We start from the raw sequence: 47,500 nt of genomic DNA, 5'->3' as shown, positions 1-47,500 counted from the left end.
GATTGCGGGCGGGCAGGGCCTCCAGGTCACCCTGAACGTGCCGGAGGGCGTGCGCCCCGACGCGGTGCTCTTCGGGGAGGCACACAGCCGCGTCATCGTCGCCGTGCCCGTGGGCCACGAGGAGGCCGCGCAGGACCTGCTGGGCGGCCTCGGCGTGCCCTACGCGGCGCTGGGCGAGAGCCTGCCGGGGAGTGACCGGGTCACCATTGTCCTGAGCGGGGCGAACGTACAGTTGAGCGTGAGCCTTGAGACGCTGAAAGCCGCCTGGGAAGCGCCGCTGCGGGAGATTTTGGGGTGAGTATGGGGAACAGCGTTGGCCACATGCCCCCTCACCCCCGGCCCCTCTCCCACGAGGGGAGAGGGGAGCAAGGGGGGTTAGGGCAGATGGGTCTGAATGCTCTGGATGACCCCTTGCAGGTTGAAGCGGACCTCACTGTTCCAAAAACGCAGGACCCTGAAGCCCCCCGCTTCCAAGAACTCTGTTCGGACAGCGTCATAGGCACGGGCGGACTCCCCGGCATGTTGGGAGCCGTCCAGTTCAATCACCAACTTGGCTTGATAGCAGACGAAATCGGCGATGTAAGGTCCGATGGGTTGTTGACGGCGGAACTTCAAAGTTTGAAAACGGTTTCGCAGCGCGCGCCAGAGCATCTCTTCTTCCGGCGTCTGAGCACGTCTCAAAGCCCGCGCCCTCTGTATCTCCCGCCTCACATGCCGCGTCCCCATAAGGCAATCTACCTCTGCACTCCCCTCTCCCCCGGTGGGAGAGGGGCCGGGGGTGAGGGGGCGTCTGACCCACTCCATCACCCCCCAAAGGACCTCAACCATGATTTTTGACCCCGCCACCGACAAGCCCCAGGACGAGTGCGGCGTTTTTGGCCTGTACTCGCCCCAGCCGGGGGACCTCGCGTGGCTGACCTACCTGGGCCTCTTTGCCCTGCAACACCGGGGCCAGGAGGCGGCGGGTATGTGCGTCAGCGACGGTGACCGCTTTCACGTCGACAAAGACCTTGGGCTGGTCTCGCAGGTCTTCGATGAGCGGCGGCTCGACGGGCTGCGGTTGCCGAATGCCCGCGTGAGCATCGGGCACGTGCGCTACTCGACGACCGGCTCGAACCTGCGCTTTAACGCCCAGCCCCTCACCACCCGCACGAACAAGGGCATCCTGGGCCTGGCGCACAACGGCAACTTCGTGAATGCCCGCGAGGTGCGTAACCAGATGCTGCTGGAAGGGGCGCTCTTTCAGACCACCAACGACTCGGAGGTCATGCTGAACCTGATTGCCCGCGAGTCGCGGATGGACCTGGTGGAGGCCACCGCCAGCGCGATGAGGGAGCTGAAGGGCGGCTACGCCTGCGTGCTGATGAGCCGCACGCAACTGCTGGGCTTCCGCGACCCGCACGGGGTGCGGCCCCTGGTGATTGGCCAGCGGGCAGACGGCGCGTGGGTGCTCGCCTCCGAGCCGTGCGCCCTCTACGCCGTCGGTGCCCGCCTCATCCGGGACGTGCAGCCGGGCGAACTGGTGTGGTTCGACCGGGACGGGCTGCACTCGCTGATGGTGGAACCGAAACGGCCCACCCCCTGTTCCTTCGAGTGGATTTACTTCGCCCGCAGCGACGGCGAACTCGACGGGGTGGACATCCACGAGAGCCGCCTGCGCATGGGCGCGCAGCTCGCCCGCGAAGCCCCGGTGGAGGCCGACATCGTGGTGCCCGTGCCCGACTCCGGCATCGGCGCGGCCATCGGGTACGCCCGCGAGAGCGGCATTCCCTTTGACTACGGCCTGTACAAGAACCCCTACGCGGGCCGCACCTTCATCGCCCCCACCCAGGAGGCCCGCGAACTGAAGGTCAAGATGAAGCTCTCGCCCACCTCCGCAGTGCGGGGCCGCCGGGTCATCCTCGTCGACGACTCCATCGTGCGCGGCACCACCAGCCGCCAGATTGTGACCCTGCTGCGCGAAGCGGGGGCGCGGGAGGTTCACTTCCGGGTGTCCAGCCCGCCCATCACCCACCCGTGCTTCTACGGCATCGACACCGCTGCCCGCAAGGAACTCGTCGCCAGCACCCACAGCGTTGAGGAAATCCGCCAGCTTATCGGCGCGGACACCCTTGCCTTCATCAGCGAGCGTGGGCTGCGGGAGGCCATCGGCGGCTCCGGCCTGTGCGGGGCGTGCTTCACTGGGGAGTACCCGGCGGGGACCCCGCTGCTGAATGACGTAGATAAGCTGGCGCTGGAGGTGTGAGGGAAAGCAGGTGCTGGCGGCGGTGGAGGGGGACCACGGAGCACTGTCGCCGAGCAGGTCGTTCACGCTGGCGCGTAGTTCACTCATTCCGCCCAGGCCATGCCCCTTCATACTCCTACGGTGCGAGTGTCCTTCCCTCTGGACGACCCGACCTTTGCCGAGGTCGAGGCTCTGGCGCAAAGGTTGGGCGTGAGCCGGAGCGAACTGTGCCGGGCTGCCCTGCGGGAGTATCTGGCAAGGCACAGCAGCGAGGACGTGACGGCGGCGCTGAACCGCGTCTACAGCGCGAACGCAGAGACAGAGGATTTTCGGCAGGAAGCGGCGCAGCGGACGTTCCGGGCGAATGAGTAGTAACGAGGTGCCTCGCCCAATCATCCCTCTCCCCTATCCTCCCCCCATGCCCCCCTCCCGTGCCCAGATTCGCCCCGGCCTTACCGTGGACATCGTGCAAAAGCAGGAACAAGCCACCGGCAGGCTCACCCGCGGCGTGGTCGCGGCGCTGCTCACCAAATCGCCCACCCACCCGCACGGCATCAAGGTGCGGCTGACCTCCGGCCAGGTGGGGCGGGTGCAGGCGGTGGTGGGCACGGAGGGCTAGGCGTCCCCCCAGGCCCGCAGCAGCGCCACCACGTCGGCGGGGCTGTTCACCCGGTGCTCGGCGGCGGTGTCGCCCTCCCCCACCTTGACGGTCACGCCGCCCAGTGCCCGCACCCGCACGAAGCCTTCCTCGTCGGTCACGTCGTCGCCGAGAAAGACGGGAAGGTGCTCTGAGTGCAGCCCCGCCAGCCGCGCCGCCGCCCGGCCCTTGCCGAAGCCGCTGGGCCGGAACTCGCGGACCTTTTTGCCCGCCACCGCCTCCCAGCCGGGGGGGAGGGGCAGGGCGGCGAGGCGGGCTTCGGCCTCGGCCTGCCGCCCTGCGGGCACCTCGCGGGAGTGGACGGCCAAGGTCCAGCCTTTGTCTTCCAACCGCAGGCCGGGAAGGTCGGGCAGCTGGGCGATGAGGGCACGGCGCGCTGCCGCGTCGGGGGCGGCCAGCGTCTCGCCGGGCCACTCCATCCCGTGCAGCCCGACGACGGGCAGGTCGGGGAGCCTCAGAAAGGCTTGGACCTGCGCGGCGAGGCGTCCGGTCACGATGGCGGCGCGGTGCCGCCCCCCCGCCAGCAGGCGCTCCAGCGCCTCCCGCGCCCCCGGCTGTGGCCACGCCTCCTCCGGGCGGGGGACGATGGGCGCGAGGGTGCCGTCATAGTCGGCCAGGACAAGGAGAGGCCGCTTTCCCAGGGCAAGGAGGTCCGGGGGCAGGCTCATGCGCCGCTTAGCTCCGCCACGAAACCGTCGGCCCAGGCCCGCAGGTCGCTGCCGCGCAGCCGCTCTTGCAAGCGGGTCAGGCGGGCCTTTTTTTCCTCCAGGGACATGCCGAGCGCCTCGTTGAGGGCCTCTGCCAACCCGGTGGGGTTGTAGGGGTTGACCTGCACGGCTTCGGGCAGCTCGTCGGCGGCTCCGGCAAAGCGCGAGAGCACCAGCACCCCATCGCGCGAGCAGGCCAGGAACTCCTTGGCAACGAGGTTGAGGCCGTCACGCAGGGGCGTTACCAGCATCACGTCGGCGGCGCGGTAGTGGGCGACCAGTTCCTCGCGGCCCATGCCGCGGTAGATGTACTGGATGGGCGACCAGCCGTCCCGCGTGTGCTTGCCGTTGATGCGCCCCACCAGCCCTTCTACCCGCGAGCGCAACTGGCGGTAGGACTCGACCTGCTCGCGGCTGGGCACCGCCACCTGCAAGAGGGTCACCCGGCCCCGCGCCTCCGGGTGGGTGTCCAAAAAGGCGTCAAAGGCCTCCAGGCGTTCGGGAATGCCCTTGGTGTAGTCCAGGCGGTCGACCCCCAACAGCAGTTGCGTTTGCAGGGTGCGGCGCAGGCGGCCAGCGGCCTCTTCGACCTCCGGGCGAGCGGCGAGCGCCGCGTACTCGTCCACCTCGATGCCGATGGGGCGGGCCACCACCCGCACCGCCCGGCCCTGCCAGTGCACGGTGTCGCCCTCCGTCTCTGCTCCCAGCACCCGGCGGCAGGCCGAGAGAAAGTGGCGCACGTAGTCGGGGGTGTGCATGCCGATGAGGTCGGCCCCCAGCAGCCCCGTCAGCAGCTCGCGGTCCCAGGGGAGGGTGCGGAAAATCTCGGACGACGGCCAGGGGATGTGCCAAAAAAAGCCGATGCGGGCGCGGGGGCGGGCGTCGCGGATAAGCTGCGGCACAAGCGCGAGCTGGTAGTCGTGGACCCAAACGGGGTCGTCCGGCGCGCCGCTTTCCAGCACGGCCTCCGCAAAGCGGCGGTTGACCGCCTCGTACGTCCGCCACTGTGCCGAGAGGTAGGTCGTACGCTCGACAAAGTAATGGCTCATGGGCCACAGCGCCCGGTTGGAAAAACCGTGGTAGTAGTCGCGCACCTCGGCTTCCGAGAGGGGCAGCCGCCGCAGGCGGTAGCGCGGCGCGTCCTGCGGCAGCTCGACCTCGCGCACCTCCGGGTGCCGCTCGCCCCAAGCAATCCAGGTGCCGCCCAAGCGCCGCAGGGCCGGGTCGAGGGCAGCGGTCAGGCCCCCGATGGAGGGCACCCAGGCGAGGCGGCCCTCTTCTCCCTTCCGGGGCGCGTAGGGTTCACGGTTGGAAACGACGATGAGGCCCATAGGAGTCCTTTCGGGAGGAGGGGGGCGGCTCAGCGCAGCAGCGAGGCCCCGCCGTCCACGTAAATCTCAACCCCCGACACGTGGCGGCTGAGGTCCGAGGCGAGAAAGAGGCAGGTGTCCGCCACATCGGCGGGGCTGCCCTCGCCCTCGTTCAGCGCGGGGCTGCCTTCCGGCAACTCGACCTCGATGCCCAGCTTCTCGGTGCCCCGGTGCTCGGTGCGCTCCTCGATGTCGGTGTGAATGAGGCCGGGGCAAACGGCGTTGCAGCGGATGCCGTGACGGCCCAACTCCAGCGCAATCATCTTGGTCAAGGCCACCTGCCCCGCTTTGGACGTGCTGTAAGCGCTCGCGCCGGGGCTGGAAAAGGTGCGGGTGCCGTTGACGCTGCTCGTCACGATGATGCTGCCGCCCCCCGCCCGCTTGAGGTGCGGCACCGCGAAGTGCACGGTGAGGTAGGTGCCCCGCAGGTTGATGGCGAGGGTCTGGTCCCACTCTTCCGGTTGCAACTCGTCGATGGGTGCCCACACCCCGTTCACCCCCGCGTTGGCGAACACGATGTCGAGCCGCCCGAACTCGCGCACCCCGGCCTCCACCGCTTCCCGCACCGAGTCGGCGTCCGACACGTCGCAGTGGACGTAGAGGGCCTGCCCGCCGGCCCCGGCAATCTCGCTCAGAACCTGCTGACCTGCCTCATCCTGCATGTCAGCGAGAATCACGCGGGCACCCTCCTGCGCGAAGCGCCGCGCCGTGCTCGCCCCGATGCCGCTCGCCGCGCCCGTCATCAGGGCGACTTTGCCGTCCAACATGCCCATACCGACCTCCTATGTCGGCGGCACCCTAACGCCCCGCCGGAAGGGGGCGCTGATAGCTCGGTTAAGGCGAGTTGCCAGAGGGTCAGCTTCCCGCGGCGAACCTTGCGGCGACCTTCACATGGTGGGGGGCCTCACCACTCTGACGGGGGTGTCCCCATCAGATATGAACCGGTCGGCCCCATGCACCCACGTGACTCACTGTTCGAGGAGGGTTCCCATGTTCCTACGCATCGACAAGTTGCAGTTTGACCTCCCGCTTCCCAAAGAAGCCAACCCCAACGGCGCGGCCACCGTGCAGGAGCTGATGGGCGGGAGATTCGGCGAGATGTCCACCCTGATGAACTACATGACCCAGTCCTTTAACTTCCGGGGCAAGGACACCCTGCGGCCCTACTACGAGCTAATCGCCAACATCGCCGCTGAGGAACTGGGGCATGTGGAGCTGGTGGCCGCCACCATCAACAGCCTGCTCGCCGGGCCAGAGGTCAAGGAACGCGAGGAGCCGATTGACCCCACCACCCATCCCTTTTCCTACGCCCAGGACGTGCGCTACGCCAAGCACTTCATCGCGGCGGGACCGGGGGCGATGATTGCGGACTCGCACGGCAAGGCCTGGACGGGGGACTACGTGTACTCCAGCGGCAACCTCATGCTGGACCTGACCCACAACTTCTTTCTGGAGGGCGCGGCGCGGCACAACAAGCTGCGCGTCTACGAGATGGTGGACGACCCCACCGCGAAGGCGCTCGTGGGGTATCTGCTCGTGCGCGGGGGCGTGCACCAGATTGCCTATGCCAAGGCGCTGGAGTCGTTGTCGGGCGTGAACATGGAAAAGCTGCTGCCCATGCCCAACATCCCGACCCACCTCATCCCCGAATCCAAGCGGCTGATGGAGCAGGGCGTGCACCGCAAGCTCTACCGCTTCAGCGACACCGACTTCACCCAGCTCGGCACCGTCTGGCAGGGCACCCACCCCGAAGACGGCTCGGAAGTCTTTGTCGACGAGTACACCTCCATCGAGGGTGGCCAGCCCGTCGACGGCGGCCACGACTCGGCCGCCTTCTCGCCGGAATGGGACATGGGCGAAATCCTGGAAATCGCCAAGAAGCTGCACGACAAGGCCCGCTTGCGCTGAGGCGAGGCAGGATGGGAGAGGGACGGGGCCACGCGCCCCGTCCCTTGTTGCCTGTCAGCCCCGCCCCCGCACCCGCGTCGGCACGTGGTACAGCCCGGTGCTCGCGGTGATGTAGAGGTCGGTCCCCTGCGGCCCCCCGAAGCAGAGGTTGGCGACCGTTTCGGGCACGGCGACCCGGCCCAGTTCCTCCCCCTGGGGCGACAGGACGTGCACGCCGTCCCCCGCGCTGCTCCAGACCCGCCCAGCCTCGTCGACCCGCAGGCCGTCGGTCTTGCCGGGGCGGACGGTGGCCCAGACCCGCTCATACGTCGCTTCGCCGTTCGGGGTGACCCGGTAGGCGTGGATGTGGCCGTCGCCTTTGCCCGTGTCGGCGAGCAGCAGGAGGTCAGGCGACTGGAAGGCCAGGCCGTTGGGCATCCGGCGGTCGCGGATGGGAGCGGTCAGGGTGCCGTCCGGCGCGAGGCGGTAGACGAAGTTGCCGGGCTGTTCCTTCTCCCCGCCGTAGCCCTCTTCGGGTTTGTCGAGGCCGTAGGTGGGGTCCGAGAACCATAGGCTGCCGTCCGGGTGCAGGGTCACGTCGTTGGGGCTGTTCAGGCGGCGGCCCCCAAAGCGGTCCGCGAGGACCGTCCACTCGCCGTCCTCCTCCTGCCGCAGCAGCGCCCGCCGCCCGTGCGAGCAGGCGACGAGGCGGCCTTGGGCATCGAGGCAATGCCCGTTTTGGTGGTCGCTGGGGTGCAGTTCCTCCTCCAGGGTGCCCGCGTCCGTCCAGCGCCAGGTGCGGTTTTGGCGCACGTCGCTAAAGACCACCCCCCGCCGCGAAGGCACGTAGGTTGGCCCCTCCGCCCAGGCCAAGCCCCCCGCGAGGCGGGTCACGCGGGCTTCCGGGGGAAAGAGGCTGAGGAACTCCGGGCGAGCGGGGATGAGGTCACTCATGAGGCCATGCTGCGCGAGACCTCCGAGCGACGCAAGATTGCGAGGAGTGCTACAGTTGGCGAAAGCCTTCCGCCTTCAGTCGGGACACCTGCCTGTTCGCACCAGCGCAGGCTATTCGTGAAGGGAGTCACGAGAAATGACGAGTCCCCGGCTTGCCCCCCCGGCCCTGCACCTACGGACCCTCGGTGACGCACTGGTTACGGTGAATGGCCAACCCCTGAGCTGGCCCGCCCGCAGCGCGGAAGAGCTGCTGTGGTACCTGCACGCGCACCCGAACGGGGCCTACCGCGCCGAGCTGCTTGCGGACCTGTGGGGCCTAGACGACACCCCCGCCGCCGCCAACCGCTTCCGGGTGGCGCTGCACCGCCTGCGGGCCACCTTGGGCCGCCCCGACGCGGTGGCCGAGGTGCGCGGGCGCTACCTGCTGCACCCCGACCTGCTGGCCGCGAGCGACACGGCGATTTTGCAAGGCGGTATGGAAGCCGCTGCCCACGCGAAGGACGACGCGGGGCGCGAGGAGGCGCTGCGCCGGGCACTGTCGTGCGTGGACGGCGAGTACCTGCCGCAGATTCGCGCCGAGTGGGTCGAGGAGGCGAGGCTCTACTGGCGCTCGCTGCGGGTGCGGGCCTACGTGGCCCTCTCGACCTTGCATTGCCTGCGCCGGGAATGCCCGCTCGCGGTGCAGGCGCTGGGGCAGGCGGTCGGGGCTGACCCCTACCTTGGCGAGGACCACCACCAGCGCCTGATGGCCTGCCTCACCCAGACCCGCGGGCGCTTCGAGGCGGTCGAGCACTACCGCCGCTACCGCCGCTTCCTGCGCGACGAGGTGGGCGATACCCCCATGCCCGACACCGTGCTCCTCGCCGAGCGCCTCAAGGCCGGGGAACTGGTCTGCCGCGAGGCCGAGCAGCAGCACCGCGCTCCGCTGCTGACGGCGCTGCGGGGGCCAAAGGAGCCGTAAAGGCAGCTCCCAGCAGCCAGCACCAGCAGCCAGCACCAGCATCCAGCCGCCAGCTCGGTTCAGAGGCCCCCTGGCTCACTGTCCCAGCCCCGCCCCCCCAGCGCGGGGCGGCTTGCCAGAAGCTGAGGGCTGGATGCTCCCCCGGTAATGACCCCGTAATGCCCCGGCGAGACCCTCCGCAATGAGGAGGGCTTTACCTTGCTTGTTTCCGAACTGATGAGTCGTCCCCCCGTCTGTGCCGCGCCCGACCTGAGTGTGCCGGATGCGGCCCACCTCCTGCGCCAGCACGGGATTCGCCGCTTGCCCGTGGTGGAGGGCACCACCTTGGTCGGCATCGTGACCGACCGCGACCTGCGCGAAACCCTGCCGGGCCGGGTGACCACCCTGAGCATGTGGGAGGCCACCACCCAGCTCGCCGGGATTCGCGTCGCCGACGTGATGCGCCGCAGCGTCATCACGACCACCCCCGACGCCGACGCCCGCGACGTGGCCCGCACCCTGCTCTCGCGGCGCATCGGCGGCTTGCCCGTCGTCAGCGAGCGCGGCGAGGTGATGGGCATGGTCACCGTGACCGACCTGCTGCGCGCCTACGCCGCAGAGCCAGTCCCGCAGACCCTCCAGGAGCCGACCCCATGACCCGACCCCCCGCATCTACCGACCGCCCCCCGGCTCAGGAGGCCGCCCCCGAAGAGCACGCCCCCGGCACCGCGCCCATCGGCACGCTGATGGTGGTGGCCGTGCTGGTGCTCACGATGATTTGGCTGTGGATGCTGGTGCTCGGCGTGCAGCAGGGGCGGAGCTGAGATGGCTCCCCGCCCGTCCGCGCCCGCGCCCCGGCTAGAGCATCATTCTCTGGAGCGCTACGAGGCCATCTGGTTTGGCATCGCCACCCTGATGGCGGTGCTGCTGTTCGTCGCGGCCATCGCCAGCTTCATCAGCGGCACGTATACAGCCATCGAAGGCACCGGGGGGGGCCATCACATCACCGGGGTGGAAAGTGGCCGCCTCGACCCCCGCAACCTCGCCGCTACGCCCTTTGCCGAGCCGGGCCTGCGCGAGAACCCCGACGGCACGCTGGAAGCCTTTGTGGTCGCCCGCGCCTTTGCCTTTCAGCCCGCCACCCTGCGGGTACCCGCCGGACGCCCGGTGACCATCCACCTCACCTCGGCGGACGTGATGCACGGCTACCAGGTGACGGGCACCAACATCAACGCGACGGCGATTCCGGGGCAGGTGACGAGCTTTACCACGACCTTCCGCCGTCCCGGAACCCTCAGCCTGGTGTGCAACGAGTACTGCGGCACCGGACATCACAACATGGTGAACACCATTGTGGTGGAGGCTCCGGGCACCCAGAACCAAACGGAGTAGACCTGTGACGATTTCCTCAAGGCCCGCACCACTCGTTCATCCCATCCGCGAGGCTCCGGCGGTGGGCGACGTGGCCTACCTCGCCTCGCTCAAGAAAGTCACCCAGTTCTACATTGTGACCGCCTTTCTCGCGCTCTTCATCGGCGTCCTCATCGGGCCGCTGCAAGCGCTCAACTACGGCGGCATCAACGTCTATGAGTGGCCCGTCATTCGCAACCTGTTGGGGTCTTACTACCAGGGCCTCTCGCTGCACGGGGTGCTCAATGCGCTCGTCTTTACCCAGTTCTTTATCTCTGGCTGGATGCTGTATCTCCCGGTGCGCGACCTGGGGATGCGCATCAACCTGCGCTTCGCGTGGTTCACCTACGCCCTGATGACCCTGGGCCTCCTGCTGGCTGCCGTGCCTCTGCTCACGAACGGGGCCACACTGCTGTACACCTTCTACCCGCCCATGCAGGGGGACGCCCTCTTTTACATCGGAGCGGCCCTCATGGTGGGGTCCAGCCTGCTCGTGGTGGGGCAGGTCGTGCACACCTGGCTGCGTTGGAAACGGGCCAACCCCGGCAAGGTGACCCCCCTCGTCGCCTTTATGAGCGTGGCGACCTGGATGATGTGGGCCTTGGCCGCGCTCGGCATCGTTGTGGAGGTTGTCGCGCTGCTGATTCCCTGGTCGCTGGGGCTGGTGGGGGGCGTTGACCCCCTGGTTTCCAAAACGCTGTTTTGGTGGACCGGGCACGCCATCGTGTATTTCTGGGTGCTGCCCGCCTACATCTCGTGGTATGCCTTTTTGCCCCGGCAAGCGGGGGGCCGCCTCGCTTCCGAACCCCTGACCCGGCTGGTGTTCGTGATGTTCCTGCTCAGCAGCGTGCCCGTCGGGTTGCACCACCAGTACGCCGACCCCAACATCCCCAATCTCTGGAAGAACATCCACATGTTCCTGACCTTCCTCATCGCGGTGCCCAGCCTCCTGACCGCCTTTAGCGTGGGGGCGGCCCTGGAGGACGCGGCCCGCGCCCGCGGAGGCCGGGGCCTCTTTGGCTGGGTGGCCCAGCTGCCGTGGGGGAACGCGGTCTTCAGCGCCCAGGTGTTGGCGATGGTGTCCTTTATCGCGGGGGGCGCGGGCGGCGTCGTGAACGCCAGCTCGTCTTTCTCTGGGGTGGTGCACAACACCACCTGGATTCCAGGACACTTCCACATCACGGTGGGGACCGCTACCACCCTGACCTTTATGGGGGTCTCCCTGTGGCTGATTCCACACCTAACCGGCAAGCGGCTGCCCTCCCTGCGCCTGGCCTCGTGGTCGGTGTGGACGTGGTTTTTCGGCATGATGGTCTTTGCGCTCGGCATGCACTGGCAGGGGCTGTACGGGGTGCCCCGGCGCTCGCAGGTCAGCGCGGCGGCAGTGGACGCCTTCGGCAACCTTCCCCTCGCCCTGCCCACCCTGCTGACCGCGGTCAGCGGCGTGATTCTGCTCGTCAGCGCGGTGCTGTACTTCTCCGTGCTCTTCCGGATGCTCCTGTCCCCGCGGGTGGATGACGGCGAGCAAGCCGCCCCCCTCCCCTACTCGGAGGCCATCAGCCCGGCGGGCGAGAGCCTCGCGACGGCCAGCCCGCTCGTCAGGGCCACCGAGCCGCTGCTGGCGCTGTGGGCGGCCGCGCTCGTGCTGGTGGTGCTGATGTACGGCCCCGTCATGGCGCGGCTCTTCGCCGAGATGCAGCTTGTGCCCGGCTGGAGGCTCTACTGATGGCGGGGGACGGATTCAGCCGCCGGGAAATCACGGCTTTTGTCGTCTTTGCCGCGCTCGCTGCCGCCATCGGCATGGGGTCCTACCGCGCCGGGGTGGGGGTCGCACACGAGACGGGCGGCGGGGCTACCGTGATGCCCGCCACCGGAGACGCGGCGGTCAATGGGCAAGCCCTCTATGCCAGCAGTTGCGGGGGCTGCCACGGGGCACAGGCTCAAGGCGGCGTCGGCCCCGGCCTGGCCGCGAGCGCCGCTTGGTCTGGAACCGACTTTGCCGCCGCCGTGCTGCACGGCCAAGCCCCCGGAGGCCGCACCCTCGCGCCCGTCATGCCCCGCTTTGCCGAAGTCGGCCTGAACGGAAAAGAAGCCACCCCAGAGCGCATCGAGGCCATTTACAACTACGTCAAGAGCCTGCCGTAAGGGTCAGAAGAAGGAGGGCGGACGTCCCGGCGGGGGCGTCCGCCCCTCGGTGTCTCAGTCTGCCGCGCTCCCCAGCAGGGGGTCAGGGCCGGGGAGGTGGTGGGCCGCCGTGTCGTGCAGCCCCGCAAAGCGCAGGTGCCGCTGGCAGATAAACCACAGCTCGTCGCGGTCGTTGGCGAGGATGAAGTGACCTACTCCCCGCGATGAATCGCGGGGCTTCTCGGTGAACGCATGACCCGTTGGTCTACGTTGCCCACCGATGGCAAGGCCCTTGCCAAAATATTCATGGCGGCGTTCCAGTCTCGGTTCAGAACCGCCCCGCACCCCTTGCAGATGAACTCCCGCACGGACAGGGAATGCTTCTCCCGATGCCCGCACTGGTGGCAGTCCTGCGAGGTGTACTTGGGGCAAACACCTACCACGACGCGCCCAGCTTCTTCCGCTTTGGCCCGCAGTTTGTCCAGCAAACCGGCCCAGCCCGCATCCAGCACGCTTTTGCTCAACCGGGTTCGGGTCAGAGCAGTGATGTTCAGTTCCTCATGCGCGATGAGGTCGTTCTCCCGCACCAGCTTCAGGGCGACTTTGTGGTGCAAGTCGTCCCGCTGGCGCTTCACCTTCAGGTGCAACCGAGCGACAGCGGCTTTCGCCTTCTTGCGCCGGTTGCTCCCCCGCTTCTTGCGCGACAGGGAACGCTGCGCCACCCGGAGCCGCTTCTGGGCTGAACGCAAAAAGCGCGGGTTGTCCACGAACTCCCCATCGGAGGTGATGACGAGATGATTCACCCCCAGGTCTATCCCCACCGCACTCCCGGTGAGCGGCAGGGGTTCGGCCCTGGGGGCTTCGCAGGTCAGCACCGCGTACCACTCCTGGCCCTCCCGCTTGACGGTGAGGGTCTTGAGCTTGCCCGAAAAAGGTCGGTGCAACCGAATGCGGACGTTGCCGATTTTGGGCAGATAGACATGCTTCCCGTCCCCGGAGACGCTGTGCTGACTCGGCTGGGGGTACGTGAAGCTGTCGTACCTGTCCCGCCCACGAAAGCGCGGGTATCCGGCTTTGTGCCCCGCTTTCACGCGCCGGAAGAAGCCCTTGAAGCTCTTGTCCAGCCTTTTGGCGACATCCTGAAGCACCTGGGCATTGACGCCCTGATACTCCGGGAGGGCGGCTTTGACCTCCGGTAAGGACTTCATCTGGTCGTAGGCGGTGAGACTCTTGCCCGCCTTCTTGTACGCGCCCCGCCGTTCTTCGAGCATCCCGTTGTACAGACGCTGGCAGAGCGTGAGGGTAAGGCTCAGCGCGTCCTCCTGCGCCCGTGTGGGATACAGGCGGTACTTGTACGCCTTCAAGGTCGCCTCCCGCGTTCGCATTACCCCCCTCCAGGTGATTGCCACGCTCCCAGCCGTTGACACGGCGCAGGACCATTGCTTGTTCCTGCATAGCACATAGCCCCTCCGCACCTCCCCATTTCTGTAGGGAGCTGGCTCAAGCTCGGCTCAAGGCCCGTCCCAGAGTGCGCTCCCCGCCCCGCTTTCTGCGGCGGCGGACGCCGCTATCTTCCCTTCTGTGACGCCCGCGCTCGCCGACCTTCCCGCCCTGCGCCGGGCGCTGCTGACCTGGTTTGACGCGCGGGGCCGCGACCTGCCCTGGCGCAGGGGACCGGAGGGCGGGCGCGACCCCTACCGGGTGTGGGTGTCAGAGGTGCTGCTTCAGCAAACGCAGGTCGCGCGGGGCCGGGTGTACTTCGAGCGCTTTCTCGCGGCCTTTCCGACCGTAGAAGCCTTGGCCGCCGCGCCCCTCGAAGCGGTGCTCAAGGCCTGGGAGGGCTGCGGCTACTACGCCCGCGCCCGCAACCTGCACCGGGCGGCGGGGGTTGTGGTGCGGGAGGGCTGGCCGCAGAGTTACGAGGGCTGGCGGGCGCTGCCGGGGGTGGGACCGTACACGGCGGCGGCGGTCAGCAGCCTCGCGCACGGCGAAGCGCGGGCGGTCAATGACGGCAATGTGCGCCGGGTGCTCGCGCGGCTGTGGGGCGAGGCGCGGCCCTCTCCCGCCTGGGTGCAGGCCCGCGCCGACGAACTGTTAGACCCCGCTCGCCCCGGTGCCTGGAATGAGGCGCTGATGGACTTGGGCGCGACCGTCTGCGTCCCCAAGGCCCCCCGCTGCGCCGAGTGCCCGCTCGCGGGCTGGTGCGCGGCGCGGGCGTCGGGCCACCCGGCGGGCTTTCCGGCCCCGCAGGAGCGGGCGGCGGTGCGCGAGGTGCGGGCGGTCGCGCTGCTCATCGGGGACGCGGAGCGGGCCGTGCTGGAGCGGCGCGGCGGCTCGCTGCTGGGGGGACTCATGGGCCTGCCCAGCGAGGAGGTGCGCGGGGACGAGGGGGACGCCGCCGCCCTGGCCCGCCTGAGCGCTCGGCTGGGGGCTGCCGTTCGCGGCGAGCTGGGCGAGGTGCGGCATACGATGACCCACCGCCGGATACGGCTGGCGGTCTACGCGGGGGCGGGCGGCCCGGCCCCGGTCCCGGTCGCGGGGGAGGCCCTCTCGCGGCTGGACCACAAGGCGCTCGCGCTGTGGCGGCAGCGGGCGGCGTCACTGTTTGCGCCGGAGTGATACGGATTCCGAAGAATCCGTTCCAGCCCCTTCGCTCCGCTCTCCTGCGGAGCTGTGCCAGTACGGTGCTTTCACTCCTCTCCGTCATCCTGGTTCCTTCTCCCGCTCGTCGGGATTCACCGTTCTTCCAGAACTGTTCATCCGGAATCCTATGACCTCCGTCTTTGGAGGGACCCCGCCCCCGCGACCTAGGCGCTAGACTGCCCGCCGAGATGAGCCGCCCTCCCCTCTACGCCGCGCTGCATAGCCTCCGCAAGGTCCGGGACGCGGGACGCGGGGCGCTGCTGTGGGGCTACGAGCGGCGGCTTTTGCGCGAGGTCCGGGGGCACGGGCGGCTGCCCCGGCACCTGGGCCTCATTCTGGACGGCAACCGCCGCTATGCCCGCGCCGCCGGGCTACAGCGCGAGCTGGGGCATTCCTTCGGGGCCGAAAAAGCCCACGAGGTCCTCCAGTGGTGCCTGGAGCTGGGCATTCCAGCGGTCACCATCTGGGTGCTGTCCACCGACAACACCAGCCGCGACCCGGAGGAACTCGCCCACATCCTGCGGCTGCTGGAGCGCGAAGCCCGCAGCCTCGCGACCGACCCGCGCATTCACGCCCACCGGGTGCGGGTGCGGGCCATCGGGCAGCACGGCGCTTTTCCGCCCCAGGTGCTGGCTGCCCTGCGCGAGCTGGAAGAAAAGACCGCCGGGTACGACGGCATGACCCTCAATATCGCCGTGGGGTACGGGGGCCGCGAGGAAATCGTAGACGCAGTCAAGTGCCACCTCGCGGGGCGGGCCGCCGCGGGCGCTGGCCTCGCGGACGTCATCGCGGAGCTGAAGCCGGAGCACATCAGTGCCCATCTCTACACCGCGGGCATCCCCGACCCCGACTTCATCATCCGCACCAGTGGCGAGATTCGCCTCAGCGGGTTCATGCTCTGGCAAAGCGTCTATTCGGAGTTTTATTTCTGCGACGTGTACTGGCCGGGCTTTCGCCGGGTGGACTTCTTACGGGCGCTGCGGGACTTTCAGGGACGGGAGCGGCGCTTCGGGCGCTGAGGAGCCTACCGCCCCCGCAGGGTCGTCTGCTGGGTGACGCGCCGGCGCAGAACCTGGGTGTCGGTGCTCGACGCCAGCAGGCCGTCGGGACGGATGAGGAAAGTGCCCCCCGCGCGGCTGCCCTGGGGCAGCAGTTCGGCGCGGAAGGTCTGCCCGTCTTCGCCCCCAGCCGCACCTCGTAGGACCACGCCTGGAAGGTCGTCTGCGTCTTGAAGACGTGCTGCCGCTGGGCGTTCAGCCCCCGGTAGGTCGTGACCGAGCGCAGGGTCAGGGGGGAGGCCCCGGAGGGCGTGAAGGCGTCCTCTTCGCCCACCAGGGTGCTGAGGCTGCCCGCCCAGTGACCCGCCGGGGGGCGGGGCGCTTTCTTCGGGCCTGACCCTGCCCTCATCCGCGGGGCGTGCCTGCGGCCCGGTGCGGCACAATAGGCAACATGACTGCTGACCTTGCCCCCGTTTCTGCCCGCCCTGACGCCCGGCTGGTGGCCCTGCACGCCGAGCGCGGCGACCCCCACGCGCGGCTGGCCGGCGCGCTGGCCGACCTGGAGGGGGCCGACTGGGGCCTGACCCTGGCGGGCGAGGCGGCGCTGGCCCGGCAACTCGGAGCGCTGCTGGGGCCGGGCACCGTGCGGGTAGACGAGCGCCTGGGCGTGAGCCGCGCAGCGCTGGCAAATGTCGGCCTCGCCGCCGCCGGGCTGGACGCCGACTGGGGGGGAGCGCGGGCCGTGTGGCTGGCCGAACCCGACGAGCGGCTGCTGCGCCGCGCCGAACGCCTCGGCGTGCCCGTCATCGTGGATGCGACCCTGGCCCCCGGCGGGGGTTGGTTGACTCAGGGCGCGGCCTACGTCGTTTACCGCTGTGGGGTGACCCTGACGGGCTTCGGGGATACCGACCTCGCGCTGCTGTTTGGCCAGGGAAAAGCCCCCGCTCCCGCCGCCCCCGCTCCCTCGGACACGGCGGTCGCGCTCGCCCTGCGCGACGTGGCGACCCTGCCGCTGCGCCTGGCCCGCATCGCCCGCACGGTGGGCCAGCTCGCCGAGCGACTGGGGGGCCGTGCCCTTCTCTTTGGTCCCACCGCGCTGCTGCTGCCGCCCGACAGCGCCCCTGACACCCCTTGGCCCCCCGGTGGCGTGCTCGCCGCGACCCGCAATGTCGCGGGCGGGGTCGTGCTCACGCCGGGTTTGCAGGACGCGGAGGTGGCCCTCGGCCTGCTGCGCGGTGCGGACGGGGAGGCGCGAGAGCCGGGAGACCCCCGCCGTCCCGCCCGCGACGACGAGCCGCGCTCCCGCCGCGACCGCTTTCGCCGCGACCGGGGCGAGCGCCCAGAGCGGCCAGCAGCGGCGGGGGCCGAAGAACCGCGCCTCGCCCCCTTTCCCGATAGCCCGGAGCCGGACACCGCCCGTCCGGACCAGCCGCTGCCAGACGGCCCCCCCACCCGCGTGACCTTTGAGGCCCCCGCCCCCGCCGCCGAAGCGCCCGCCGAGGCCCCCTGGGTGCCCGAAATCGTGCTCAGCAGCAGCGGCCACGAGGACCCCACCCCCCTCCCCACCCCAGTCAGCGCCGGACCCGATGAACCCGAACTGGAGGTTCAGCCGCCCCTTGCCACCCCCGACGCCGCCGCGCCCGCTGGGGAGGCGGAGGAAGCCGCCCCCCCAGCCGCCCTCGCGGACCTTGCTCCGGACCTGCCCGCTGCGGGCGAAGCGGGCGCGGCCCCCGACCCCGCCGCTGACCTCACCGAAGAGCAGGCGGCCATCTATGCTCGGCTGCGCGAGTGGCGCAACGCCGAGGCGCGGCGGCAGGAGGTCAGCCGCTTCATCATCGCCAGCAACGCGACTCTGGCCGAAATCGCCCGCCGGGTGCCCTACACGCTGGAAGACCTCCGGGCCGTGCGCGGCATGGGACCGGAGCGGCTGCGCAAGTACGGCGAAAAGATGTTAGAGGTGGTGCGGGGCTAGGGCCAGCGCTCAGCGGGACTCACCCTCTCGCCCCGCGCCGCACCAGCAAAAACCCCCGGCCTATGAAGCCGGGGGGTGCCGTTGGGCGAGGTGGCAACGCGGCGGGAGCGCACGAGAGGCTTCAGGTCAAGGGAGGAAGATCAGTTGGATGATCTCCACCAAGAGCTTGACGGCGAGCAGGACAGCGGAAACTGCCCCGGCCCAGGCCGTTACCCGCTTTGGCGTCAGCTTTTGACGCCGTCTGCAAGCGTGGTACGCTTCTTGTGCATAGCGGAGATTCACCACCTTTCGATGGCCCCGGTGCGGAAACACCGGGGTTTCCTCTTGCCGAGGACGTTCTCTCCGCTTCCCGCTTGTCATGCACCCCGCCCGCAGGCCAGGGCGGTCTACCCTCTACTCCGGCCCGTACTTCCGTTCTGTCGGCAACTCGGTCCCGTCCTGCACCGCCTGGGCGATGCGGGTCGCCAGCGGGAAGTCCACCGCCGCGTACCAGCCCTCCTCCAGCCCGCCCTCCGCAGCGCGGTAAACGCAGAGGGTCGGGCCGAAGGAGCAGGCCCCCAGGCAGCCGCTTTCGGTGAGGCGCACGCTGCCGCCCGCCTTGTAATAGGCGAGCGCCTGCCGTTCCAGGTGGTTCCAGAGTGCCCGGTGCAGCAGCGACGACCCCCGCGCCTGGCAGTGCTGGCCCTGGCAGACGAGCAGATGGCCGTTTGTTTTGAAGTAGCGGGCGGGCATCAGTCCTCCGGCAGGATAAGGGGGCGGTCCCCGTCGTGCAGCACGCGCACGCGCAACCTGTAGGCGGCGTGCAGGTGCGCGGGCGTGAGGACCCCTGCGGGGGTGCCCTGGGCGAGCACTTGCCCCCGGTGCAGCAGCACGAGGCGGTCCGCGCGGGCAGCGAGGTTGAGGTCGTGCAGCACGGCCACCACCCCCAGCCCCCCGGCGGCCTCGCAGCGGGCGTGCCGGATGATGTCTAAGCCATAAGCGAGGTCGAGGTGATTGGTCGGCTCGTCGAGCAGCAGAAACCGGGGCTGCGCGGCCAAGGCGCGGGCGAGGCTCACGCGCTGGCGCTCGCCGCCCGACAGCTCGGACACCCGCCGCTCGGCAAAATGAGCGGTGTCGGTGCGCTCTAGGGCGCGCTCGACGGCGGCCTCGTCCTCGGCGGTCCAGGGACGGCGCGGAATCAGGCCCCAGGCCCAGTCGCCCGCGCCCCGGCCCAGCGCCACCACGTCGCGCACCCGCGCCGCCTCCGGCAGCCCTTCCCCCTGCGCGAGGTAGGCCAGCGTCCGCGCCCGCTCCGCCCGCGTCCACTCCGGGAGGGAGCGGCCCAGCAACCGCACCTCGCCCGCCTGCGGCGACGTGAGGCCCAGCAGCGCCCGCAGCAGTGTGCTTTTGCCCGCCCCGTTTGGCCCGATGACCGCGCAAAACTCGCCCTCCCGAAAGGCCGCCGTCACCCCCCGCACGGCGGGAAAGCTCCCGGCACGGACATGGAGGTCGCGGGCCTCCAGGGTGCCCGTGCCCGTCACCGGGCTACTCATGGCCCCCCCGCCGCAGCAGCCACAGAAAAAACGGCCCCCCCAGCAGGGTCGTCACCACACCCACCTGCGAGAGGGGCGTGGTGCGAGCCAGCAGGTCGGCGAGGACCAGCAGGGTGCCCCCCGCGAGGGCCGAGATGGGCAAGAGCACCCGGTGCCCCGCCCCCCATGCCAAGCGCACGACGTGCGGCACGACCAACCCCACAAAGCCGATGATGCCCACGTAAGCGACGGCGGCGGCGGTCGCCACGCTCGCGGCGAGCACGACAAGGAGCCGCAGCCGCTCGACCGGCACGCCCAGCGAGCGGGCGGTGAGGTCGCCCAGCCCCAGGGTGTCGAGCGCCCGGCCCAGCGCCAGCAGCACGCCGCCCCCCGCCAGCGCGTAGGGCAAGACGGTCGCCAGGTCCCCCCACCCGCTGAAGCCCAGGTCACCCAGGGTGTAGGCGAGCACCTGCCGCGCCCGGTCCTCGCCGCGCAGAATCAGAAAGGTGGACACCGCGCTCAGGACGCTGCCCACGACCACCCCCGCCAGAATCAGCCGGGTGGGGGGCAGGCGGCGGCCCTCGCGGGCCAGGGCAAGGGTCAGGCTGACCGCCCCCAGCGCCGCGGCGAGGGCCACCACCGGCACCAGCGGGCGCGGCCACCCCGCGACGATGGCGACGGTCGCCCCCAGGCCCGCCCCGCTCGCCACCCCCAGCAGGTAGGGGTCAGCCAGCGGGTTGCGAAAGACTCCCTGAAAAGCCGCCCCGCACACGGCCAGGCACGCCCCCACGAGCACACCCATCGCCACCCGCGGCAGCCGCAGTTGCCAGACGATGGTGTCTTCGGGCGAAAGCGCCGCGCCCGTCCAGAGGCTGGTCACCCCGCGCCCCAGGGCACCGAGCACCTCCGCCGGGGGAATGGTCACGCTGCCCAGGCCCACCGCCAGCACGACGGCGGCGAGGAGGACGGCCACCAGCGCGGCGGTGCGCCCCAGCCGCCACGGGCGCGGCGTACTCGCAGCGGCGGGGCGCTCAAGGCTCACGGCCCGCCAGCCTCACCGGAAGAGTTCCGGGTGCACCAGCTGCGCCAGCCCCCGCAGCGCCTGGGGCAGCCGGGGACCGGGGCGGCTGAGGATGGTCCTCAGCTCCTTGGGCAGCTCGATGACCCGGCCCGTCTTGACCGCCCTGAGGCCACTCCAGCCGGGGCGAGCCGCCGCCTGCTGACGGCTGAGGCCCAGCATCAGCTCCGGGTTGGCCTTCACGATGAGTTCGGGGTCCACCTTGGGAAAGTCGCCCAGCGAGGCGGGAATGATGTTGCGCGCTCCGGCTTTGGTCAGCAGCACGCCCATAAAGGAGTTCGGCCCGATGGAGTAGGGGGTGGGGTCAATCTCGAAGTAGGCCGTCGGCTTGCGGGCCGCGTTTTTGGTCAGAATCTCGACCTTGGCAATCTCGCGGCGCATGTTGAGCACCAGGTTTTTCGCCTGCGTCTCGCGGTTCACAATGCGGCCCAGGGTCAGCGTCTTGGAAAAGACCTCGTCGTAGGTTTCGGGATTGACCGCCACCACCGTCAGGCCCGCTTGGGTGAGGGGAGCTTCGAGCTTGCCGTACTTGCTCACGAGCACCAGGTCAGGCTTGAGGGCCACGATTTGTTCAACCTTGGGGTCATACAGCCCGCCCAGCTTGGGGAGGCGCTGCACCTGCTGGGGAAAGTCGCTGTAGTCGTCGACGCCAACCAGCTTGTCGCAAGCGCCGATAGCACACAGGGTCTCGGAGGTGCTGGGCAGCATGCTCACGATGCGCCGCGGCTCCGCTTTGAGGGTGACCTTGCGGCCCAGGTCATCGGTGAGGGTGAGGGGATAGGTCGTCGCCGCCGCGGCGGGCAGCAGGGCCAGCAGGGACGCGGCCAGCGCAGTTTTGGCAGGAAGAGTCTTCATGGCTGCTCCTTTGAGCCTCTTTTCTCGCGGGGCCGGCAAGCCGAAGACAACAACACCGCCCCGGTGGGGGGCGGAGTGGGGGGCTGCGGCGCGTCCGGGGCGGCGGCGCGGCCCCGCGGGGAGGCGGCTTCGCTGCGCCAGGGCGGTCCCTCCAGTCCGCGAGAGGTCAGGCCATCCGGCTGCGCCCTGGGGCGAAGGCCGGGACGGGGCCGGTGTTCGGACTTCCCCTGGGGGGGTTACCGTTGCGCGACAGTGCCGGACTCTCACCGGACTTTCCCTGCCTCCGTCGGGGGGCACTATAGGGCAAAGCGGAGGGGAAAAGGGGCTTTTATGCGCCTTCTCCCCCGCCGCTTGAGTGCCCCCCGTCCCTCCCCCTGCGGCTGGGCAGGGCTTCTCCGGCGAGTTCGGCGAGGCGGTCGCCGACCTCGGCGGTGAGGGCCTTGACACTTCCGGTGGGCGGGATGGGCGGCCCAAAGCGCACCAGCCAGCGCCGCCCCTCGCGCCGCAGGCCGACGGGCAGGATGGGGGCCTTGCCCTTGAGGGCCAGCAGCGCGACCCCGCCGTGCAGCTCGCCGCCGCTGCGGGTGCCCTCCGGAAAGATGCCCAGCGTGCCCCCCGCTTGCAAGACGCGCAGGCTGGTGCGCACCGCGCCGAGGTCATTCGTGCTGCGGTCGACCGGAAAAGACCCCCCAGCGCGGATGATGTGGCCGATGACCGGGACAAACAGCTCCTTTTTCGCCATGAACTGAAGGAAGCGCCCCGGCGGCAGGCTGAGGGCGATAACAAAGGGGTCAAGGGCCGTGCGGTGGTTGGCCGCCACGATGAGGGGGGTGCCGGGGGGCGGCACGTGTTCGCGGCCCTGCACCTCCAGGCGCTCTCCCCGCAAGCGCAGCGGCAAGCCCATCACCCACAGGACCGCCCGGTACACCAGGGGATTCACGCGGGGGGCGGCTGCGGCAGCTTCGGGGGCAGCGCGGCGGACGTCACTCATGAGGGGAGGATACCCGCTGTTTCGGCGCGTCAGAAATCCACCTCGTCTGTCTCGGCGGTGTCCTCTCCCTCGCCCTCCTCCCCATCCCAGTCTTCTGCCAGGGCCGCCTGTACCGCCGCGAGGCGCTCCCGGCAAGCGGCGTAGGCGGCGCGGGCCTCTTCCAGCAGGGGGAGAACCCGGTCGAGGTCGGCTTCTCCACTTTCGAGTTCGGCGGCGATGCGCGAGAGCCGTGCGTAGGCCTCGCGGTAGGTGAGGGGGTCCCCTGACACGCGGGCAGGATACCGCCACTACGCTGGCCCCATGACTCCTGAAGCCCCGGTGCCCGCCTCCGAGCACTTCGACTTTGCCGCCCTTTCCGCGCCCCAGCGCTACAAACTGCTCACGGCGGTTGTGGTGCCCCGGCCCATCGCCTGGGTGAGCACCCTGGGACCCGGCGGCGAGGTCAACCTCGCGCCCTACTCCTTTTTCGGCCTGATGGGCACGGACCCCGCCGTGGTGGCCTTTGCCCCCGGCGACCGCCCCGATGGCACGCCCAAGGACACCGCGCTTCATATCGGCCCCGGCGGCGAGTTCACGGTCAACCTCGTGAGCGCGGCGCTGGCCGGGGCCATGAACGAAACCGCGACCGACTTTCCGCGCGAGCGCGGCGAAGCGCGGGCGGTGGGGGTGGCGCTTGCCCCCGGCGTGCGGGTGGCGGTGCCGCGGGTGGCCCTCAGCCCTGCCGCGCTGGAGTGCCGCGAGGTCCAGACGGTGACTGTGGGCCGCACCCGCGTCATTCTGGGCGAGGTGCTGGGCCTGCACCTGCGGGCGGACGCGCTGGCCGACGCCGCAAGGCTCCACGTGGAGACGGCGGCGCTCGACCTGGTGGGCCGCCTGGGGGGGCGCGGCACCTACACCTACACGCGAGACACCTTCGACCTGGAGCGAATGACCTACGCCGAGTGGCGAGCACGCCGGGGCGAGACCGAGGACTGACTCACCCTCACCCCGCCAGCTGCACCCGCGCCCGGCCCTCCGCCTTGGCGCGGTACATCGCAGCGTCGGCGCGGGCCAGCACCTCGCCCGCCGCCTCGCCGGGCTGCGCCTGAGCCACCCCGCAGCTCACGGTCACCGGGCCAATCTCCGGCAGCACCAGTCCCGCGACCGCCGCCGAGAGCTGCCCGGCCAGCTGCGCCGCTTGCGCCTGCGTCCGCCCCGGCAGCACCACGAGAAACTCCTCGCCGCCCCAGCGCCCCAGCCGCTCGCCGGGACCCAGGGCCGAGCGCGCTGCCCCAGCCACCGCCTGAAGCACCCGGTCGCCCGCCGCGTGCCCATGCCGGTCGTTGACCTCCTTGAAGCGGTCGATGTCAAAGAGGATGACGCTCCAGACCGCGAAGCCCCCAGTCTCCGCGAGCCAGGCATCGAGCTGCCGGCGGTTGGCCAGGTCCGTGAGGCCGTCCGTGCGGGCAAACCGGGCTTCACGCTCGGCGCGGACGATGGCCCGCAGAGAACGCCGCAGCAGCCGCCCCTGCAGGGTTAAAAAGGCCATCAGGGTGAGGTGCGACAGGTACAGTTGCAGCAAGGAGTTGCCCGACCCCGCCCGCTGGGCAGGCGTGGTTTCCGGCGAGAACCAGTACAGCCCCCCCACCGTGAGGAGCGCCGCGAACCACCCCAGCGAGACGGCAAGGGCCGCGCCGGGCCGCAGCACGAGTGACGCCACGAAGTAGTTCAGCGAAAGCCAGTAACTGTAGGCCCCCAGCCCAAACACCTCGCTTCCGCCGTGCAGCGCACTCCAGAACTTGTACAGCCCAGCGGCGGCTTCCAGCGCCAGCTCCAGCAGGCCCACCCGCACGAAGTCTGCGGGGCGACGCCACAACCAAACGCTCAAGACCACGTTTTTGAGGGCCAGCAGTCCCAGCCCCAGGCGGTCGACCGCCGCGAAGCCCTCGCCCGGCGACAGCAGCAGCGTGAGCACCGAGGTCACCATCACCCCGACAAGCACGACGAGCAGCGAGCCGTACCGGAAGCGGAACTCCGGCCTGCCCGCCAGAGTTCCCGGTGCCCGCCATGCCATCCCCGCCAGCCTAGCGCCGTGCGGGGAGACTGGCTACCCCCCAGGGATATGAGGCCATATGGGGGATTGCGCCGCCCTCCTGCAGGCTGGCCCTGGCCTAACGCCGCAGCTTCCGCGCCGCCTCGTCGGGGGTGATTTCACCGCGCTCCAGCCGCTCAATCACCTCATTCTGGGGGTCGGCGGGTTCGGGTTCATAGCCGATGGCGCGCAGCAGGGTGTCAAAGCGTGCCCGCACGGTGGGGTAGCTCAGGCCCAGCACCCGCTCGACTTCCTTGAGGTTGCCGCGCACGCGGATATACAGCCGCAGGAACTCCAGATTCTCTGGGGACAGGGTGGCAAACTCGTTGAGTTCAAATGCGCCGCGCACGGTCACGCCGCTTGTCGGAAAGCGCAGCTCGGTGACCAGGGGGGCTTCGGTCTCGTCGGGGAAAGGCAGAGGCAGGGGTCTGGACATGGGGTCAGGGTACGGGGCGCGGGGGGAGGCCAAGGGGGGGAGCAGGACGCCCCCACCGCGCCTCTAGCCCTCATTTCAGCCTCACTTCAGAGAGATGCGGACCGCATTTCCCTCGCTGTCCTCGGCGTCTAGGAGGTCACCGGGGGCGGGGTCTGCCGCCAAAAGGAGTTGCAAGGCCTCGACGCTCAGGCCTGCCCGCTCCAGCGCCCGCTGGCCGTGCGGCGGAATCAGCCTGCCCAGGTGAGGCGCGAGGCTGACGGGCAGGTTCGCCGCGTACTCGTCGCCCTCGCCGGACTGAACTTCCACCCGCAGAATGCGCGGCGCGGCGGCAGGGGGCTGGCCGCGGGCCGCGCCGCTCCCCGTCGCGACCTCCACGACCTCGCCCACCCGCTCCAGCACGGCCCCCACGCTGTCCATGAGGTCCCCCACCGGGGCCAGGCCGCGGCGTCCGCGTCCGTCCCAGATGCTTTGGCCGGGACCCTGCGGCGCACGGGGCGGGGGCGGCGGCTGGGGCACATCCCGCACCCCGCGCAGCAGCAGCAGGTGTTCGGCCACCTGCCCGCTGCTGAGGTCCTCGCGCGCGAGCAGCGCGGCGACGAGGTCGCGGTCGGCCTCGGTCAGCGCCAGCCGGGGGCTGAGGGCCGCGAGCAGCGGGGCCGCGTCCTCCAGCGTGAGTTTGCCCACCCGCACGAGGTCGAGGATGCGCCGGACCTTTTCCCTCATCGTGAAGCCCCTCCTTTTCTAACGCTTCCACCTACGGCCCGCCTCACGCGTCCACCACCAGGCTGCCGCCCGCGACCTTGACCCGCAGGGAAGCGCCGCCGTCGCCCAGCACCCCGGTGTAGGTGTAGGTGGCGTACTGGCCGGACTTCTGGAGGGGGAAGCTGGCCTTGACGCTGCCCGCCGTGGCCTGGGCGTGCAGGTTCACGCCGCTGCCGGGCTGAAGGCCGATGCGGGCGCTGCCACCCGACACGCTCAGGGTGTGCTCGCCGCCCAGCAGCCGCGGTTCCCAGACCAGGCTGCCCCCGGCCACCGTGCCGACCAAGGCACCCGCATTGCCCAACCGAGCACTGCCGCCCGCGACCTTGAGGGCCACCGGTCCAGCGATGTCCCCCGCCCGCAGGCTCCCGCCCCCCACCTGAGCCTGAAGCTCGGCTGCGCCCTCCAGACTCACGCTGCCGCCGCCGACCCGCAGGTGGGCGACCCCGCGCAGCTCCGGCAGGCTCACGCTGCCCCCGCCCACGCTGACCTGCGCGTCGTGCGGCTCGAACGGAACCGTCAGGATGGCGGAGAGATTGCTCCAGCCGTAGAAGCGTTCGCCGCCCTGCCGGGCCACCCGCCAGCCCTGGGGTGTCGCCTCCAGCGTCAGACGGCCTTCTTCGCTGGCGTGGAGTTGCGGCCCGCTCACGCCCGAATCCTGCACCACCCGCAGCGCGAAGCCGCTCACGTCCAGCAGAAGATGGGGCGGCGTGTCCTCGCCGGACGCCGTGGAGTGCGCGGCCCCCTCCTCCGCTGCGCTCTTTTCCTGCGCCACCTGGCCTTCTGGTTCCCCCAGCAGGTCCTGCCCCTCCTCGGGGGTGAGTTTGCCCTCGGCCACCAGACGCTCGACCTGTGCGCGAAATCCGGCGCTCGCTTGCTCATCCATGCGCTCCTCCTTGACAAGGATAGAAACACTTTTTTGCCTAAGTGTCAAGTTCGACTTTATACCCGCACAAAGGACGTATGCCTTCCAACTGAGGAGAATGCGCCCCAAGACGTGTTTTTAGGCTCGTCGCTTTGGCTGGCCCAGCGGCGCACCTGAGGCGAGTTCAACGCCGCTTTGGACTTTTGGAAACCCAGACTTGCCACTCAGTGCTTTCGGTCCCTTCCTCGTATCCTCATGCCCATGAGCACCCCTTCCCCTGCCCTGCCGGACCTCACGCCTGCCCAGCGGACGGAGGTGGAGTTGCTCGCGCGGGGCAAGGCAGAAAAGAGCCGCACCCTGCGCGACCTCTCGCAGCCGGAGACGCCGGAGGCCGCGCACGCCCTCTTGCTGCGGCTGGGGCTGTGGGATGAGGCGCGGACGCCCTACGCCGACCGCCTGGGGGCAGCGCTCAGCAGCGTGGCCCTGCCCGTGCCCGACTTTGCGGATGAACCCCGGCTGGACCTCACGCACCTGCCCGCCTTTGCCATCGACGACGAGGGCAACCGTGACCCCGACGACGCGGTGAGCCTCGAAGCCCTCGGCGGAGGCCTCAGCCGTCTGTGGGTGCACGTGGCGGACGTGGCCGCGCTTGTGCCACCCGGCAGCCCGCTCGACGAGGAGGCGCGGGCGCGGGGGGCGACCCTCTACCTCCCTGACCGCACCGTCGGAATGCTGCCCGATGAGGTGGTCGAGCGGGCGGGCCTGGGCCTGCACGAGACCTCGCCCGCCCTGTCCATCTCGCTGGACCTGGGTGCCGACGGCAACGCCGACGCGGTGGACGTACACCTCACCAGGGTGCGGGTCACCCGCCTGAGCTACCTGGAGGCGCAGGAACGGCTGGAGGCGGGCGAGGAACCCTTCGTGTCGCTGGCCCGCCTCGCCCGCGCCAGCCGCGAGCTGCGCGAGGGCGAGGGGGCACTCACCATCGACCTGCCGGAGGTGCGGGTCAAGGCCGACGAACGGGGCGTGGTCGTCTCGCCGCTGCCCAAGCCGGAGATGCGCTTCGTCGTGCAGGAATGCATGACGCTGGCGGGCTGGGCGGCGGCCATCTACGGGGATGACCATGAGCTGGCGCTGCCCTTTGCCACCCAGGACGCCCCCACGCGGGAGGTGCGGGGCGACACCCTCCCCGCGCACTGGGCGCGGCGGGGCACCCTGGCCCGCACCCGCTTTCAGCCCGCGCCGGGGCCACACCACGGGATGGGCCTCGACCTCTACGCGCAGGCCACCAGCCCGCTGCGCCGCTACCTCGACCTCGTCGTGCACCAGCAGTTGCGGGCGCTCCTGACCGGGGGCGAACCCCTGAGTGGCAAGGCGGTCGCCGAGCGGGTCGCGCAGGCGAGCATGAACGCCGACGCCACTCGGCAGGCCGAGCGCCTCAGCCGCCGTCACCACACCCTGCGCTTTGTCGCCGCGCAGCCAGAGCGCGAGTGGGAGGCCGTCGTCGTGGCGCGGCGCGGCCCGCAGGCCACCCTGCTGATTCCAGAGCTGGCCCTCGACGTGCCCCTGAGCACCCCGGCCCCTCCCGGCACAACCCTCAGGGTGCGGCTGGAGGGGGTGAACTTGCCGCTGCTGAGCGTGCGGGCACGGGTGGCCGGCTAAGCACAGCTCCGGCGCTTGGTGAGCTTTGACCCAGTTCAAAGAACAGCGCCTGCACCGCTGAATCCGCTTCACCTTTCATTCATCTGCCCGGCGGGGTGTCTACACTCAGCCCCATGAACGGCGTCCCGACCGACATCGTGTCCCTGCGGATGAGCCACTGCCGAGCCGAACACGCTGCCGCTGGAGCGCAGTATCACCTCGCCGTGCTGCACTACCGCGAGTGTCTGGAGGCCGCCGAGCGCCGCGAGGACTGCCGCGCCGTCGAGTTTTTTGCCCTCAAGCTCGCCGAGTGCTACGACGCGATGGGCCTGCTCGACAAGGCCCGGCACTTCCGGGCACTCGCCTGCGCCGGAAGCGGGCCGCTGCTGGGCTGAAACTGAGCGAGTGGTGCGCCGCCTCCTGTCTGCCCTGCTTTTGGTCCTCGTGGGAATGGGGCGGGGGCTGCCACCCTCCAACTTCAGCCGGGACAAACGGGGCGGCTGGGCGAGTTCACCCTGACCGTGCTGCGGGTACAGGACAGCCGTTGCCGCCCGGACGTGCAGGGCATTCAGGCGGGCGAACTGAGGGCGTCGGTGCTCGTGCGCCACGGGGACCATTTCGCCCTGCTGCACCTGACGCCGCCGGAGCCGCGGGTCACGTCGGCCATGGACGGCTGGTCTCTGCCCGTGCGGCTGCAAGAGGCGACGTTCGAGCGGCTCCCGCGCCTGACCTTTACTGGCGGCCAGCCCTGACCCGGCACACATTCGGCCCGCTGGCTTCGCCTTTGCAACCTATGCTGAGGGGGTGAACAAACTTCTGATGTGCGGCGGCCTGCTGGCCCTAACTTGCGGTGTGGCGCAGGCGGCACCGAGCACCTACGTCGGCGTGCGACTCTCGGTGGATACGCCGCTGGACTTCGGGGTGGGCGTGCAGGCCACCTACGACGTGGGCAGCTACGCGCTGCGGGCGGGGGCCGACGTCCGCAGTCTGGTGGGCTACACGCTGGGCTACGGGGCCGACGCGAGCGTGCTCTTTCCGCTGTCGGGCACGCCCAACACCACCAGCCGGATTCAGGCTGGGGCCGGGCTGGGCCTGGAGCGGCACAGTGGCGTCTTGACGGTGCTCCGGCCCCACCTGCTGCTCAATGGAGAAGTGCGCCTGGCCCGCTCGGTCACGGCCTTTGCGGAGGGCAGCCTGGGCTACAGCTTCCTGCGGCCCAGCGGGGGGGGAGAGGGGCTGGGCCTCTTTTCACCGGGCCTGCGGGTGGGCCTGAACTTCCGCTGAGGGAGGAGGCTGGGTCTGGTTTAATGCCCCCCATGCAGCACTATTCCCCCGCTGACCCCACCCCCCGCGACCGGGGCTTTGCCATGCCCGCCGAGTGGGAAGAGCACGCCGCGACCTGGATGAGCTGGCCCGCCGACGACGAGCTGTGGTTCGGGCACCTCGCCGGGGTGCGCGAGGAGTACGCGGCGTTGGTGCGGACGGTCGCCCGCTTCGAGCCGGTGCACCTGCTCGTGCGCGATGAGGAGAGCGAAACGGACGCGCGGGGGCGGCTGACTGGAGCGGACGTGACCTTCCACCGGGTGCCGCTGGACGATTCCTGGATTCGGGACAGCGGCCCCCTCTTCGTGCGGGACAGGCAGGGCCGCGTGTCGCTGGTGAACTGGCGCTTCAACTCGTGGGGCGGCAAGTTCGAATGGGAGCAGGACGACCGCATCCCCGAACACGTCGCCGCCCACCTGAACCTCCCCCACTGGGACCGCCCGGAGGTGCTGGAGGGCGGCGGCATCGAGGTCAACGGGGCGGGTGTGGGCCTCACCACCCGTTCTTGCCTCCTCACCGACACGCGCAATCCTGGCCTCACCGAAGCCCATTACGCGGCCCTGCTGCGGGACACGCTCGGCATCGAGCGGCTGCTGTGGCTCGACGGTGGCTTAGAGAACGACCACACCGACGGCCACATCGACACCATCACCCGCTTTGTGGACGAGCGCACGGTCGTCACGAGCGTGGCCCAGGACGAGACGGACCCCAACTTTGCCGTGATGGCGAAGAATCTGGCCGACCTGCGGGGGATGACTGACCTCAGCGGTCAGCCCTTCCGGGTCGTGGAACTGCCCCTCCCCGCCACCCGGCTGGAGGGGGCCGAGGGGAGATTGCCGCCCACCTACGCGAACTTCTACATCGGCAACGGCTTCGTGGTCGTGCCGCTGTACGGCGACCCCAACGACGAGCGGGCGTTAGAGGTGCTGCGGCCCCTCTTTCCGGGGCGGGAGGTCATCGGGTTGATGAGCCGGAGCATCATCGAGGGGGGCGGCTCCTTCCACTGCCTGACCCAGCAGCAGCCCGCCGGAACGCTGTGGCGGGGGGAGTGAGCGCGCTGGGGGACGGGTACGAGGCCCGTCCCCTCCCCTACGCCGCCTACCGCGACGCCTGCGCCCGGCTGGAAGGCCGCATCTTCGGCGGGGGCTGGGGCTACGCCTTTGGCCCGCCCGCCATGTCTTCACCGCCCCTGGGGGAAACCTTCCAATGGGGGATTTACCACGGAGACGACCTCATCGGCTGGCATCACGCCCACCAACGCGACGAGCGCACCATTGACATGGCCGATACGGGGATTCTGCCCGAACATCAGGAGCGCGGCCTCTATACCCGGCTGCTGCCGCACGTGCTGAACGTGTACCGGGACGCCGGCTACACCCTCGTCACCAGCCACCACCGGGCGACCAACAACCGCGTCATCGTCCCGAAGCTGCGGGCCGGATTCTTCGTGCAGGGCCTCAACCTGTACGAGGGCGGGCTGAACGTGGCCCTCACGCTGAGTCTGGACGAGGCCTACCGGGACGCGATGCACGTCCGCAGCGGCTTCCGGCAGGCGAGCGGGGAAGCGGCGCGGCGGCTGGGGCTGGGGGAGCTGCCGGAGCGGCCCTCACCTGCCGTCCCACGCGTTCTCTTCCCCCCAGAAGCGGGTGAAGGGGTGGACCTGGGAAGCGGTTACACCCTCCACCCGGTCCCGGAAGCAGTCTTCCGCGCGGTCTATGCCGAGCTGGAGGCCGCCGCTTACGCGACCGTCAGCTTCGACTGGCCAGGCCCCGCGCCCCTGCCGCCGCCCGCCGTGCCCCGGTACGCCTGGCTGGTGGGTTATGCGGGCGAGGTCGTGGGCTGGCAGATGTCCCGGCAGTGGGATACCCGCACCGCCTACATGGTGAACACGGCGTTGCTGCTGGGGCACCGGGGCCGGGGGGTGTACTCGCGGCTGCTGCCCGTGGTGCTGGAGTTCCTGCGGGCGCAAGGGTACGCGCTCGTCCGCAGCCACCACCACGCCACCAACAATGCCGTGCTCATTCCCAAGCTGCGGGCAGGCTTCTGTCTTCAGGGAATGCAGGTGGATGAACACGGGGTCACCGCCGTGCTCCTCCACCCGTTTGACCCCGTCTATCGGGACTACATGGACGTCCGCAGCGGACTGACCCGGCCAGGGGGCGAGGTCGCCCGGCGACTGGGGCTGGGGCTGCTCAGCTCCGACGCGCCGGACGGTTCTTCGCCCGCTTGATCGTCGCGATTCCAGCTTCTGAAGCCAGCACCTCACGGTAAAGGTCCCACCAGCGCCGGGCCGTCTGCGGGTCGCGGGTGAGGTGCTCGAAGCGGTAGTAGGCGGCGCTCCCGTCCGGCAGGACAAAGGTGGGGGTGCCGAACACGCCGATGTCCGCCGCGTCCGCGAGGTCCGCGCGGAGGCTGGCCCGCAGGACCGACTCGTCCTGGCGGTCGGCCTCCCAGCGCTCCCGGTCGAGGCCCGCCGCCTCTGCCGCCCGCGTGAAGGTGGCCTCCTCCAGCGGCTGCCCCTCCTCGTGGTGGGCGCGAAAGAGGGCGAGGGTGTAGGCCCACGCCGCCTCCTCGCCCTGGCGGGCCGCCGCCTGCGCCGCGAGAAAGGCGGGGAGGCTGGAGCGCTGATAGCGGTCGCCCCCCTCCAGCGGCTGGTCGGTCAGCCACCAGACCGTTTCCTTCGCATTGTCCGGATGGTTGCCCTGCACCAGCGAGAAATGCCGCAGCCTAAAGCGTTCGCCCTCACCGCGCAGCACGGCGGCCAGTTCCGCGCCGCGCCAGGCGTAGGGGCACAGGAAATCGATGTAGACGTCGGTGGTGCCGGGGGCAGAGGGGGTCATGCCGGAACGCTAACACGGCCTCCCCTCCCGGTTTCCGTCACCCTGCCCCGCGCCCCCGCCGGGTACCCTGGGGCCATGACCCGCACCCCCGACACCGTCAAGCTCGCCGTCGTGCAGATGCACATGACCGACCAGCTCGAAGACAACCTCGCCCGCGCCGAGGCGCACGTGCGCGACGCGGCCCGGCAGGGGGCCAACGTCGTGCTGCTGCCCGAACTGTTCGAGAACCTCTACTTCTGTCAGGTCGAGCGCGAGGACTATTTCGGGCTGGCGCATCCGCTCGACGGCCATCCCTTCGTGGGGCGCTTTCAGAACCTCGCCGCCGAACTCGGCGTGGTGCTGCCCCTCTCGTACTTCGAGCGAGCGGGGCAGGCGCATTACAACTCGCTGGTGTGCATCGACGCGGACGGCAGCGTCCTGGGCAACTACCGCAAGACCCACATCCCCGACGGCCCCGGCTACGAGGAGAAGTATTACTTCAATCCCGGCGACACGGGCTTTCGGGTGTGGGCCACCCGCTTCGGGCGCGTGGGCGTGGGCATCTGCTGGGACCAGTGGTACCCCGAAACGGCGCGGGCGATGATGCTGATGAACGCCGACTTCCTGCTGTACCCCACCGCCATCGGCACGGAACCCGCCGAGGTCGAGACGCCCAACAGCCACCACATGTGGCAGCGGGCGATGGTGGGGCACGCCGTGAGCAACTCGACCTACGTGGGTGCGTCCAACCGCATCGGCACCGAGCGGGTGGGCGACCTCACGCAGACTTACTACGGGCACTCCTTTATCAGCGACTACACCGGCGAAATCGTGGCCGAGTTTGGAGAAACGGAAGAAGGACCGCTGCTGCATGACCTGAACCTCGCCGAGGCGAGAAAGTTCCGCGCCGGGATGGGCTTTTTCCGCGACCGCCGCCCGGAGTTGTACGGCGTGCTGATGACGACGGACGGGGTGACGCGGCGGGGTTAGAGGTTTGGGGAGCGGGCCGGGTGGGGCGCGTGGAATAGTGGCCCCACATGGCTCCCATCACTCCCAGAGCGGCGCTTGCCGAGTACATCAAGGCCATCCGCAAGGCGCACGGCAAGGGCACGCCGGAAAACACTTACCTGCCCCTGCTCAAAGCCCTGCTCGATGGCCTCTTGCCCGAATACGAGGTCATCACCCACCCCCGCAAGGATGAGGGCGGCCTGCCCGACTTCGCCCTGCGGGTGCGGGACGGGGCCGAGAATGTCGCGCTGGGCGAGGCCGAGGCCCTGGACGTGCCGCTGAGCAACAACGCGCATGGCCTGGAGCAGGCGCGGCGCTACGCGCGGCAGGCGCCCACCCTGCTCACCAACTTTCACGAGTTCGTCGTGCTGGACGGCGAGCGCGAGCTGGAGCGCTACACCATCCCGCACGGGGAGCTGTTGGGAGACGCCAAGCCCGCCGCCGTCGCCGAGGCGCACCTGGACGCCCTGAGCGGCCTGCTGAACGTCTGGGCGAGCGCACGCGGCAGCCTCAGCAGCCCGCGCAAGGTGGCCGCCCTGCTCGCGCACCACGCCAGGCAGGCCCTGCGGCGGCTGGAGGCGCAGGACGCCGAGACGCTCGCGCCGCTCCGAAAGGCGATGGAGGACGCGCTGGGGGTCAGTTTCACCCTGCCCGAACCGGAGGCACGCGAGGCCGGGCGCAAGTCCTCGGGGGCAAAATACGAGAGAGACCGTGCCAAATGGCTGGAAAAACAGGCCGAACTCGACCACTTCTTCCGCTCCAGCCTGGTGCAGGCGCTCTTTTACGGCCTCTTTGCCGGGTGGGTGATGGCGGCGCAGAAGGGGCGGGGCCACGACATCGACCGCGAAACGGTGGCCGACGACCTGAATATCCCCGTCATCTCGCTGCTGCTCGACGAGGTGAACACCCGGCGCAAGCTCCTGCGCCTCGACCTGACCGGCCCGGTCGAGGGTGCCCTGGACGTGCTGCGGCGGGTGGAGGCCGAACCCTTCCTGAGGAGCTTCCGCGAAGGCTCGGCGGTCACCTACTTCTACGAGCCGTTTCTGGAAGCCTTCGACCCGCAGCTTCGCAAGGACCTGGGCATCTGGTACACCCCGCAGGCCATCATCCGCTTTCAAATCGAGCAGGTTCACGAGCTGCTCAAGACCCACCTGGACCGACCGCTGGGTCTGCTTGACCCGGACGTGACGGTCCTCGACCCCGCCACCGGCACCGGCGGCTACCTGCTCGAACTGGCCCGCTTTCTGGAAGAGGAGCTGAGAAAGGAGGGCAGGGGCCGGGTCGGGGCGCGGCTCAAGCAGGCTTTCCGGGAGCGCATCTTCGGCTTCGAGCTGCTGCCCGCGCCCTTTGCCATCGCGCACCTGCAACTCGCCCTGCGCCTGGGCGAACTGGGCGCTCCCCTGGCCGGGGGCGAGCGGCTGGGCATCTACCTCACCAACAGCCTCAACGGGTGGGAACCGCGCCTGGACAAGCCCGCCCCCCTGTACGCCGAACTCGCGCAGGAACAGGCCCTCTCGGAGGGCGTCAAGCAGCGCCAGCGCCTGATGGTCATGCTGGGCAACCCCCCCTACGACCGCTTTGCCGACATGCCCGACCACCCCGAAGAACTCGCCCTCGTCGCCCCCTACAAGGCCTGCCTGCGCGAGAGCTGGGGCGTCAAAAAGCAGCTGCTGGACGACCTGTATATCCGCTTTATCCGTCTGGCCGAGTGGCGGGTGGCCGAGCACACCGGGGCAGGCATCGTCTCTTTCATCACCAACCGCAGCTACCTCACGGGCATCAGCCATCCGGTCATGCGCCAGCACCTGCTCACGCGCTTTGACCACCTGTACATTGACGACCTGCACGGCAACCAGCGTGCCCACCGGCCCGGCGACGGCAGCGTCTTTACCACCGACACCAGCGGCGGCATCCGCGTCGGCGTGGCCGTCGGCACCTTTGTCAAGCTCCCGCAGAGCGGCGGCGACACCCTGGGTCAGGTCCACTACCGCGACTACGAGGGCAGCGGCGCGGCCAAGCGGCAGATGCTGCTGGAACGCGCCCGCCCCTACGCCCCCGCCTTTACCCCCACCCGCCAGCACCGCTACGTGCTGAGGCCCCTCAGCGGCGAAGACCAGTACTGGGAATGGCCGAGCTTGGAGGAGGTGTTTCCGGTGCGTTTCAGCGGCCTTCAGGCCAGCCGAGACGAGGGGCCGATGTCGTTCACAAAACAAGAGCTGACCGATAAGATGACTGACTACTTCAACCCAAGCGTGGACAATGAAGTTATCAGTATTAAATACGAAGCTTTAATGAAAGATGGCTCTGGGTTTAACGCAGTTACAGGGAGGAGAGAAGCCATTGCGAAAGGTAAGTTTGACTTACATGCCATTTTTACTTATCACTACCGTCCTTTTGACCACAGATTTCTATATTGGCTGAATACTAACAATCTGCTTGTTAGGCGAAGAGATGAGTTTGTAGATAATCACACGCCTGAATCTATGTACCTCATTGCCGCCCAAACGATGAGGCGCGGCTTCGACGGCATCAACTTCAGCCGAACTTTGATTGAGTTTCACGTGGCGGACCCGGATGCCCGCGCCTTCCCCCTCCGCCTGCGGTTCAAGCACTTCGCTGCCGATACGGAGTACGAGTACCTGCCCAACGTGGCCGACTTTTACGACGACCTGGCGCGGGCGGGGGTGCTGAAGGTGGCGGTGTCGAAGGCGGGGTCGCCCTGTACGCCGCTGCCCAGGCCGGGGCCGGTGCTGGCGCGGTACGGGGCGGTGCGCGGGCCAGACGGCAAGCCGAATGCGCTGGCGTGGGAGCTGGCGGAAGAGGTCTTCCATCACACGCTGGCGATGCTGAGCGCCCCGGCCTACCGCACCGAACACGCGGACTACCTGGCCGAGGACTGGCCGCGCGTGCCGCTACCCGAATCAAGGGAGGTCTTGCAGGCGGGGGCGGCGCTGGGGCGGCGGGTGGCGGCGCTGCTCGACCCGGCGGCGCGGCCCGACTTGCCCACGTCTCTGGGGCGGCTGGTGACGCCCGGCACGGACCAGGAAGCGCCCGCAGCGGCCCTGCGGATTGGGCCAAAACCCCGCTACGACGAGGCGCGGGAGGTGTACGTGCTGTCGGAGGAACTGGAGTTGGCGGGGGTGCCGGGGGCGGTGTGGGCCTACACGCTGGGCGGGTATCCGGTGCTGAAAAACTGGGTGGAATACCGCCGGGGCCGCATGCTCACGCTGGACGACGCGGAGTGGCTGGAGGGTATTGTGCGCCGGGTGGCGGCGCTGCTGGCGCTGGGGCCAGAGCTGGACGCGGGGTACGCGGCGGCGAAAGCGTAGGGGTACGGGACCAGGGGCAGGGAGCGGCCTTCCGGCGTCCCGTCAAGGCTCAACCCCCCCATAGCTCGCCCCCGTGAACGTCAGCCCGTGCGCGGGCACGTTCGCGCCCGCCCGCGCCCGCTCGCGTCCGGCGAGGATGGTGGGCACGTCCCCCGCCGCCAGCTTGCCCTGCCCGACCAGCAGCAGCGTGCCCACCAGCCCCCGGACCATGTGCCGCAGGAAGCTCTCGCCCGCGACCTCGACCTCCCAGACCTGCCCCGCGTGGACGGGGGGACCAGGATGGACCCGGAGCGCCCGCAACTCGCGCACCGTCTGACGGTCCTCCTGGGTGGCGAAGGCGGCGAAGTCGTGGGTGCCCAGCAGGGGCCGGGCGGCGGCGTTCATGGCGGACACGTCGAGCGGCCCCGGCACATGCAGGGCGCGGCCCGCCCACAGCGGGTGGCGCTGTGGGGCCGCGAGCAGCCGGTAGGCATAGCGCCGCTCGGTGCAGGAGAAGCGGGCGTGGAAGCCGGGCGGGGCCTCGCCCGCCTCCAGCACCGCCACGCTCTCCGGGAGGTGGGCATTCAGGGCACGGGCCAGCCGTTCTGTGGTCACCCGGAAGCCCTCCGGCACGTCAATGTGCGCGGGCATCGCCTCCGCGTGGACTCCCGCGTCGGTGCGTCCGGCGGCCACCGGGCGAGCGGCTTCCCCCGCCCCCAGCCGGGCAAAGGCGGCGTACAGGGTGTCCTGCACGCTGGGGGCGTGGGGCTGCGACTGCCACCCGGCGAAGTCCGCACCGTCCCAGGCGAGCAGCAGCCGCAGCCGCCGAAAGCCGGGGGGCGGGGCATAGGGAGGGCCTGACATATCTGCAAGGTAACGTGCGGCAGGATTCTTCACATCCGGAGACCCGTTCCACCCTTACACTAAGACGCGTGAATCCCACGCTCATCCGGCGCTCTTGCCGCCCGGTGGGGCGCAGCCTGCTGGCCGCCGCCGCCCTTGTGCTTCCCAGCTTGCTGCCGGGGGGCGGCGCGGAGGCGGCGGGAAGCTACCGGGTGAAGCCGGGGGACAACCTCACGGTGATTGCTCGGCGCACGGGCGTGAGCGTGTCGGCCCTGAAGTCGGCCAATCCTTCCTTGCGCAGCGCTCACCTCGTGCGGGCCGGGCAGGTGCTGCGGGTTCCTGACCGAGTCTTGCCGGGCCGGAGCCACCGGGTCAGAGAGGGCGAAAACCTCAGCGTGATTGCTCGGCGCTACGGCCTGAGCCTGGCCCGGCTGCTGGCGGCCAACCCGAACTACCGGGGGGGCAAGGTGCTGCGGGTGGGCGCCACAGTCAAGATTCCCCCGCGCACGGTAGGGGCGGGCAGCCGGGCAACCCCGGCCCGTACGGGCGCAGCGGTGGTCCGCACGGCGTCGGTGCGGGTCAGCGCGGCCCCCGCCGCTTCCGGGTGGCTGTGGCCCGTCGCGGGCTACGCGAGCATCAGCAGCGACTTTGGCCCCCGCATTATGGACGGCGAGCCGGAGATGCACTACGGGGTCGACATCCTCGCCCCGCACGGCACGCCCGTCCGCGCCGCCCGTGCGGGGCGCGTGCTGGAGTCGCGGGCCGATTTTGCGCGGGGCTGGGGCTGGACCGTCGTGCTGGAACACGAGGGCGGCTGGATTACCCGCTACGCGCACCTCAGCGCCACCCTGGTGCGGGCGGGCGAAACGGTCACCCAGGGACAGGTGGTCGGGCGGGTGGGCAACACGGGCCGCAGCACGGGCACCCACCTGCACTTCGGCACCTACCTGCGCTGGAATCCCAAAGACCCGCTGAGCCTGTACGACTGACAAAAATCTTCGGTTGAACAGTTCTGGAAGAACTGGAAACCCGACTGGAAGAAGAAGGAAAGGCGGGGACGGAGAAGAGTGGAAGCACCGAAGCGAAGCGCCGGGGCGGGGACGGACGCTCCGGAATCCGTAGGATGAGCCTGCCAAGCGCCCCCCTGCAGGTCCACTACGCCGAGGCGCGGGACGAGGCTGCTGGGCGTGCCCTCACCGCGTGGCTGGACACCCTGCCGGGGCAGCCGGGGTTTGTGGGGGCTGAGCTGCTCGCCAGTCCAGCGCAACCGGGCCTCCTTCTTGTCGCCAGCCGCTGGGCGAGCGGGGAGCTGCCCCCCACGGTCCCGCCGGGAGTGCGGGCCTGGGCGTTCGAGGTGCGCCGGAGCATAGGGCCAGGTTAGACCTCCGGCACGTAACTCGCCACCTCGTCCAGCAGGTCGCGGGCGGTGAGGTCGAGCCGCACCGGGGTCACGCTGATGTAGCCGGCGTCGACCGCCCCGTAATCGGTGGCGGGGTCGTCGGCATCGGGGGCGGTGCTCTGGCCCGCGACCCAGTGGTACTCGCGGCCTTCTGGGTCCTGGCGGGTCAGGATGGTGTCTTCCCAGCGGTGTTCGCCCACACGGGTCACCCGCACCCCGCGGGGGGTGCCCGCCGGAAAGTTGACATTGAGCAGCACGCGCGGCGGCAGGCCGCGGGCCAAGACCTCCCTCGCCAGCCGCGCGGCGTAAGCAGCGCTGGGGGCAAAGTCGTATTCGCCCCCGTTCGAGCGCTGGCTCAAGGCGATGGCGGGCAACCCCAGCGCCAGCCCCTCGATGGCCGCCGCCACCGTGCCGGAGTGGGTCAGGTCGTCGCCCAGGTTCGGCCCCAGGTTGATGCCGCTGACGACCAGGTCGGGCCTGCCAAGCAGGTGCACCCCCAGCACCACGCAATCGGCAGGGGTACCGTCCACCCGGTAGGCGGGGATATCCCCAAATCCCGCCGAGGCCGTGTGCTTAAAGCGCAGCGGTCGCCGAATGGTGATGCCGTGCCCTACCGCCGACTGCTCCACGTCGGGCGCGACGACCACCACGTCGCCCACCTCGGCCAGCGCCAGCCCCAGCGCCTTGATGCCGGGCGAAAAGATGCCGTCGTCGTTGGCCACCAGGATGCGGGGCCGCGAAGAAGGGAGGAGGTCACTCATGACCCGCAGGGTAACGCCCTCCCCAGCGGGCGGCGCGGGCGGCCCCAACCCTCAACTCGGTTCAAGATTTTGGCGGGGGTGGGAGCCACAAGTGTGCCTGCCAAACCGCTCGCCGCCCGCTACCATGAGCCTCAGCTATGCACTTCCTTAAGCCTGCCGCTCTTCTCCGGCTCACCTGCGCTGCGGGGAGGGCGAGGTCGTGAGCCGTCCCCTGCGCCTCCTTCTGGTCGACGACAGCCTGACCGACCGCCACCTCGCCGAGGAAGTCTTTGCCGAATATGCCGGAGTCTGCGAGGTCACCACCGTGGGAAGTGGGCGAGAAGCTCTGGAGCTGCTACGAACCCCCGGTGCGGCGTTGCCTGACGTGGTGCTGCTCGACGTGAATATGCCGGGCATGTCGGGCTTCGAGGTGCTGGAGGCGATGAAGACTGACCCCCGGCTCGTCCAGATTCCGGTGGTAATGCTGTCGACCTCCAACCACGACCAGGACATCGCGCGCGCTTATACCCTGCACGCCAGCTCGTACCTCATCAAATCGATGAACTTCCGCGATTTCGTATGTCAGGTGGAGGGCTTTTTGGAGTTCTGGACCCGCGCTCGCCTGACCAGTTGGCCCGACGCCGTGTCCTGAGGGGCCGTGTCTTGAGGGGACGGGGCCACCAGACACCGCCGGGCACAGCCGTTATACTGACCGCATGACTCGGCGCCGTGTCCCCCCAACGCCCCCCCACCGCTGTGGGCACCCGCTGAGGGGGGCGTGAGGGGCGCAGGCTTTCACCTGCTGCTGGGGCTGGTCTGGGCGCTCTTTCTGGGTGAGGTCAGCCTGCGGACCCTGGCGCTGGGGTGGGGCATCAGCTTCGTGGTGCTGGTGCTGTTTCGCCGGGCGCTGGGGGTCACGGGATACGTGGGGGGATTCATGGCGACCCTGGCGCTGCTGCTGACCTTTGTGGCCGAGTTGGTGCGGGCCAACTTCCACATGGCGCTCATGGCCCTCCAGCCACGGCCCCGGCTGAACCCCATGATTGTGGAAGTGCCCCTGCGCTTGCAGGGAGACTTGCCCCTCACCCTGCTCGCCTCCTTGACCGGGCTGATGCCGGGCACGGTCGCCCTCGCCTTTTCGCCCGACCGGGGGTCGCTGTATGTCCACGCGCTGGGCATGGACCACGCCGAAGCCGCTCGCCGCAGCGTCCGGCAAATGGAGCGTCACCTGCTGCGGGTGGTGGGGGGCCAGTCGGGACGGGGCTGAGCGCCTTCGGAGGTCAGGTGCCGCCCGCTTCTGGGTCTACCTTGCCCTCGGCTTTGGCTTCGGTGGCGCGCTCCGCGACCGCCACATCCTCGGCACCGATGTGACGCTGCTCGGTGTCGCGCTCGAAGAGGTCGCGCCGCGCCTTCATCTTTGACCCCGGCTGTTGCAGGTCACTGCCGCTTCCGCGGTGCACCCGCTGAAAAAAGACCAACGCGCCCCCCGCCAGCGCGAGCGCCCCCGCGAAGTACAGCGTCTCGACTGGCTCCTCCCAGCGAATGAAGTGTTCGAGAAAGGTCACGCCCAGAATCACGATGACCACCGACACGACCTTCTGTTCGAGGTCAGAGAGGCTCTCGACGCCCAGCGCCGAGGTCAGGTTGAGCGGCTTGATAAACAGCGAGTACAGCCCCACCCCGATGAGGTAGAACACCACCGCCTTGAGCATGGTGCCCACGACCTCCAGAAACTCGACCGCGAGCGTGCCCGACTGGCTGGCGATGCCGCGCTCGAAGGTCTCACGCCAGGTCTCGTAGATGGTCACCAGAGCCAGGAGGGTACCCTGCAAAAAAAGGCTAAAGGCCACCAGCAAAACCGCAATCACCGCGATGAGGACGACAAAGCGGGTGCGGCCAATCAGTTCGCTGAACCACTCGCGCCGGGAGGGTTCGCGGGCGGGCTGAGCCAAGGAAGACGGGCGAGAACGGGTCACCCGCTCATCTTGAGGGCTGCAGGGGGCGCGCGCCGCAGCCGTGTCCGAAGTCAACCTTCATGGAGGCCGGGGACGTGCAGGCAAGAGCAAGGGTGGGCGCGTTATTCCACCGTCACGCTCTTGGCGAGGTTGCGCGGCTTGTCCACGTCTTTGCCGAGGTAAGTCGCCGTGAAGTAGGCGAGCAGTTGCAGGGCGACCGCATTCACGACTGGGCTGACCATCTCGTGGGCGCGGGGCACGTACAGCACGTCGTCGGCGTGCGCGGCGTTTTCGGTATCGCCGTCACTAAGAAGGGCAATCACCTTGCCGGAGCGGGCGCGGACCTCCTGCACGTTGGAGATGGTTTTTTCGAGGAGGTGGCTTTCGGTGGCCACCACCACGACGGGCAGGTTCGCGTCGATGAGGGCGATGGGGCCGTGCTTCATCTCGCCCGCCGCGTATGCCTCGGCGTGGATGTAGCTGATTTCCTTGAGCTTGAGCGCCCCCTCGAAGGCGGTCGGCGCATTCACCCCGCGCCCCAAGAAGAGGTAGTCACGGGCCTGGGCGTACTTTTCGGCCACCCGCTTGATTTCGGCGACGCGAGCGGGGTTGAGGGCTTCTTCGACCAGGCGCGGCAGCTCGCGGGTGGCCCGCAGGAGTTCTTGCGCCTGCGCGTCTGTCAGGGTGCCGCGGGCGCGGCCCAGCCACAGCGCGAGCAGCACGAATGCCCCCACCATGGAGGTATACGCCTTGGTGCTCGCCACCCCGATTTCTGGCCCCGCGTGGATATAGAGCGTGTCGTCGAGTTCACGGGTCATCGAGCTGCCCTTGGCGTTGATGATGCCCAGGGTCTTGGCACCGCCCTTTTTCGCCTCGCGCAGGGCTTCGAGGGTATCGATGGTCTCCCCCGACTGGCTGACCACGATGGCGAGGGTGTGCTCGCTAACCAGCGGATTGCGGTAGCGGTACTCGGAGGCCACATCGACCTCAACCGGGATGCGGGCAAGCTGCTCGATGAGGTACTCACCCACCAGCCCCGCATAGTAAGCAGTGCCGCAGGCGATGACCGAGATGCGCTTAAACGCCGTGGGGTCAAGGCTGATGTCGAGGTTCACCTCGCCCGTATCGTCGTGCAAGCGGCCCATCAGGGTGTTCGTCAGGGCGGCGGGCTGCTCGTAAATCTCCTTGAGCATGTAGGAGTCGTACCCACCCTTCTCGGCGGCCTCGGCGTCCCAGTCGATGCGGTCGATGGGGCGCTCCTGGGGGTTGCCCTGAAGGTCGGTAATCCGGTAGCCGTCGTCATGCAGCACCACCATGTCCCCGTCGTGCAAGAAGACCATGTCGCGGGTGTACGGGAGCAGCGCGGGCACGTCCGACGCGAGAAACATCTCGCCCTCGCCCACGCCCATCACCAGGGGACTGACGGTGCGGGCCGCCACAATCTCGCGGTGGTCCACATGGGTGACCACGATGCCGTACGCCCCGCGCACCTGCGCGAGGGCCGCCCGGACCGCCGCTTCGAGGTCGCCCGCATAGGCTTCCTCGATGAGGTGGGCGAGCACTTCCGAGTCGGTTTCGGACTGGAAGGTGTGGCCGCGTTCAATCAGCCCCGCCTTCAAGGAGAGGTAGTTCTCGATAATCCCGTTGTGGATGATGACGAGGCGTCCGTCCTCGGTGGTGTGGGGGTGCGCGTTCGTGTCGTTGGGGAGGCCGTGGGTGGCCCAGCGGGTGTGCCCGATGCCCAGGGTGCCGGGCAGGGGCTGCTGCTCCAGCTCGCCGCTGAGGTTGGCGAGCTTGCCGGCTTTCTTCTTCACGACCACCTGGCCGCCGTCCGCGACCGCCACGCCCGCGCTGTCGTAGCCGCGATATTCCAGCCGGGCGAGGCCAGAGATGAGGACGTCCTGCGCTTGCCTGCTGCCGATGTATCCGACGATTCCGCACATAGGAACTCCTGTGCCCGCCCCCAGTTGTCTGGTCAGGGCGAGCGGTGTTTGAGCAAGATGGGGGAAGGCACTGCTCGGCCTTATCTCCGCGTCGCCGCGGAAGCTTATCGCCGCGCTTCACCGCATCAGCGGTCGGGTAGGCCCGTGCCGGGGCCTGGAGGCATCCGCAGAATCTTCGCTGACCTCCACCTCGTCTTCTGCCTGTCCAGGGGAGAGGCAGACCTTGCGCTGCCCTGTTCGCTGTTTGCCCTCAGCCAGGGGAACCGAACACCAGCGGTTCGGGGGCGAGCATAGCACCCCCCCCTCCCCCCATGAGTGAGTTGTGTATGTACCTCAAGGAAGTTCCACGTGCCCGCCTTCGGCCCAGCGCCGGGCATAGCCGTCTGCGTCGAACTTGCGTCGCAACCCGCTGGCAGCGAGGTAGCGCACGGTCCCGAAAATAGGGCGCCGCGCCCAAGGGCGGTCATGCAGGCCGAAAATCCAGCCCACCCCCGCGTAGGAGTTGGCGTCGCGGCCATCGAGCTGGTAGCGGTTGTTGAGGAAAAGGGCGGTGGCGTAGGCCTCTTGGGGGGTCGCCGTCCACTCCAGGATTTTTTTGCCCCAGTACATCCGCAGGGCGTTGTGCATCCGGCCCGTGCGCACCATCTCGCGCTGGGCGGCATTCCAGTAGGGGTCGTGGGTTGCGGCGGCGTCCAGCTCTTCCCGCGTGTAGAGGTGCGGGCGGGGGTCGGCGGCGTGGGCCTCCAGCGTCGCCCGCGCCCAGGTGGGCAGCCCCTCGTAGCGCTCATAAGCGGGATTGAACTCACAGAAGTTGAAGCTGAGTTCGCGCCGAACGATCATCTCCTCTAAGAAGGTGTCGAGGCCGGGGCCACCCTCCGAGTGCTGCCGCGCCGCCAGCGCCGCCGTCAGGGGCGAGAGGTGCCCGTAGTGCAGGTACGCACTCAGGCGGCTGCCTCCGTCCACGTTGGGGTCACGTCGCCCGGCGTCGTAGCTCGGCAGCAGGTGGATGACGAAGTGCGAGAGCCGCGCCAGGGCTTTTCCCTCGCCGCCCTCCTCCTCGCCGGGGGGCACGCTGCCATCCACGCCGAGTGCCCGCACGGTCCGCGCAGGGTCAGACACGTCGAGGCCGGGGTCCCAGTCGGGGTGGCCCTTCGCCCCCTCCTGCACCTCCAGCGGCACCAAAAATCGCTCCAGCACCCGCTGAAGCTTGGGCCGCAGGGTCCGCGCCCCCACCTCTTGCTTCTGCGAGACCACCCGGATGGGTACCACCGCGTCGGACTCGACCTGCACGAAGGGGACCTCTAAGCGCCCGGCCAGACTCGCCCGCCACTGGCGGCCAGGGCGCAGGTAGCCCCGGTCGGTCACGACGAGGCTGGCTCCCCGTGCGGCCTCCCGCACCACCTCCGGCGGGTCCCCGACGCGCACCGACAGCGGAATCCCCCGCGCCGCGAGGCCTGCCCGCAGGTCGCGCAGGCCTTCGAGCAGGTACTGGAAGTGCCGGGCGTTCGCCTCCGGGTAGGCGGGATTGAGGGCAAAGACGGCGGCGAGCGGTACCCCCAGCCGCCGGGCTTCCCCCGCCGCGTATTCGAGGGCGTGGTTGTCCCGCGTCCGCACGCTGGACTGCACCCACAGCAGCACAAATCCCTCGCGCCCCGGCTCGCCTGACCGCAACCATTCCACCCGTTCGGGCTGAATCATGGCCGGGTTTTACCCTGCCCCGCGCCGCCCGGACGGTAGGCGATGCCGCGGAATCTCAGTCTCCCGCGCCCACGGGCACCCGCTCCAGCGCCCCCAGCACGTCGCGGATGAGGTCAGCCTCGTCCTCGATGCCCACCGAGAGGCGCACCAGGCCCGGTGTGACCCCCTGCCGGGCCAGCGTTTCCTCGCCCAGCAGGTGATGGGTGGTGCTCGCGGGATGGCACGAGAGGCTTTCGACATCGCCGAGGCTGACCGCCTGGGTAAAGAGCTGAAGGTGATTGAGGAAGGCGAAGGCCGCCTCCTGGGTGCCCAGGTCCAGGCTGAGCAGGCCCCCAAAGAGGCGCATCTGCCGCGCCGCGACCGCGTGACCGGGGTGGGAGGGAAGGCCGGGATAGTGCAGGGCTTTGAGGGCGGGGTGGCCGTCGAGCGCCCGCGCGAGCGCCATCGCCCCCTGGCAGTGGGCTTCCATCCTGAGCGGCAGGGTTTTCATGCCGCGCAGCAGCAGGTACGCCCCGAAAGGGTCGAGGACCGCGCCGACGTGCCGCAGCCCGTGCAGCCGCAGCTCGGCCACGAGGTCGGCGGACCCCACGACCACGCCCGCCACCACGTCCCCGTGCCCTCCAAGGTACTTCGTCGCCGAGTGCATCACCAGGTCGGCCCCGTGCTCCAGCGGGCGCGTCAGGTAGGGCGTGGCGAAGGTATTGTCCACCACGACGAGTGCCCCCACCGCGTGCGCAACCGCCGAGGCCGCCGCGAGGTCTACGACCCCCACGGTGGGGTTGGTCGGCGACTCCAGCCAGACCAGGCGGGTGCGCTCCGAAACCACCCCGCGCAGCCCCTCCACGTCTGCCGCCTCGCGCACGGTCACCCCAAAGCGGCCCAGGATGTCGCGCAGCAGCCCTTCGGTGCCCCCGTACAGCGGCCCGATAAAGGCCACCTCATCCCCCGCCCGCAGCAGGGTCAGCGCGACCGCACTCGCCGCGCCCATGCCGCTGCCCAAGGCGACGGCGGCCTGCGCCCCCTCCAGGCTGGCGACCTTTTCCTCAAAGGCGGTCACGGTGGGGTTAGAGAGCCGCGAGTAGAAGTACCCCGGTTCCTCCCCCGCAAAGAGCCGCGCCCCGCGCTCGGCGCTGCCGTAGCCAAAGGTCGAAGTCGCGTAGATGGGCACCGCGTGTGCCCCCGTCACCGGGTCGAGGCCGTGCCCGGCATGGACGGCACGGGTACGGAATCCGGCGGGCCGGTCAGCTTGTGTAGACATGGTGGGGACAGTGTAGGGCATGGAGAAGCCGTCCCGCCCAGCCCTACCCCCCCGGCAACCGCCGCACGGGCAGCCGCACCCAGCCCCGGCGCGAGACGTAGCGCAGCACGAGCACGGTGGCCGCGCCGCCGAGCTGCGCTCCAAAGGGCGTGAGGTGGGGGTACAGGAGGTAGACGGCGAGCGCCCCGGCGGCGGCGGCGGTCGCGTAGAGCTGGTCGCGGCGGTACATCACCTCCGGGACCTCGTTGGCAATCAGGTCGCGGATGATGCCGCCCCCCACCCCGCTGAGCGCCCCCGCGAACACCACGCCGAGCGGCCCCAGCCCCGCCGCAATCGCCCCCAGCGCCCCCGACGCGGCAAAGAGGCTCAGCCCCAACGAGTCAAAGACGCTGAGGGCCTTTTCAAAGCGGGCCAGCCGCTCTCCGAAGGCGAAGGCGAGCGCGGACCCAGCCAGCGCCACCCACAGGTAAGTTTCGTCGCGCAGAAAGAGGGGCAGTGTCTGCCCGGTCAGCGTGTCGCGAATCGCGCCGCCCCCCACCGCCGTCACGCAGCCCAGCACGAGCACCCCGAAGAGGTCGAATCGCTTGCGCACCGCCAGCAGCGCCCCCGACAGGCTAAAGGCGAGGACACCCGTCAGGTCGAGGACCCGCAGCCCCGTTGCCAGGGCCGCCGGGGGAAGGTCAAAGTCGGGCACCATGCCCCCCCATGCTACGGGAGGGGCGGGGGCTGCCAGCTCTTGCCCGGACGCGGTTTAGACCGTTGCCGGCCAGAAGGGAGAGATGGCATTTCGTCGAACTCAGAGGGATGTCCTGCTGAGCCGCAGGCGAAGCACCTTTCCGCCGCACCGAGAGGACCCTTCGCTGCGCTCAGGGTGACAGACCGCATTTCTGGCACTGGATGGCTGGCACTGGATGGAGAGAAAAGCCGAAAGCGGAGCCCAGGCTTTTATCTTGACTGAGGCCAAGAAAAAGGGCTGATAGGGAGTTGTGCAACCACCCATCAGCCCACTGCCCTTTTTAACCCAAATCCCGGACTGGCGCGACCAGAAGCGCATCACATACCCCTGGGAGACGCTCTGGACGGTCATTCTGGTCGGCCTGCTGTCTGGGCCG

At 69.6% G+C, this 47,500-nt stretch carries 52 protein-coding genes (1 of these 52 cut by a window edge); 27 read left to right on the top strand and 25 right to left on the bottom strand.

Annotated elements, in window-relative coordinates:
- Nucleotides 1-298, top strand: partial view of a phosphoribosylformylglycinamidine synthase subunit PurL gene (purL, locus tag H565_RS0113250; protein WP_027461463.1) — the 3' portion only. Its footprint begins 1,943 nt before the window's first position; the window shows 298 of its 2,241 coding nt (coding positions 1,944-2,241); its start codon lies beyond the left edge, outside the window; its stop codon occupies nt 296-298.
- Between the two features lie 77 nt (nt 299-375).
- On the opposite strand, the gene H565_RS0113245 is transcribed toward purL, so the two are convergent.
- Nucleotides 376-726, bottom strand: a complete 351-nt coding sequence (locus H565_RS0113245; protein ID WP_027461462.1) for an endonuclease domain-containing protein — start codon at nt 724-726, stop codon at nt 376-378.
- Between the two features lie 100 nt (nt 727-826).
- Here H565_RS0113245 and purF point away from each other — a divergent pair, with 100 nt between their 5' ends.
- From purF to H565_RS0113230, 3 genes are all read left to right on the top strand, one after another.
- Nucleotides 827-2,245 carry an amidophosphoribosyltransferase gene (purF, locus tag H565_RS0113240; protein WP_027461461.1) on the top strand — a complete coding sequence of 473 codons (1,419 nt, stop codon included), beginning with the start codon at nt 827-829 and terminating at the stop codon, nt 2,243-2,245.
- Between the two features lie 120 nt (nt 2,246-2,365).
- Entirely contained in the window at nt 2,366-2,596 is a 231-nt protein-coding gene (locus tag H565_RS15475; protein WP_034404071.1) for a CopG family ribbon-helix-helix protein, read from the top strand.
- 46 nt (nt 2,597-2,642) lie between these two features.
- Nucleotides 2,643-2,843 (top strand): YwbE family protein, encoded by a 201-nt coding sequence (locus H565_RS0113230; protein WP_027461460.1) that lies wholly within the window; start codon nt 2,643-2,645, stop codon nt 2,841-2,843.
- Here H565_RS0113230 and otsB read toward each other — a convergent pair.
- Genes otsB through H565_RS0113215 form a run of 3 tightly spaced genes read right to left on the bottom strand, consistent with a single transcriptional unit; the run spans nt 2,840 to nt 5,726 of the window.
- Complete coding sequence (otsB, locus tag H565_RS0113225; protein ID WP_027461459.1) at nt 2,840-3,550, bottom strand: trehalose-phosphatase; 711 nt, start codon at nt 3,548-3,550, stop codon at nt 2,840-2,842. The two genes, H565_RS0113230 and otsB, sit on opposite strands and share 4 nt — an antisense overlap.
- A complete protein-coding gene (locus tag H565_RS0113220) occupies nt 3,547-4,920 on the bottom strand; it encodes an alpha,alpha-trehalose-phosphate synthase (UDP-forming) (protein WP_027461458.1) in 1,374 nt (457 codons plus the stop codon). Before H565_RS0113220 ends, otsB begins: the two co-directional genes overlap by 4 nt.
- Nucleotides 4,921-4,949: 29 nt before the next feature.
- Nucleotides 4,950-5,726 carry an SDR family oxidoreductase gene (locus H565_RS0113215; RefSeq protein WP_245576231.1) on the bottom strand — a complete coding sequence of 259 codons (777 nt, stop codon included), beginning with the start codon at nt 5,724-5,726 and terminating at the stop codon, nt 4,950-4,952.
- Between the two features lie 223 nt (nt 5,727-5,949).
- Here H565_RS0113215 and H565_RS0113210 point away from each other — a divergent pair, with 223 nt between their 5' ends.
- Nucleotides 5,950-6,867: a manganese catalase family protein gene (locus H565_RS0113210; RefSeq protein WP_027461456.1), complete on the top strand. Its 918-nt coding sequence runs from the start codon at nt 5,950-5,952 to the stop codon at nt 6,865-6,867.
- Between the two features lie 54 nt (nt 6,868-6,921).
- On the opposite strand, the gene H565_RS0113205 is transcribed toward H565_RS0113210, so the two are convergent.
- Entirely contained in the window at nt 6,922-7,800 is an 879-nt protein-coding gene (locus tag H565_RS0113205; protein ID WP_027461455.1) for an SMP-30/gluconolactonase/LRE family protein, read from the bottom strand.
- Between the two features lie 136 nt (nt 7,801-7,936).
- Between H565_RS0113205 and H565_RS15470 the strand changes: the two genes are divergently transcribed.
- The 6 genes from H565_RS15470 to H565_RS0113175 all read left to right on the top strand — a co-directional run bounded on the left by H565_RS15470 (nt 7,937) and on the right by H565_RS0113175 (nt 12,295).
- Nucleotides 7,937-8,761, top strand: coding sequence for an AfsR/SARP family transcriptional regulator (locus H565_RS15470; protein ID WP_051363626.1), 825 nt, complete (start codon nt 7,937-7,939; stop codon nt 8,759-8,761).
- A gap of 198 nt (nt 8,762-8,959) precedes the next feature.
- A complete protein-coding gene (locus tag H565_RS15465) occupies nt 8,960-9,397 on the top strand; it encodes a CBS domain-containing protein (RefSeq protein WP_211232134.1) in 438 nt (145 codons plus the stop codon).
- Nucleotides 9,394-9,564: a hypothetical protein gene (locus tag H565_RS16500; RefSeq protein WP_157469077.1), complete on the top strand. Its 171-nt coding sequence runs from the start codon at nt 9,394-9,396 to the stop codon at nt 9,562-9,564. Before H565_RS15465 ends, H565_RS16500 begins: the two co-directional genes overlap by 4 nt.
- A gap of 1 nt (nt 9,565) precedes the next feature.
- Nucleotides 9,566-10,132 (top strand): cytochrome c oxidase subunit II, encoded by a 567-nt coding sequence (locus H565_RS0113185; RefSeq protein ID WP_027461454.1) that lies wholly within the window; start codon nt 9,566-9,568, stop codon nt 10,130-10,132.
- Between the two features lie 4 nt (nt 10,133-10,136).
- On the top strand, nt 10,137-11,876 hold the full coding sequence (locus tag H565_RS0113180) for a b(o/a)3-type cytochrome-c oxidase subunit 1 (RefSeq protein WP_157469074.1): 1,740 nt from the start codon (nt 10,137-10,139) through the stop codon (nt 11,874-11,876).
- Complete coding sequence (locus H565_RS0113175) at nt 11,876-12,295, top strand: c-type cytochrome (protein WP_027461452.1); 420 nt, start codon at nt 11,876-11,878, stop codon at nt 12,293-12,295. The genes H565_RS0113180 and H565_RS0113175 overlap by 1 nt, the downstream gene beginning before the upstream one ends.
- A gap of 191 nt (nt 12,296-12,486) precedes the next feature.
- Here the strand turns inward: H565_RS0113175 and H565_RS0113170 are convergent, their stop codons facing one another.
- Entirely contained in the window at nt 12,487-13,659 is a 1,173-nt protein-coding gene (locus tag H565_RS0113170; RefSeq protein ID WP_027461451.1) for an RNA-guided endonuclease InsQ/TnpB family protein, read from the bottom strand.
- 196 nt (nt 13,660-13,855) lie between these two features.
- On the opposite strand from H565_RS0113170, the gene mutY reads away from it, so the two are divergent.
- Together mutY and H565_RS0113160 are read left to right on the top strand one after the other, a co-directional pair.
- Complete coding sequence (mutY, locus tag H565_RS0113165) at nt 13,856-14,893, top strand: A/G-specific adenine glycosylase (protein WP_027461450.1); 1,038 nt, start codon at nt 13,856-13,858, stop codon at nt 14,891-14,893.
- Nucleotides 14,894-15,105: 212 nt separating this feature from the next.
- Nucleotides 15,106-15,936 carry an isoprenyl transferase gene (locus tag H565_RS0113160; protein WP_027461449.1) on the top strand — a complete coding sequence of 277 codons (831 nt, stop codon included), beginning with the start codon at nt 15,106-15,108 and terminating at the stop codon, nt 15,934-15,936.
- 5 nt (nt 15,937-15,941) lie between these two features.
- On the opposite strand, the gene H565_RS0113155 is transcribed toward H565_RS0113160, so the two are convergent.
- A complete protein-coding gene (locus H565_RS0113155) occupies nt 15,942-16,124 on the bottom strand; it encodes a hypothetical protein (RefSeq protein WP_027461448.1) in 183 nt (60 codons plus the stop codon).
- Nucleotides 16,125-16,366: 242 nt separating this feature from the next.
- On the opposite strand from H565_RS0113155, the gene H565_RS0113150 reads away from it, so the two are divergent.
- Nucleotides 16,367-17,887, top strand: coding sequence for an HRDC domain-containing protein (locus H565_RS0113150; RefSeq protein ID WP_027461447.1), 1,521 nt, complete (start codon nt 16,367-16,369; stop codon nt 17,885-17,887).
- Nucleotides 17,888-18,280: 393 nt separating this feature from the next.
- Here the strand turns inward: H565_RS0113150 and H565_RS0113145 are convergent, their stop codons facing one another.
- The 6 genes from H565_RS0113145 to xseB all read right to left on the bottom strand — a co-directional run bounded on the left by H565_RS0113145 (nt 18,281) and on the right by xseB (nt 22,591).
- Complete coding sequence (locus H565_RS0113145) at nt 18,281-18,619, bottom strand: (2Fe-2S) ferredoxin domain-containing protein (protein ID WP_027461446.1); 339 nt, start codon at nt 18,617-18,619, stop codon at nt 18,281-18,283.
- Complete coding sequence (locus H565_RS0113140) at nt 18,619-19,419, bottom strand: ABC transporter ATP-binding protein (RefSeq protein ID WP_027461445.1); 801 nt, start codon at nt 19,417-19,419, stop codon at nt 18,619-18,621. Before H565_RS0113140 ends, H565_RS0113145 begins: the two co-directional genes overlap by 1 nt.
- The gene (locus tag H565_RS0113135) at nt 19,412-20,440 is read right to left on the bottom strand and encodes a FecCD family ABC transporter permease (protein WP_027461444.1); all 1,029 of its coding nucleotides are present in this window, start codon (nt 20,438-20,440) and stop codon (nt 19,412-19,414) included. Before H565_RS0113135 ends, H565_RS0113140 begins: the two co-directional genes overlap by 8 nt.
- Nucleotides 20,441-20,452: 12 nt before the next feature.
- On the bottom strand, nt 20,453-21,331 hold the full coding sequence (locus tag H565_RS0113130) for an ABC transporter substrate-binding protein (RefSeq protein WP_027461443.1): 879 nt from the start codon (nt 21,329-21,331) through the stop codon (nt 20,453-20,455).
- A 328-nt stretch (nt 21,332-21,659) separates the two neighbouring features.
- Nucleotides 21,660-22,322, bottom strand: coding sequence for a lysophospholipid acyltransferase family protein (locus H565_RS15460; protein ID WP_051363624.1), 663 nt, complete (start codon nt 22,320-22,322; stop codon nt 21,660-21,662).
- Between the two features lie 29 nt (nt 22,323-22,351).
- Nucleotides 22,352-22,591 (bottom strand): exodeoxyribonuclease VII small subunit, encoded by a 240-nt coding sequence (gene xseB, locus H565_RS15455; protein ID WP_034409634.1) that lies wholly within the window; start codon nt 22,589-22,591, stop codon nt 22,352-22,354.
- Nucleotides 22,592-22,622: 31 nt separating this feature from the next.
- Here xseB and H565_RS0113115 point away from each other — a divergent pair, with 31 nt between their 5' ends.
- The gene (locus H565_RS0113115) at nt 22,623-23,297 is read left to right on the top strand and encodes a flavin reductase family protein (protein ID WP_034409633.1); all 675 of its coding nucleotides are present in this window, start codon (nt 22,623-22,625) and stop codon (nt 23,295-23,297) included.
- A gap of 7 nt (nt 23,298-23,304) precedes the next feature.
- Here the strand turns inward: H565_RS0113115 and H565_RS15860 are convergent, their stop codons facing one another.
- From H565_RS15860 to H565_RS0113095, 4 genes are all read right to left on the bottom strand, one after another.
- Nucleotides 23,305-24,375 carry a GGDEF domain-containing protein gene (locus tag H565_RS15860; RefSeq protein ID WP_051363623.1) on the bottom strand — a complete coding sequence of 357 codons (1,071 nt, stop codon included), beginning with the start codon at nt 24,373-24,375 and terminating at the stop codon, nt 23,305-23,307.
- 97 nt (nt 24,376-24,472) lie between these two features.
- Nucleotides 24,473-24,829: a DUF2089 domain-containing protein gene (locus H565_RS0113105; RefSeq protein WP_027461441.1), complete on the bottom strand. Its 357-nt coding sequence runs from the start codon at nt 24,827-24,829 to the stop codon at nt 24,473-24,475.
- Between the two features lie 81 nt (nt 24,830-24,910).
- Complete coding sequence (locus H565_RS0113100) at nt 24,911-25,552, bottom strand: hypothetical protein (protein WP_027461440.1); 642 nt, start codon at nt 25,550-25,552, stop codon at nt 24,911-24,913.
- 43 nt (nt 25,553-25,595) lie between these two features.
- Nucleotides 25,596-26,474, bottom strand: coding sequence for a DUF4097 family beta strand repeat-containing protein (locus H565_RS0113095; RefSeq protein ID WP_027461439.1), 879 nt, complete (start codon nt 26,472-26,474; stop codon nt 25,596-25,598).
- Nucleotides 26,475-26,714: 240 nt separating this feature from the next.
- Here H565_RS0113095 and H565_RS0113090 point away from each other — a divergent pair, with 240 nt between their 5' ends.
- The 6 genes from H565_RS0113090 to H565_RS15440 all read left to right on the top strand — a co-directional run bounded on the left by H565_RS0113090 (nt 26,715) and on the right by H565_RS15440 (nt 31,647).
- Nucleotides 26,715-28,115: a ribonuclease R family protein gene (locus tag H565_RS0113090; RefSeq protein ID WP_027461438.1), complete on the top strand. Its 1,401-nt coding sequence runs from the start codon at nt 26,715-26,717 to the stop codon at nt 28,113-28,115.
- A gap of 113 nt (nt 28,116-28,228) precedes the next feature.
- Nucleotides 28,229-28,489 (top strand): hypothetical protein, encoded by a 261-nt coding sequence (locus H565_RS0113085; RefSeq protein ID WP_027461437.1) that lies wholly within the window; start codon nt 28,229-28,231, stop codon nt 28,487-28,489.
- A 126-nt stretch (nt 28,490-28,615) separates the two neighbouring features.
- Nucleotides 28,616-28,846 carry a hypothetical protein gene (locus tag H565_RS15445; protein ID WP_200870672.1) on the top strand — a complete coding sequence of 77 codons (231 nt, stop codon included), beginning with the start codon at nt 28,616-28,618 and terminating at the stop codon, nt 28,844-28,846.
- Nucleotides 28,847-28,898: 52 nt separating this feature from the next.
- Nucleotides 28,899-29,378 (top strand): hypothetical protein, encoded by a 480-nt coding sequence (locus H565_RS0113075; RefSeq protein WP_034404122.1) that lies wholly within the window; start codon nt 28,899-28,901, stop codon nt 29,376-29,378.
- Between the two features lie 32 nt (nt 29,379-29,410).
- The gene (locus tag H565_RS0113070; protein WP_027461435.1) at nt 29,411-30,469 is read left to right on the top strand and encodes an agmatine deiminase family protein; all 1,059 of its coding nucleotides are present in this window, start codon (nt 29,411-29,413) and stop codon (nt 30,467-30,469) included.
- Nucleotides 30,466-31,647, top strand: a complete 1,182-nt coding sequence (locus tag H565_RS15440; RefSeq protein ID WP_245576230.1) for a GNAT family N-acetyltransferase — start codon at nt 30,466-30,468, stop codon at nt 31,645-31,647. The genes H565_RS0113070 and H565_RS15440 overlap by 4 nt, the downstream gene beginning before the upstream one ends.
- Here H565_RS15440 and H565_RS0113055 read toward each other — a convergent pair.
- Entirely contained in the window at nt 31,610-32,257 is a 648-nt protein-coding gene (locus H565_RS0113055; RefSeq protein WP_027461433.1) for a DsbA family oxidoreductase, read from the bottom strand. The two genes, H565_RS15440 and H565_RS0113055, sit on opposite strands and share 38 nt — an antisense overlap.
- A 75-nt stretch (nt 32,258-32,332) precedes the next feature.
- On the opposite strand from H565_RS0113055, the gene aguB reads away from it, so the two are divergent.
- Nucleotides 32,333-33,226 carry an N-carbamoylputrescine amidase gene (gene aguB / locus H565_RS0113050; protein ID WP_027461432.1) on the top strand — a complete coding sequence of 298 codons (894 nt, stop codon included), beginning with the start codon at nt 32,333-32,335 and terminating at the stop codon, nt 33,224-33,226.
- 47 nt (nt 33,227-33,273) lie between these two features.
- Nucleotides 33,274-36,573, top strand: a complete 3,300-nt coding sequence (locus tag H565_RS0113045) for a type ISP restriction/modification enzyme (protein ID WP_027461431.1) — start codon at nt 33,274-33,276, stop codon at nt 36,571-36,573.
- A 42-nt stretch (nt 36,574-36,615) separates the two neighbouring features.
- Here the strand turns inward: H565_RS0113045 and truA are convergent, their stop codons facing one another.
- The gene (gene truA / locus H565_RS0113040) at nt 36,616-37,416 is read right to left on the bottom strand and encodes a tRNA pseudouridine(38-40) synthase TruA (RefSeq protein WP_027461430.1); all 801 of its coding nucleotides are present in this window, start codon (nt 37,414-37,416) and stop codon (nt 36,616-36,618) included.
- 68 nt (nt 37,417-37,484) lie between these two features.
- Here truA and H565_RS0113035 point away from each other — a divergent pair, with 68 nt between their 5' ends.
- Entirely contained in the window at nt 37,485-38,384 is a 900-nt protein-coding gene (locus H565_RS0113035) for a M23 family metallopeptidase (RefSeq protein ID WP_245576229.1), read from the top strand.
- Nucleotides 38,385-38,518: 134 nt separating this feature from the next.
- On the top strand, nt 38,519-38,776 hold the full coding sequence (locus H565_RS0113030) for an antibiotic biosynthesis monooxygenase family protein (RefSeq protein ID WP_034409625.1): 258 nt from the start codon (nt 38,519-38,521) through the stop codon (nt 38,774-38,776).
- Here H565_RS0113030 and surE read toward each other — a convergent pair.
- The gene (gene surE / locus H565_RS0113025; protein WP_027461427.1) at nt 38,773-39,555 is read right to left on the bottom strand and encodes a 5'/3'-nucleotidase SurE; all 783 of its coding nucleotides are present in this window, start codon (nt 39,553-39,555) and stop codon (nt 38,773-38,775) included. The two genes, H565_RS0113030 and surE, sit on opposite strands and share 4 nt — an antisense overlap.
- Nucleotides 39,556-39,754: 199 nt before the next feature.
- Here surE and H565_RS0113020 point away from each other — a divergent pair, with 199 nt between their 5' ends.
- Nucleotides 39,755-40,186 (top strand): response regulator, encoded by a 432-nt coding sequence (locus tag H565_RS0113020; protein WP_027461426.1) that lies wholly within the window; start codon nt 39,755-39,757, stop codon nt 40,184-40,186.
- Between the two features lie 126 nt (nt 40,187-40,312).
- Nucleotides 40,313-40,801: a Na+/H+ antiporter subunit E gene (locus H565_RS0113015; RefSeq protein WP_027461425.1), complete on the top strand. Its 489-nt coding sequence runs from the start codon at nt 40,313-40,315 to the stop codon at nt 40,799-40,801.
- Between the two features lie 13 nt (nt 40,802-40,814).
- On the opposite strand, the gene H565_RS0113010 is transcribed toward H565_RS0113015, so the two are convergent.
- From H565_RS0113010 to H565_RS0112990, 5 genes are all read right to left on the bottom strand, one after another.
- Nucleotides 40,815-41,510 (bottom strand): YqhA family protein, encoded by a 696-nt coding sequence (locus tag H565_RS0113010; protein ID WP_027461424.1) that lies wholly within the window; start codon nt 41,508-41,510, stop codon nt 40,815-40,817.
- Between the two features lie 101 nt (nt 41,511-41,611).
- A complete protein-coding gene (gene glmS, locus H565_RS0113005; protein WP_027461423.1) occupies nt 41,612-43,432 on the bottom strand; it encodes a glutamine--fructose-6-phosphate transaminase (isomerizing) in 1,821 nt (606 codons plus the stop codon).
- A gap of 333 nt (nt 43,433-43,765) precedes the next feature.
- Nucleotides 43,766-45,130: a deoxyribodipyrimidine photo-lyase gene (locus H565_RS0113000; RefSeq protein WP_027461422.1), complete on the bottom strand. Its 1,365-nt coding sequence runs from the start codon at nt 45,128-45,130 to the stop codon at nt 43,766-43,768.
- A 55-nt stretch (nt 45,131-45,185) separates the two neighbouring features.
- A complete protein-coding gene (locus H565_RS0112995; protein WP_027461421.1) occupies nt 45,186-46,388 on the bottom strand; it encodes a trans-sulfuration enzyme family protein in 1,203 nt (400 codons plus the stop codon).
- A 43-nt stretch (nt 46,389-46,431) separates the two neighbouring features.
- Nucleotides 46,432-47,085 carry a trimeric intracellular cation channel family protein gene (locus H565_RS0112990; protein ID WP_034409618.1) on the bottom strand — a complete coding sequence of 218 codons (654 nt, stop codon included), beginning with the start codon at nt 47,083-47,085 and terminating at the stop codon, nt 46,432-46,434.
- Between the last annotated feature and the right edge of the window lie 415 nt (nt 47,086-47,500).

It is taken from the genome of Deinococcus murrayi DSM 11303 (assembly GCF_000482805.1).
In the GTDB taxonomy this organism is placed as follows: domain Bacteria; phylum Deinococcota; class Deinococci; order Deinococcales; family Deinococcaceae; genus Deinococcus; species Deinococcus murrayi.
Note: the sequence above shows the minus strand (reverse complement) of the source record. Positions and strands in the feature narration are given on the sequence as shown.

Bases quoted from the DNA above. Each gene is read 5' to 3' on its own strand.
- H565_RS0113230 (WP_027461460.1), top strand. From the start codon at position 2,643: ATGCCCCCCTCCCGTGCCCAGATTCGCCCCGGCCTTACCGTGGACATC.
- H565_RS0113145 (WP_027461446.1), bottom strand. From the start codon at position 18,619: ATGCCCGCCCGCTACTTCAAAACAAACGGCCATCTGCTCGTCTGCCAG.
- H565_RS0113100 (WP_027461440.1), bottom strand. From the start codon at position 25,552: ATGAGGGAAAAGGTCCGGCGCATCCTCGACCTCGTGCGGGTGGGCAAA.
- H565_RS0113170 (WP_027461451.1), bottom strand. From the start codon at position 13,659: ATGCGAACGCGGGAGGCGACCTTGAAGGCGTACAAGTACCGCCTGTAT.
- H565_RS0113045 (WP_027461431.1), top strand. From the start codon at position 33,274: ATGGCTCCCATCACTCCCAGAGCGGCGCTTGCCGAGTACATCAAGGCC.
- H565_RS0113140 (WP_027461445.1), bottom strand. From the start codon at position 19,419: ATGAGTAGCCCGGTGACGGGCACGGGCACCCTGGAGGCCCGCGACCTC.
- H565_RS0113090 (WP_027461438.1), top strand. From the start codon at position 26,715: ATGAGCACCCCTTCCCCTGCCCTGCCGGACCTCACGCCTGCCCAGCGG.
- H565_RS16500 (WP_157469077.1), top strand. From the start codon at position 9,394: ATGACCCGACCCCCCGCATCTACCGACCGCCCCCCGGCTCAGGAGGCC.
- H565_RS0113030 (WP_034409625.1), top strand. From the start codon at position 38,519: ATGAGCCTGCCAAGCGCCCCCCTGCAGGTCCACTACGCCGAGGCGCGG.
- H565_RS0113245 (WP_027461462.1), bottom strand. From the start codon at position 726: ATGGGGACGCGGCATGTGAGGCGGGAGATACAGAGGGCGCGGGCTTTG.
- H565_RS0113185 (WP_027461454.1), top strand. From the start codon at position 9,566: ATGGCTCCCCGCCCGTCCGCGCCCGCGCCCCGGCTAGAGCATCATTCT.
- H565_RS0113105 (WP_027461441.1), bottom strand. From the start codon at position 24,829: ATGTCCAGACCCCTGCCTCTGCCTTTCCCCGACGAGACCGAAGCCCCC.
- H565_RS0113115 (WP_034409633.1), top strand. From the start codon at position 22,623: ATGACTCCTGAAGCCCCGGTGCCCGCCTCCGAGCACTTCGACTTTGCC.
- aguB (WP_027461432.1), top strand. From the start codon at position 32,333: ATGACCCGCACCCCCGACACCGTCAAGCTCGCCGTCGTGCAGATGCAC.
- purF (WP_027461461.1), top strand. From the start codon at position 827: ATGATTTTTGACCCCGCCACCGACAAGCCCCAGGACGAGTGCGGCGTT.
- glmS (WP_027461423.1), bottom strand. From the start codon at position 43,432: ATGTGCGGAATCGTCGGATACATCGGCAGCAGGCAAGCGCAGGACGTC.
- surE (WP_027461427.1), bottom strand. From the start codon at position 39,555: ATGAGTGACCTCCTCCCTTCTTCGCGGCCCCGCATCCTGGTGGCCAAC.
- H565_RS0113130 (WP_027461443.1), bottom strand. From the start codon at position 21,331: ATGAAGACTCTTCCTGCCAAAACTGCGCTGGCCGCGTCCCTGCTGGCC.
- H565_RS0113055 (WP_027461433.1), bottom strand. From the start codon at position 32,257: ATGACCCCCTCTGCCCCCGGCACCACCGACGTCTACATCGATTTCCTG.
- H565_RS0113085 (WP_027461437.1), top strand. From the start codon at position 28,229: ATGAACGGCGTCCCGACCGACATCGTGTCCCTGCGGATGAGCCACTGC.
- H565_RS0113215 (WP_245576231.1), bottom strand. From the start codon at position 5,726: ATGTTGGACGGCAAAGTCGCCCTGATGACGGGCGCGGCGAGCGGCATC.
- H565_RS15460 (WP_051363624.1), bottom strand. From the start codon at position 22,322: ATGAGTGACGTCCGCCGCGCTGCCCCCGAAGCTGCCGCAGCCGCCCCC.
- H565_RS0112995 (WP_027461421.1), bottom strand. From the start codon at position 46,388: ATGTCTACACAAGCTGACCGGCCCGCCGGATTCCGTACCCGTGCCGTC.
- H565_RS0113210 (WP_027461456.1), top strand. From the start codon at position 5,950: ATGTTCCTACGCATCGACAAGTTGCAGTTTGACCTCCCGCTTCCCAAA.
- H565_RS0113095 (WP_027461439.1), bottom strand. From the start codon at position 26,474: ATGGATGAGCAAGCGAGCGCCGGATTTCGCGCACAGGTCGAGCGTCTG.
- H565_RS0113160 (WP_027461449.1), top strand. From the start codon at position 15,106: ATGAGCCGCCCTCCCCTCTACGCCGCGCTGCATAGCCTCCGCAAGGTC.
- H565_RS0113175 (WP_027461452.1), top strand. From the start codon at position 11,876: ATGGCGGGGGACGGATTCAGCCGCCGGGAAATCACGGCTTTTGTCGTC.
- H565_RS0113220 (WP_027461458.1), bottom strand. From the start codon at position 4,920: ATGGGCCTCATCGTCGTTTCCAACCGTGAACCCTACGCGCCCCGGAAG.
- H565_RS15470 (WP_051363626.1), top strand. From the start codon at position 7,937: ATGACGAGTCCCCGGCTTGCCCCCCCGGCCCTGCACCTACGGACCCTC.
- H565_RS15860 (WP_051363623.1), bottom strand. From the start codon at position 24,375: ATGGCATGGCGGGCACCGGGAACTCTGGCGGGCAGGCCGGAGTTCCGC.
- H565_RS0113000 (WP_027461422.1), bottom strand. From the start codon at position 45,130: ATGATTCAGCCCGAACGGGTGGAATGGTTGCGGTCAGGCGAGCCGGGG.
- H565_RS0113150 (WP_027461447.1), top strand. From the start codon at position 16,367: ATGACTGCTGACCTTGCCCCCGTTTCTGCCCGCCCTGACGCCCGGCTG.
- truA (WP_027461430.1), bottom strand. From the start codon at position 37,416: ATGTCAGGCCCTCCCTATGCCCCGCCCCCCGGCTTTCGGCGGCTGCGG.
- H565_RS0113205 (WP_027461455.1), bottom strand. From the start codon at position 7,800: ATGAGTGACCTCATCCCCGCTCGCCCGGAGTTCCTCAGCCTCTTTCCC.
- otsB (WP_027461459.1), bottom strand. From the start codon at position 3,550: ATGAGCCTGCCCCCGGACCTCCTTGCCCTGGGAAAGCGGCCTCTCCTT.
- H565_RS0112990 (WP_034409618.1), bottom strand. From the start codon at position 47,085: ATGGTGCCCGACTTTGACCTTCCCCCGGCGGCCCTGGCAACGGGGCTG.
- H565_RS0113070 (WP_027461435.1), top strand. From the start codon at position 29,411: ATGCAGCACTATTCCCCCGCTGACCCCACCCCCCGCGACCGGGGCTTT.